Annotated in this window: 54 protein-coding genes and 2 tRNA genes (2 of these 56 running past the window's edge); 1 reads left to right on the plus strand and 55 read right to left on the minus strand. The window is 56.9% G+C overall.

Translation table 11 applies throughout. From position 1 onward, the window contains the following. The 52 genes from R2940_06385 to murJ form a co-directional block, all read right to left on the minus strand. Positions 1-3519, minus strand: partial view of a PAS domain S-box protein gene (locus R2940_06385; protein ID MEZ4599399.1) — the 5' portion only. The gene continues 582 nt to the left of window position 1, outside the view; the window shows 3519 of its 4101 coding nt (coding positions 1-3519); it begins with the start codon at positions 3517-3519; its stop codon lies off the left edge, out of view. Between the two features lie 187 nt (positions 3520-3706). Beyond that, the gene (locus tag R2940_06390; protein ID MEZ4599400.1) at positions 3707-4525 is read right to left on the minus strand and encodes a molybdate ABC transporter substrate-binding protein; all 819 of its coding nucleotides are present in this window, start codon (positions 4523-4525) and stop codon (positions 3707-3709) included. 149 nt (positions 4526-4674) lie between these two features. After that, entirely contained in the window at positions 4675-5373 is a 699-nt protein-coding gene (locus tag R2940_06395; protein MEZ4599401.1) for an ATP-binding cassette domain-containing protein, read from the minus strand. An 8-nt stretch (positions 5374-5381) separates the two neighbouring features. Next, a complete protein-coding gene (gene pstA / locus R2940_06400) occupies positions 5382-6266 on the minus strand; it encodes a phosphate ABC transporter permease PstA (protein MEZ4599402.1) in 885 nt (294 codons plus the stop codon). Next, positions 6263-7105: a phosphate ABC transporter permease subunit PstC gene (gene pstC, locus R2940_06405; protein MEZ4599403.1), complete on the minus strand. Its 843-nt coding sequence runs from the start codon at positions 7103-7105 to the stop codon at positions 6263-6265. The genes pstA and pstC overlap by 4 nt, the downstream gene beginning before the upstream one ends. 14 nt (positions 7106-7119) lie before the next feature. Continuing rightward, entirely contained in the window at positions 7120-7950 is an 831-nt protein-coding gene (locus tag R2940_06410; GenBank protein MEZ4599404.1) for a phosphate ABC transporter substrate-binding protein, read from the minus strand. A 165-nt stretch (positions 7951-8115) separates the two neighbouring features. Continuing rightward, positions 8116-9171: a selenide, water dikinase SelD gene (selD, locus tag R2940_06415; GenBank protein MEZ4599405.1), complete on the minus strand. Its 1056-nt coding sequence runs from the start codon at positions 9169-9171 to the stop codon at positions 8116-8118. After that, positions 9168-10061: an NAD(P)H-hydrate dehydratase gene (locus tag R2940_06420; GenBank protein ID MEZ4599406.1), complete on the minus strand. Its 894-nt coding sequence runs from the start codon at positions 10059-10061 to the stop codon at positions 9168-9170. The genes selD and R2940_06420 overlap by 4 nt, the downstream gene beginning before the upstream one ends. Beyond that, the gene (locus R2940_06425) at positions 10049-10609 is read right to left on the minus strand and encodes a DUF3343 domain-containing protein (GenBank protein ID MEZ4599407.1); all 561 of its coding nucleotides are present in this window, start codon (positions 10607-10609) and stop codon (positions 10049-10051) included. The genes R2940_06420 and R2940_06425 overlap by 13 nt, the downstream gene beginning before the upstream one ends. A gap of 4 nt (positions 10610-10613) precedes the next feature. Then, positions 10614-10832, minus strand: a complete 219-nt coding sequence (locus R2940_06430) for a sulfurtransferase TusA family protein (protein ID MEZ4599408.1) — start codon at positions 10830-10832, stop codon at positions 10614-10616. A gap of 10 nt (positions 10833-10842) precedes the next feature. After that, positions 10843-11943: a YedE family putative selenium transporter gene (gene yedE / locus R2940_06435; GenBank protein ID MEZ4599409.1), complete on the minus strand. Its 1101-nt coding sequence runs from the start codon at positions 11941-11943 to the stop codon at positions 10843-10845. A gap of 239 nt (positions 11944-12182) precedes the next feature. Next, positions 12183-14864: a formate dehydrogenase subunit alpha gene (gene fdhF, locus R2940_06440; protein MEZ4599410.1), complete on the minus strand. Its 2682-nt coding sequence runs from the start codon at positions 14862-14864 to the stop codon at positions 12183-12185. Positions 14865-15237: 373 nt separating this feature from the next. Then, on the minus strand, positions 15238-16392 hold the full coding sequence (locus R2940_06445; protein MEZ4599411.1) for a double-cubane-cluster-containing anaerobic reductase: 1155 nt from the start codon (positions 16390-16392) through the stop codon (positions 15238-15240). Positions 16393-16412: 20 nt separating this feature from the next. Then, positions 16413-17171, minus strand: coding sequence for an acyl-CoA dehydratase activase (locus R2940_06450; GenBank protein ID MEZ4599412.1), 759 nt, complete (start codon positions 17169-17171; stop codon positions 16413-16415). Between the two features lie 18 nt (positions 17172-17189). Beyond that, positions 17190-17966, minus strand: coding sequence for an ABC transporter ATP-binding protein (locus tag R2940_06455; protein MEZ4599413.1), 777 nt, complete (start codon positions 17964-17966; stop codon positions 17190-17192). An 8-nt stretch (positions 17967-17974) separates the two neighbouring features. Then, on the minus strand, positions 17975-18811 hold the full coding sequence (locus R2940_06460; protein ID MEZ4599414.1) for an ABC transporter permease: 837 nt from the start codon (positions 18809-18811) through the stop codon (positions 17975-17977). A gap of 95 nt (positions 18812-18906) precedes the next feature. Continuing rightward, positions 18907-20037 (minus strand): ABC transporter substrate-binding protein, encoded by a 1131-nt coding sequence (locus R2940_06465; protein MEZ4599415.1) that lies wholly within the window; start codon positions 20035-20037, stop codon positions 18907-18909. Between the two features lie 196 nt (positions 20038-20233). Further along, entirely contained in the window at positions 20234-21472 is a 1239-nt protein-coding gene (locus R2940_06470; protein MEZ4599416.1) for a molybdopterin molybdotransferase MoeA, read from the minus strand. Between the two features lie 94 nt (positions 21473-21566). After that, positions 21567-24257 (minus strand): formate dehydrogenase subunit alpha, encoded by a 2691-nt coding sequence (fdhF, locus tag R2940_06475; protein MEZ4599417.1) that lies wholly within the window; start codon positions 24255-24257, stop codon positions 21567-21569. A 30-nt stretch (positions 24258-24287) separates the two neighbouring features. Next, the gene (gene nuoF / locus R2940_06480; protein ID MEZ4599418.1) at positions 24288-26141 is read right to left on the minus strand and encodes an NADH-quinone oxidoreductase subunit NuoF; all 1854 of its coding nucleotides are present in this window, start codon (positions 26139-26141) and stop codon (positions 24288-24290) included. 10 nt (positions 26142-26151) lie between these two features. After that, on the minus strand, positions 26152-26643 hold the full coding sequence (gene nuoE / locus R2940_06485) for an NADH-quinone oxidoreductase subunit NuoE (protein ID MEZ4599419.1): 492 nt from the start codon (positions 26641-26643) through the stop codon (positions 26152-26154). 287 nt (positions 26644-26930) lie between these two features. After that, positions 26931-27482 carry a molybdopterin-guanine dinucleotide biosynthesis protein B gene (gene mobB / locus R2940_06490; GenBank protein ID MEZ4599420.1) on the minus strand — a complete coding sequence of 184 codons (552 nt, stop codon included), beginning with the start codon at positions 27480-27482 and terminating at the stop codon, positions 26931-26933. 182 nt (positions 27483-27664) lie between these two features. Further along, positions 27665-28990: an OFA family MFS transporter gene (locus tag R2940_06495; protein ID MEZ4599421.1), complete on the minus strand. Its 1326-nt coding sequence runs from the start codon at positions 28988-28990 to the stop codon at positions 27665-27667. Between the two features lie 405 nt (positions 28991-29395). After that, complete coding sequence (locus R2940_06500) at positions 29396-30007, minus strand: molybdenum cofactor guanylyltransferase (protein ID MEZ4599422.1); 612 nt, start codon at positions 30005-30007, stop codon at positions 29396-29398. A gap of 192 nt (positions 30008-30199) precedes the next feature. Beyond that, entirely contained in the window at positions 30200-31537 is a 1338-nt protein-coding gene (locus R2940_06505; GenBank protein ID MEZ4599423.1) for an OFA family MFS transporter, read from the minus strand. A 78-nt stretch (positions 31538-31615) separates the two neighbouring features. Further along, positions 31616-34303 (minus strand): formate dehydrogenase subunit alpha, encoded by a 2688-nt coding sequence (fdhF, locus tag R2940_06510; protein ID MEZ4599424.1) that lies wholly within the window; start codon positions 34301-34303, stop codon positions 31616-31618. A 36-nt stretch (positions 34304-34339) separates the two neighbouring features. Next, positions 34340-34864 carry an NADH-ubiquinone oxidoreductase-F iron-sulfur binding region domain-containing protein gene (locus R2940_06515; GenBank protein MEZ4599425.1) on the minus strand — a complete coding sequence of 175 codons (525 nt, stop codon included), beginning with the start codon at positions 34862-34864 and terminating at the stop codon, positions 34340-34342. A gap of 56 nt (positions 34865-34920) precedes the next feature. Next, positions 34921-35409 (minus strand): SLBB domain-containing protein, encoded by a 489-nt coding sequence (locus R2940_06520; GenBank protein ID MEZ4599426.1) that lies wholly within the window; start codon positions 35407-35409, stop codon positions 34921-34923. Beyond that, positions 35307-35696: a hypothetical protein gene (locus R2940_06525; GenBank protein ID MEZ4599427.1), complete on the minus strand. Its 390-nt coding sequence runs from the start codon at positions 35694-35696 to the stop codon at positions 35307-35309. Before R2940_06525 ends, R2940_06520 begins: the two co-directional genes overlap by 103 nt. Next, positions 35603-35803, minus strand: a complete 201-nt coding sequence (locus R2940_06530) for a hypothetical protein (protein ID MEZ4599428.1) — start codon at positions 35801-35803, stop codon at positions 35603-35605. The genes R2940_06525 and R2940_06530 overlap by 94 nt, the downstream gene beginning before the upstream one ends. Positions 35804-35841: 38 nt before the next feature. Beyond that, complete coding sequence (locus tag R2940_06535) at positions 35842-36225, minus strand: (2Fe-2S) ferredoxin domain-containing protein (GenBank protein MEZ4599429.1); 384 nt, start codon at positions 36223-36225, stop codon at positions 35842-35844. A gap of 18 nt (positions 36226-36243) precedes the next feature. Beyond that, positions 36244-36756 (minus strand): NAD(P)H-dependent oxidoreductase subunit E, encoded by a 513-nt coding sequence (locus R2940_06540; GenBank protein ID MEZ4599430.1) that lies wholly within the window; start codon positions 36754-36756, stop codon positions 36244-36246. Positions 36757-37352: 596 nt separating this feature from the next. After that, the gene (hpt, locus tag R2940_06545; GenBank protein MEZ4599431.1) at positions 37353-37895 is read right to left on the minus strand and encodes a hypoxanthine phosphoribosyltransferase; all 543 of its coding nucleotides are present in this window, start codon (positions 37893-37895) and stop codon (positions 37353-37355) included. A 2-nt stretch (positions 37896-37897) separates the two neighbouring features. Next, positions 37898-39622 carry an adenine deaminase gene (ade, locus tag R2940_06550; GenBank protein ID MEZ4599432.1) on the minus strand — a complete coding sequence of 575 codons (1725 nt, stop codon included), beginning with the start codon at positions 39620-39622 and terminating at the stop codon, positions 37898-37900. A 187-nt stretch (positions 39623-39809) separates the two neighbouring features. Then, positions 39810-40679, minus strand: coding sequence for a VIT1/CCC1 transporter family protein (locus tag R2940_06555; GenBank protein MEZ4599433.1), 870 nt, complete (start codon positions 40677-40679; stop codon positions 39810-39812). 56 nt (positions 40680-40735) lie between these two features. Further along, positions 40736-40812 (minus strand) — tRNA-Arg (locus R2940_06560). Between the two features lie 81 nt (positions 40813-40893). Then, positions 40894-41430 (minus strand): adenine phosphoribosyltransferase, encoded by a 537-nt coding sequence (locus R2940_06565; GenBank protein ID MEZ4599434.1) that lies wholly within the window; start codon positions 41428-41430, stop codon positions 40894-40896. A 78-nt stretch (positions 41431-41508) separates the two neighbouring features. Continuing rightward, a complete protein-coding gene (locus R2940_06570; GenBank protein ID MEZ4599435.1) occupies positions 41509-42510 on the minus strand; it encodes a sigma-70 family RNA polymerase sigma factor in 1002 nt (333 codons plus the stop codon). A 152-nt stretch (positions 42511-42662) separates the two neighbouring features. After that, complete coding sequence (locus R2940_06575; GenBank protein ID MEZ4599436.1) at positions 42663-43418, minus strand: M23 family metallopeptidase; 756 nt, start codon at positions 43416-43418, stop codon at positions 42663-42665. Positions 43419-43472: 54 nt separating this feature from the next. Beyond that, positions 43473-44066 (minus strand): YqaA family protein, encoded by a 594-nt coding sequence (locus tag R2940_06580; GenBank protein MEZ4599437.1) that lies wholly within the window; start codon positions 44064-44066, stop codon positions 43473-43475. Beyond that, on the minus strand, positions 44063-44722 hold the full coding sequence (locus tag R2940_06585; GenBank protein ID MEZ4599438.1) for a protein-L-isoaspartate(D-aspartate) O-methyltransferase: 660 nt from the start codon (positions 44720-44722) through the stop codon (positions 44063-44065). The genes R2940_06580 and R2940_06585 overlap by 4 nt, the downstream gene beginning before the upstream one ends. 10 nt (positions 44723-44732) lie before the next feature. Continuing rightward, positions 44733-45506 carry a 5'/3'-nucleotidase SurE gene (surE, locus tag R2940_06590; GenBank protein ID MEZ4599439.1) on the minus strand — a complete coding sequence of 258 codons (774 nt, stop codon included), beginning with the start codon at positions 45504-45506 and terminating at the stop codon, positions 44733-44735. Positions 45507-45550: 44 nt separating this feature from the next. Beyond that, positions 45551-45904, minus strand: a complete 354-nt coding sequence (locus R2940_06595) for a MerR family transcriptional regulator (GenBank protein MEZ4599440.1) — start codon at positions 45902-45904, stop codon at positions 45551-45553. Between the two features lie 26 nt (positions 45905-45930). Further along, positions 45931-46212, minus strand: a complete 282-nt coding sequence (locus tag R2940_06600; GenBank protein MEZ4599441.1) for an integration host factor subunit alpha — start codon at positions 46210-46212, stop codon at positions 45931-45933. Between the two features lie 86 nt (positions 46213-46298). Further along, a complete protein-coding gene (gene pheT / locus R2940_06605) occupies positions 46299-48713 on the minus strand; it encodes a phenylalanine--tRNA ligase subunit beta (protein ID MEZ4599442.1) in 2415 nt (804 codons plus the stop codon). A 54-nt stretch (positions 48714-48767) separates the two neighbouring features. Beyond that, positions 48768-49790, minus strand: a complete 1023-nt coding sequence (gene pheS, locus R2940_06610) for a phenylalanine--tRNA ligase subunit alpha (protein ID MEZ4599443.1) — start codon at positions 49788-49790, stop codon at positions 48768-48770. 101 nt (positions 49791-49891) lie between these two features. Further along, on the minus strand, positions 49892-50248 hold the full coding sequence (rplT, locus tag R2940_06615; GenBank protein MEZ4599444.1) for a 50S ribosomal protein L20: 357 nt from the start codon (positions 50246-50248) through the stop codon (positions 49892-49894). Positions 50249-50353: 105 nt separating this feature from the next. Then, positions 50354-50551: a 50S ribosomal protein L35 gene (gene rpmI / locus R2940_06620; GenBank protein ID MEZ4599445.1), complete on the minus strand. Its 198-nt coding sequence runs from the start codon at positions 50549-50551 to the stop codon at positions 50354-50356. Between the two features lie 93 nt (positions 50552-50644). Then, positions 50645-51190: a translation initiation factor IF-3 gene (gene infC / locus R2940_06625; protein ID MEZ4599446.1), complete on the minus strand. Its 546-nt coding sequence runs from the start codon at positions 51188-51190 to the stop codon at positions 50645-50647. Beyond that, complete coding sequence (gene thrS / locus R2940_06630; GenBank protein ID MEZ4599447.1) at positions 51172-53082, minus strand: threonine--tRNA ligase; 1911 nt, start codon at positions 53080-53082, stop codon at positions 51172-51174. The genes infC and thrS overlap by 19 nt, the downstream gene beginning before the upstream one ends. Positions 53083-53156: 74 nt before the next feature. Next, a tRNA-Val gene (locus R2940_06635) sits at positions 53157-53231 on the minus strand. Between the two features lie 166 nt (positions 53232-53397). Then, entirely contained in the window at positions 53398-54996 is a 1599-nt protein-coding gene (murJ, locus tag R2940_06640) for a murein biosynthesis integral membrane protein MurJ (GenBank protein MEZ4599448.1), read from the minus strand. 268 nt (positions 54997-55264) lie between these two features. Here murJ and rpsT point away from each other — a divergent pair, with 268 nt between their 5' ends. After that, a complete protein-coding gene (rpsT, locus tag R2940_06645; protein MEZ4599449.1) occupies positions 55265-55528 on the plus strand; it encodes a 30S ribosomal protein S20 in 264 nt (87 codons plus the stop codon). A gap of 53 nt (positions 55529-55581) precedes the next feature. On the opposite strand, the gene holA is transcribed toward rpsT, so the two are convergent. The 3 genes in view from holA to leuS are tightly spaced (at most 23 nt apart) and all read right to left on the minus strand, a layout consistent with a single transcriptional unit that may run on beyond the window. Next, a complete protein-coding gene (holA, locus tag R2940_06650) occupies positions 55582-56589 on the minus strand; it encodes a DNA polymerase III subunit delta (protein ID MEZ4599450.1) in 1008 nt (335 codons plus the stop codon). 23 nt (positions 56590-56612) lie between these two features. Next, positions 56613-57128 (minus strand): LPS assembly lipoprotein LptE, encoded by a 516-nt coding sequence (gene lptE, locus R2940_06655; protein ID MEZ4599451.1) that lies wholly within the window; start codon positions 57126-57128, stop codon positions 56613-56615. Next, a protein-coding gene (gene leuS / locus R2940_06660; GenBank protein ID MEZ4599452.1) for a leucine--tRNA ligase crosses the window boundary here: on the minus strand, positions 57125-57671 show its final stretch. It continues 2009 nt past the right edge of the window; only the last 547 of its 2556 coding nucleotides appear in the window; its start codon lies beyond the right edge, outside the window; it ends in the stop codon at positions 57125-57127. Before leuS ends, lptE begins: the two co-directional genes overlap by 4 nt.

The following is a 57671-nucleotide window of genomic DNA, read 5'->3' on the forward strand; positions in this document are numbered from 1 at the left end:
GGAATAGAGAACCCACTGACCGAGGGACACAATCAGATTGGATTCCTCGGCTATGGGGATGAATTGCCCGGGCGGGATCATCCCCTTTTGCGGATGCCGCCAACGCACCAGGGCTTCCATGCCGGCAATGCGCTTCTCGGGGAGCTGAATGATCGGTTGAAAATACAACTCAAGCTGGTCCTCGAGCAACGCCTGGCGCAAATCTTTTTCTATGGATAAACGGTGCTGCAGGCGTCGATTGATCTCCTCTCGATAGAACTGGACATTGTTGCGGCCGGACTCCTTGGCAAAATACATTGCGGAATCAGCATGTTCGAACAGAGTGGAAAAATTCTGGCCATCCTCGGGGAACATTGCGATGCCCATACTTGCGGTGACGGCGTGGAGGGTGCCTTCGAGCAGGAATGGCTGCTCGAAGCAGAGCAGGATTTTCTGCATCAGAGTAGTGACCGACCCGCTTTCCTTCAGGTTCGAAAAAAGGATGACAAATTCATCGCCGCCGATCCGGCCGACCGTGTCGCTGGCTCGAACAGCTGTCTTCAGGCGATTGGCCACTTCACACAGCAGTTGATCACCCATGGGATGCCCGTGGCTGTCGTTGATGGCCTTAAAACCATCCAGATCGAGTACGCATAGAGCCATCCCGGTCCCGGTCCTCAAGCCATGCCTGGCTGCGTGTTCAAACCGTTCGGCAAACAGGGCTCGATTGGCCAGCCCGGTCAACTGATCATGATGGGCCAGGAAAGCGATTCTTTCCCGATCCTGCTTCTGCTCTGTGATGAAACGGGCCTGCTGAACATTCTGATAGGCGGAATAGGATAACTGGTTGGCCAGCGTAAACAGGGTTTGGGCGATCTGTTCGAACTGGCGGAAGGGTATCACCGGGATTTCCCGGAAAGCCTCGACCACGGATTCCTTATCCACCTCCATCTTGCAGGCATTAACCCGCAGTTGGTCCTCATCGACTTCTCCGTCGTTGACCTGGCCAACGACCCAGGTGGCGATGTGGTAGCCGCCGACAAGAAGGGGAGCTCCGGCATTCCAGAGGTTCGCCGTAAAACACTTCGCAATGGTAGGCCCCTGCTGACCGGCCTGACCCAGTAAACCTCTGGACCGGTAACATTGCTCCTGGGACTTTTCCGACTGGCAGGCGATATCCTGGCAGAACCGGCGAAAATTGCTCGGCCGGGTGACAGGCAGACCATCCGGGGTGACGATGACCGAAGCGACCCCCGTAGCGAGAGAAAAATCGTCCTGCAGGCGCTGCAAATTCCGGAGATCAAAGAGTTCTTCGAGGGTGAGGTCGGTGGCGTCCTCCAGGGGTCGGGTCAGAGCCAGGATCCGCTTTTCCAGGGCTTCCTCGAACTTTTTCTTCTCCGTTATGTCGTGAACGATGGAGTAGAGCAGTTGCCTCCCGGCCACCTTGACAGGGCCGCTGAAAACCTCAACGTCCCGGAGCGAACCGTCGGCCCTCCTGTGCTGGAAAACGAAATACCCGGCTACCAGGCTTTGCGTCCGCGAGATCTCCGCCTGCAATTCCTTTTCGCTATGGGAATTGATGTGCTGGATGTTTTTTCGGCAGAATTCTTCCCGAGTCCAACCGTACCAGGCCTCCGCAGCCGGATTGCAATCGACCACCGCCCCTGTATCCGGATCGATGATCAGCATGACCGCATGATTGTTCTGAAAAAGACTGCGATAACGGGACTCGCTTTCGATCAAACCTTTTTCAGCCACCTTGCGGTCATTGATGTCGATGATGATGCCTTCCAGCGCCTCAACCTCCCCCGCCTCGGAAAAAACTCCGGCCCCCTGCTCCCAGACCCAGTGCACCTCCCCGCCCCTGGTCACTATCCGGTATTCCACCTGGAAGGCAACTTTCTTCTTCAGCGCCGCCTGCACCTCCTGCCAGACCAGGTTTCTGTCTTCGGGATGAATGATTGCGGCGTAATTCTCTTTGAGCTCTTCGGGGCCATAGCCGGTCAGAGCCTCGCTGCCGCTGAGAAATTCCATGGCCCAGTCGGGTCCGTTTTTGGAACGGTAAGCCATGCCGGGCAGGTTTCCTATGAGACTGGAGAGTTTTCGCTCACTCTCCCGCAAAGCCTCTTCGGCCCGCTTCTTGTCGGTAATGTCGAGGGCGGTAAAAGTAACACCTTGTGAAAGATCGGCCGGGTTCAAAGGAGTCGAGCTCAGCAGGATCTCCCGAATGCTTCCATCCTTCATTTGCCAGCGGGTTTCCACCATCCCGGTCCCCCGTGCTTTGATCTGGGAATATTTATCACTGCCCACCCTTTCAAAATCCTCGCTGGTCGGATACAACATCCGCGCGGACCTGCCGACCAGTTCTTCCATTTGATACCCGGTCATTTCGCAGATCCGCTGGTTGACCTCAAGCAGAACCCTGTCAACCACGACTCCGATTCCTATCGGAGCCACCCTGAAAATGCTCTTGATCCGCTCTTCGCTCCTGCGAAGAACCTCTTCAGCCCGCTTGCGATCGGTGATCTCGAGATGAGTTCCGGCCATCCGCCGGGGCTGGCCGTCTTCGGTCCAAACCGTCACCTTCCCGCGATCCAGCACCCAGATCCATCGGCCGCCCTTGTGCCGCATGCGGAATTCACATTCATAATAATCGGTCTCTCCGCGGAAGTGACGTTGCAGGGCCTCGTCGACTCGAATGCGATCGTCGGGATGGAGCAATTTTTCGAAAGTATTAAAACTGACAGGGGAAATTTCGTCCAGGGTATATCCGGCCATCTCGGCCCAACGCTCGTTGAAGATTGTTTCGCCGGTAGTCACGTCCCATTCCCAGGTGCCGACCCCGGTCCCCCAAACGACACTGGCCAGGCGTTCCCGTTCTTCCTGGAGTTGCAGATGATGCAAAAACTCCCTGGTGCAGTCGCGAAAAACCAGAACAGTGCCGATGGCCGCACCGGAGACATCCCGAATTGGAGCGCAGCTGTCGTGAATGTGAACCTCCCTGCCGCTTCGCGCGACAAGCAAGGTCCGTTCACCCAGATCGACGGTGCCGTCTTCTTGCAGGGCCCGCTCAACAGGGCTGGCCAAGGGGGAGCGTGTCTGGAAATCAACGATGCTGAAAACCTTTTCAATGGGGAGACCTACCGCCTCCCGGCTGCTCCAGCCGGTCAGGACCTCGGCAACCCGGTTGAGGCTGACGATACGCCCGGCGGCATCGGTACTGATGACACCGTCTCCGATGGAAGCGAGGGTCGCTGAAAGCCGCTCTTCGCTCTGCCGCAGGATTTGTTCGACCTTCTGCTGGGCTTTCAATGCAAGCCGGACCAGGAAAAAAAGGAGGATGGCCGTAACGAGTATGAAAAGCCATCCCTTCCAGGTCTGCAGATGGGCCAGCTCATCGGGGTTTGTGGCAAAAAGAAGGATGATCTGATCGGAAAAGAGGATCCAGATGAAGCCGAAAAGGGCATAAATACCAGCAACCCTGAAGGCTTTTATTCTTATTGTGCGGTTAGGATCAGAAACTTCAACCTCTGGCCCCATGCATATCTCCACCGTGTTGCGACTTCAATGCCGCGTCTTAGCGAAACCAACTGAAATGTGCAGCAGGAAATTTAACCCGACAGCCAGCAGAGGTCAAAGGATTTCGGGCAGGCAAAACCGGGAGTCGCATCCGCTCGGATGAAAAGGAAAAGTCGGATGCGACTCCGGTTTGCCGCTAAACGTACTATTATTTTTCTACGGGAATGGCGCTGGCCTGAAATCCGTACTCCTTGAGGATGGTCTGACCTTCGGGCGACAGAATGAACATGGCGAGCCGGTAGGCCTCCTCGGGAGCCCCATTACGAACCAGAAGGCCGTAATCGGCGCCGACAGAGAGATTTTCCGGCACCGGAACGATGTTGAGTTCGGAAACATCTTTTTTCGCCAGAACAGCATTGGTGCAATAAGTCAGGAAAACGTCCGCTTTCTTTTCACTCATCACCCAGCCGTACTGGTTGCGACCTTCAGGGGCCTTGGCGCTTTCCGGCCCACCGGTCAATTGCAGAGCTTTTTCCGAAAGGGTTTTGAAGCTGCTCTGTTTAATCTTGTCGGCTTTTTCGAAGAGCTCCCAGGCGTAATCGCCGCTCGGATCCGCCTTGGGGGTCGACGTTCCCACCTTGATTTTCTTGTCGAGCAGAGTGTCGAGAAGATTTTCGCTGGTGACCTTCACATCGGGTTGTGCCAGGGCGCAGAGCTGATTGCGGGTGAACAGCACAACCGGCTGACCCCACCCGGCATCTGCCAGTTTTTGCGGATGTCCCATGTCGGCACTGGCAAAAACATCGACCTTTGCCCCTCCTTCTATCTCTTTCCGCAGAAGGCCGCTGGGGGCGAATTTCGTGCTGACTTCCGTCTGGTGGCCCTTTTCAAAGGCTGCAACGACATCACCCAGGGCTGCCTTCAGGCTCCCGGCAGCATACAGCTGCAGCGATTCGGCCGAAACCGACAACGGTATCGACAGGACCAGGATTGCGACAAATACCAAAAGTCTGCGAAAGCTTTTCATAACCATCTCCTTTTTCCGGGACCAAAATAAATCCAAAAAGCCAACCTTTTCGGAATATAGAAAACTATATAACGTATCCGGAAAAAGTCCAATGATAACAGCTTATTGGAAATGATTTTTCTGTCTCACTTCGGTCGCACCCGTATGGCTCATGCCTCAATGGTATTGCCAACGAATTTGACAATGGTGTCGGAGATTCGGGTGACCTGTTCCAGATAGTGTGAGACGACAAGAATGGTGAGGCGTTCCTTGAGCCGTGTCAGCAACTCTTCGATGGCGGCGGTGGAGGCCTGGTCCAGAGAGGAGGTCGGCTCGTCCAGGAGGAGCACTTCCGGCTCCAGGACCAGCGCCCGCGCGATGCAGAGCCTCTGCTGCTGGCCTCCGGACAGGGTACGGGCGTCATCGTTCAGGCGATCCTTCACTTCATCCCACAAATTCGCCATTTGCAGAATCTGCTCGATCTTGTCTGCGATGCTTCTGCGGTCCCTCTCACCGGCAAGCTTGAGAGGAAAAGCGACATTTCTGCTGATGCTCATGGGAAGGGGATTGGGCGCCTGAAATACCATCGCCACTTTTTTTCTCAACTCGGTCACAGGCAGGCCCCCGGCATAGATGTCCCGAACCTCTCCGCCGAGCTCAATCTCCACCCTGCCCCTCATCTCGGCCTGCGGAATATTTTCCCAAAGACGATTGAGGGTCATGAGAAAAGTGGACTTGCCCACTCCGGAAGGTCCGGTCAGGGCGGTAATCCTGTTTTCGGCGAATTCGACGGAAACATCCTGCAGAACGGTTCGGCCCCGATAGCCAAAAAACAGATTGTTTACGATTATCTTCTTGTCATCAGTCATGGCAAAGTTCACGGTCGGTAGAATGCGAAATAGTTCAACCCTTTCCGGATGGCGAACGCCACCGAAAAAAGGCCGGTGCACAGGAGCAGAAGAACGATTGCCGCGCCATACCCCTTCATCAGTTCCTGGGGATCGGCATATTGGGAGGAGATGTAATAGATATAGAACGGCAGCGCTTCATATTGGGAAAAAAGCGATTTCGGCAATCCGGCGGATGCCACCGCCCCGGTCAGCATGATGACCGCCGTATCCTCGGCGCAACGGCCGATGGCCAGGATGATCCCGCTCATGATTCCTGAAAGGGACTTCGGTATCAGAACCAGGACGATATTCTGGTATCTGCTGGCTCCCAGTGCGAGACCGGTCAGACGCCCTTCGAGAGGAATTCCCTCAAGAGCGGCCTGGGTGGTGCGGATGATGTAAGGCAGGACAAGAACGGAAAGGGCCACGCTGGATATGAGCAGGCAGGGACCGAACCGGTCCGAAAAATGCCGGTGCAGAAAAACCGCGAAGGCAAACCCGAACAGGCCGACCACTATGGACGGGATTCCGGACAAAACATCAAAGAAGGCATCGAGCACCTTTTTCGCCCGAGCTCCGGCATACTCGGCAAGATAGATGCCTGCCGCGATGCCGACCGGTATGGCCCAGATAACGGAGAGGATGACCAGGGCCAGGGTTCCGGCAATGGCCGGAAAAATACCATCGAACACCCTTTCCCGCAAAAGGATCGCCCGCAGAGGTGAAGTTTCGCCGAAGATCAGGGAGAGATCGACGGAATGAAATCCTTTGGCGAACAGGTACCCGAGAAACAGGGCAACAGAGGCTAACAGAGTCAGCCCCGCCATCCAGGAAAAAATGATCACAAGACTTTCGAAGCCCCGCAATTTCATCCTTTCCTCCCTTCCCTCTGTCCGAGACAGCGAGCGATGAGAGTCAGGCCCATGGTGAACAGGTAAAGCACCAGTCCGCAGGTAAAAATCGATCTGAACTCGAAGCTTTCGTAATCGGCGGCAATCACCAGAGCGATATGGGCGGTCAGGGTTCTGGCCGGCTCCAGGACCGATTCCGGAACCCGGATGGCGTTGCCGGCCAGCATCAGCGCGATCAGGGTATCGCCCACGGCCCGCCCCATGGCCAGGATGAACCCGTTCAACATCCCTTTTTTGGCGGTCGGAAGGACGACGTAGAGCAGTTTCTGCACGGGGGTCGCACCGAGGGCATCGGCCGCATCGAGGTAGGACCGGGGAATACGGTCAAAGCTGTCGCAGAAAAACAGGGTCATGGTGGGGGAGATCATCAAGCCGAGCACCAGAGAGGCCGTCAGAATGCACAACCCGGATCCGCCTTGGAAAAGTTCACGGACAATCGGAACGAGCAGAAAAATGCTCACGAAACCGTAGATGACGGTCGGCATTCCCGTCATCAATTCGATCAGGCGGCGAAACCCCCTGCTTACGGTTTTCGGCGCAATCGATCCGATCAGAAAGGAGCAGCCAAGACTCAAGGGCAAGGCGAAGATCAGGCCGAGCAGGGAGATGGCGCCGGTGCCGACGATCATCGGATAGATTCCGAAGGATCCCTGATACGGCGCCCAAGGTTTGGCCAGCAACTGAAAAAAGCCTCCGCCCTTTATCAGGGGAAGGCCCATGAACACCATGAAAACCAGGATGGCGACCGTCAGCAAAGAACCTGTAATCGCGGAGAGGAAAAAAATCCTCTCCGCGAACATCTCACCCAGTTTCCTCATTTTGTCGGGATAAATCCGTGCTTTTTAATGATTTTCTTGCCCTCTTCCGTATACAGGAAATCGATGAATTTTTTGGCAAGACCCTCCTGCTCGCCCTTGGTGTTGCTGTAGAGGCCGCGGGCGATCTTGTAGGAACCATCCTGCACGGTTTCGATGGTCGGCACCACGCCATCCAGGGCGACCGGGGCCACGGTCTCATCGATATGTCCCACGGACACGTAGCCGATGCCGTAGGGGTCCTGGGCAACAGCCGATTTCATCGCGCCATTGGAAACCACTACATGAGCGCCGGGGGTAATCGTTCCGCTATCCAAACCCTTTTTCCAGAAAACCTCGCGGGTTCCACTGGCCTCGTCGCGGGTATAGACATCGATTTTCCGGTCCGCTCCGCCGAGAGTCTTCCAGTTGTCTATCTTGCCCGAAAAGATGTCGATCATCTGGCTTTTGGTCAGGCCCTTAACCTTGTTCTCAGGATTCACCACCGGAGCGACCCCGTCAATGGCCCACTGATACAACTTGAGCTGATAGCGGCTGATTTCTTCTTCGGTCGGCTTCCGGCCGCTGTTGCCGATATCGACCAGGCCCTCGCCAACCTGCTTGATGCCGACCCCCGAACCGCCCCCGGCGATGCTGATCTGAATTTCCGGATTGAGGGCCATGATCTGCTGGGCGGCCTCTTTCATGACCGGAATGTGCGCCGTTCCTCCGGAAATTTTCACTTCCCCTTTTTCCTTCATAAAGGGGGCGAGGCTGTCGGAAAATGCCGGGGAACCGATGGCAAGCAGTAGAGCGGCAGCCGATACCATCTGGACCAGAAATGTTTTCATAGGTTTCTCCTTGAATTAAAAACAGAATAGGTAAAGTGGCAGGCTAGCAAATGCCATCCTGCATGTCGAATTGGAAATATTAATACCAGATGGGCTTGCGATTGATTTTATCGATATGAAAAATTTGAGAAACCAATCTGCAGGCAAGGCTGGAAGAGGAATCGATCAGCAAATGACAACAGCGTGTCCGCGATCCGGTTCGATCTCGCCGATCTTTTCCGCAAAGCACTCGTGCTCCTTGGCAAGACGCAGGAAAATTTCAGCCGATTCATCAGAAAGGGCGACAAGAAGCCCCCCGGAAGTCTGCGGATCGAACAGGGGGAGCAGGTCGTCGGCCGACGTCGTGATGCGGGAGGAACGGCTGTCCAGCAGAAACCGCGAATAGAAGTCGCGATTGCGGTAGCAGCCGCCCGGAATCAGGCCGCAGTTGATAAGCTCGGCTACGCCCGGCAGGACCGGCACCGCTTCGAGCTCCAGGACAGCGGTGACCCCCGCTCCCCGGGCCATCTCCGAAGCGTGACCGATGAGGCCGAAACCGGTGACGTCGGTACAGGCGCTCGCACCGCACTCCAACATGAGGCGCGCAGCAATGTTGTTGAGGGTGCTCATCCACCGGCATGCCTCCGACACTACGGCGTCGTCCACCATCTCCACCTTGATACCGGTGGAAATAATACCGGTTCCGATCGGTTTGGTGAGAATCAGATTGTCCCCCGCACGGGCGGTGGAATTCCGTACCACCCGTTCCGGATGGATGAGGCCGGTCACCGCGAGACCGTATTTGATCTCGTCATCCTCGACGCTATGTCCGCCGACCAGGCACGCCCCGGCTTCCCGTATTTTAGCGGCGCCTCCCGCCAGAATGGCTCGCAACGTTTCGGCAGGAACACTGCAGGGAGGGAAGAAGACCAGGTTCATTGCGGTCACGGGACGTCCCCCCATGGCAAAGACGTCGGAGAGGGCATTGGTCGCCGCAATGGCTCCGAACAGAAACGGGTCGTCCACCAGCGGGGTGATGATGTCGGTGGTTTCCACCAGGGCAAACTCGTCCCCGATGCGGTAGACGCCTGCGTCATCCGAGGTTTCGGGACCCACGAGCAGATTCGGGTCCGATTCCCCGAACAATCCCGACAAAGCTTGTTCCAGACCCTCCGGGCCCAGCTTGGCCGCTCAACCGGCCGCTTTCACCATCTGGGTCAGTTTGATGGTCTCCCTGCTCATCCAGTAAACTCCTGAAGATAGCCGGCGTCAGACTGCTCTCCCAGAACCTCCCGGCAGGCCCGGGGGATGTGCCCGACAATATCCAAAATCTGGGTAGCCGGTGTGGGCCTGGCATAGCTTCCGGCGAGCCGGTTGATGCGCATCGCTGCAACGGCCGCCTCCCGGATGGACATACCAGCGTCCATGAGAACGGAAACGATGCCCGTCAGAGTGTCCCCCGTTCCGCCAATCGCCTCCAGCGCTTCCTCCACGGGATGATCGACTGTCGCCAGTACCCCGCCCTCATCCGCCAGACAGTCCTGTGCTCCCTTGACCAAAAGGTAACGGGCGGCGTTCCCGTGCTGGTATGCGCGGGCAATGAGATCGGGAACGCGGTTGTCCTCGTGCAGGATGAATCCCCTGGTATAAAAAGGATGCGGCGCCTCTTCATCGGCCAGAAATGCCAACTCCCCCACGTCGGGGGTAAAGAGGTCATAGGCCGAGGCCTCGCCGCTCATTTTCGCCATATACATGAATCCGGCATCGGCAATGAGCCGCGGCCGCGGGTCCAGTTTCATGACCGCTGCCAGCAATGGCTTATGGCGATGGACGATGGGCTGCAGATAATGAAATGTGATGGTTTGGAAGGACATGCCGGGCAACCGTTCGGTCATGTGCCTGTAGAGACAATGGCTTCCCTTCCCTTTTCCCGTATCACCCACCAGCCAGGCAAAGGGCAGCGGCCGTCCCAGGGCTTGCGCCATTTTTGCCGCGGCGGCAAGCAAAGCGGGAGTCCCCCGGTTCACGTCAATGGACAATGTCCCTATGTGAAGCCGGTCTCCTTGGAACACAATGTCCCCTTCCACAAGGGGGAAATCCTCGGCAGGGACGGTACCCGCTATGCAGAGCATCGGCGCTTTACCTCCTCGTAGGCAAGCTGCAGCGCGTAGCCGCAGAGCGTATGCCCGACTTCCCGTGGACTCGGTGCCTCGGCAAGGGTCCGCCCGACCATGGACGCGGCCAGGTAGGGCACATCGGGACAGCCACCGCCCGATACGTTGACGAAGACACTTGTTTCCTTGTCGATGGTCAGCTTCATGTTTGCTGCCCGGACCATTAGGTATCTGCCGAAATCCTTGACCTGAAAAATGTCGACCGGCTGAAGAAGCGGGCCGGTCACGGGAACCACCTTCAGGGGCGGAATCTTTTCTGCTGCCAGCGTTCGCAGAATATCCAGCTGTTCTATCAGGGGGAACTCGATAACCAGGTCACACCCCTGGCGGACTTCCGGCGGCGGCCCCATGACCCGAACCGTCCAGCCTCCCTTTTTCAGGACGTTTTCGGCATGGATGACTTCGCTGGTATTTTCGAACAGAAGAAACCCCCGGTCGCACCGGTCATCAGGGCCGGGGGAGTCATCCTTTCGCTTCTTGCCTTGAAAAAAACCGAAAACGCCCAAGTCCTTACCCTCTTTTAATCGTTATGCCGCAACCATCCGATTCATCGCGGATATCCGCGACCGTCCAACCCTTCCCAGTCGCCGCGCGGCACACATTCTCTTTCGCGGTTTCGTTGTCGACTACTATCAAAATTTCATCCGAATCACCCGATTTGATCGCATTGATGGTCATGAGAACCGGTTGAGGGCAGGAAAGTCCCCGAGCATCTACCGAAATGGCCATGGTTTCCTCCTTATGCAATGGCAATTCTTTTTCGCATGGTAAACCCGATGAACAAACAGACCAGCAGCCCGATGACGACAGCCTGAATGCCATATTCCCCGATGCCGGCTGGTGAGCTGGCAAGGCCGAAATTATGACTGAAACCGGCCCCGGCGATCATCCCCAGGACAAAAATTGCGGCATCGCCGTCCCCTTCCCCGGCCAGGAAGAGCTGCCGTCCCGGGCAACCGCCGGCAAGGCAGAAGGCCAGGCCCGCCAGCAGCATCCCTCCAAAATTCCAGACCTGCATGGTATGAGCGACCGGCTGGCCCGCGAATCCCGGATGAAACTGGCCCAGAATGAGGTTGACTGCCAGGGCTGCAACGATGAGGGCAATGAACCCCGAAAGAAGATGGGTTTGTCGGAACAGAACGAAATCACGTATGGCACCCATGGTGCAGAATCGGCTCCGCTGGGCAAGAAATCCGATGAGAAGGCCCACGCCGAGGGAGACCAGAACCGGAGCATACATGGCGCCCGGCCCTTTCAAACTGTAAAACAGCACCCCGCTCTTTTCCGCTCCTGGAATGCTGGGGAAAATCACCAGAAGAACGAGCAGGCCCACCATCAGCAGGGGAAGCATCCATCCTGCAGCGGATTGGGTCTGCTGGGTCCGGCCGAGGTTGTATCCGCCCTTCAGGAAAAGGGTGCCGATCCAGATGCCGGCGGCGAGACCGAGCAGGCCGAAGATGGCGCTGCCGTCACCGCCGGCAAGACGCAGAGCCGCCCGCCATGGGCAGCCGAGAAACACCAGGGCCCCGATCATGGCGAAGGCGCCAAGCACGAACCGGACAATCGGCGCCGAGCCAAGGCGAGGGCGAAATTCCTTGAACAGATAGGCGGCAATCAGCGACCCGAGAACGAAGCCGATGATCTCGGGGCGGATGTACTGAACCACCTGGGCCCGGTGGAATCCGATGGCCCCGGCAATGTCACGTTCAAAACAGGCCACGCAAACCCCCATGTTGCCGGGATTTCCCCATTTCTGCAACAGGGCAGCCAGTATGCCGATAAAAACCCCGACGCCGATGATGCCCCAACGTCCTGCAAAGATGTTTTTCAACCTGACCATTTGGTTCCTCCTTGAATGCCATCGAATCAAACAAGATCGGCCGACTTTTCCAAAACAGGATGAGTGAAGACATTGAAAAGCCGACGAAAAGCTAACAAATGCAAAACTAAATGTCCAATTTGTAATATAAATAGAAAATAACTTGCCCATTGATAAAAGCCATAGAGAACAACTTGTCGAAAACCGAATTTCATGTTGGGGGAAAGCTGGACCAGCCTGGTCCAGCTTTCCCCCGACGATCACGCAAATCTTTCCACCTTGACCGCAGCTATCTTGTACTCGCCGGTCTGGCTGATGGGATCGAAGGCATGCACCGTCAACTCGTTTGTGGGGGTCGAAGCATGGTGCAGACTCATCCAGATCATGCCGGGCTGAACCCGATCGGTTATCTGAATCGCGGTCGTCACACTGCCTCTGCGGGATGTCACCCGCAAACGGTCGCCGGAATCCAGGGAAAGTTTTGCCGCGTCCAGCGGATGGACCATCGCGGCTTCTTCCGGCACGTAGGCCGCCAGCGCCGGGGATTGACGGGTAGTGACGTTGTAGTGGGAAAGAATGCGGCCGGTGGAAAGGAGGAAGGGATATTCCTCGTCGGGCATTTCCGCCGGCGGGATATGCTCTATCCCTTTCAACAGCCCCAGGCCACGGGTGAAGGTTTCTGTATGCAGAATTTTTGTTCCGGGATGACCAGCCCCTGGGCAGGGCCATTGCATCCCCGCCGCATCCATCTTGTCATAATTTATGCCGGTGAAGATGGGAGACAGAGCCGCCATCTCGTTCCAGATGTCCCCGGGCCAGCCGTATTCCATGGGATGCCCCATGCGCTTTGCCACCTCGCAGACAATCTGCCAATCGGCGCGGCTGTCGCCTATCGGTTCGATGGCCTTGCGCACCCGCTGCACGCGCCGCTCGGCGTTGGTGAAAGTGCCGTCCTTTTCTGCGAAACTGGCTCCCGGCAGGACCACATCGGCGTATTTGGCCGTCTCGGACATGAAGATCTCCTGAACCACCAGGAAGTCCAACGCCTTCATGGCCTTCTTGATATAATTCGCGTTCGGATCGGAAAGCACCGGATCTTCCCCCATGATATACATGGCCTTGACCCGGCCTTCCACAGCCGCGTCCATCATGGCGGGGATCATCATGCCCGGTTTTTCGACAAGCTTCACTCCCCAGGCCTTTTCGAATTTGGCCCGCACCTCGGGATCAGCCACTTTCTGATAGCCGGGATAATCGCCGGGCAGCGCTCCCATGTCGCAGGCGCCCTGGACGTTGTTCTGCCCGCGCAGGGGACTGACCCCCGATCCCAGCCGGCCGATATGACCGGTCAGCATGGCCATGTTGGCGGTGCTCATGACGTTATAGGTGCCGCAGACGTGTTCGGTAAGGCCGAGCGTATAACAGATCAGGGCATTCGGGGCTTTAGCATACATCCGGGCTACTTCATAGAGGATGTTTTCCGGCACCCCGGTCATTTCCGAAACACGAGCAGGGGTATATTTCTCGACTGTCGCCTTAAGGTCCTCAAAACCCTCGGTCCGCACCTCGACAAAATTCCTGTCGTGCAAACCTTCCTTGATAATGATGTGCATCAACCCATTCATGAGGGGAATGTCGGTACCGGACTTGATCTGCAGGAAATGATCGGCCTTGTCGGCCAATTCTATCCGACGGGGATCAACCACGACCAGCTTCGTTCCTTTTTGCACCGCCTGCAGCATCTTCGCCCCCACCATGGGGTGTGCCTCGGTGGGGTTGGCGCCGATAACGAAAAGCAGGTCGGTATGCAGTATGTCTTCGATCGAGTTGGTCATCGCGCCGCTGCCGAAGCTGGCGGCCAGACCGGCCACCGTGGGGGCGTGGCAGGTGCGGGCGCAGTGGTCTACATTGTTGGTGCCGCACACCGCCCGGATGAATTTCTGCAGAACATAGTTGTCTTCATTGGTGCAGCGGGCGGAAGAAAGAGCGGCGATGGCATCGCTGCCGAACTTGCTTTTGATCTCGCTGAATTTGCTCGCGACCAGATCCAGGGCTTCGTCCCAGGATGCTTCTACCAATTCCCCGTTTTTCCTGATCAGGGGCTTGGTCAGACGTTTCGGGCTGTGGACGTAGTCGATGCCGAAGCGCCCTTTGACGCAAAGATCGGGACCGTTTACCGGGCTGTCCGGATTGGAGGTGACGCCAATGACCCTGCCATCCTTGACATTCAGGTCAAAATTGCATCCCACTCCGCAGAAGGGGCAGGTGGTGCGGACCTTCTCCACTTCCCACTTTCTCCCTTTGCCGAGCATGGCTTTTTCGGTCAGCGCGCCGGTAGGGCAAACAGCGACGCAGCTCCCGCAGGAAACGCAGACCGAATCGGCCAACGCCTGGTCCATGGCAGTCGTCACCTTGGTCCTGAATCCGCGGTAGGCAAAGTCGATGACCGCCCTTCCCTGCTTTTCCTCGCACGCCCTGAGGCACTTCCCGCAGAGGATGCATTTGTTCATGTTCCTGACGACGAAAAGGTTGTCGTCTTCCAGCTTGTAATCATGACTTTCGCCGTTGAAAGCGCCGCGACGCACATCGTAAAAATAGGCGTAGTCCTGCAGCTTGCAATCGCCTGCCTGATGGCAGAGAAGGCAGTCTTCCGGATGGTTGGACAGAATGAGTTCCAGGATGGTTTTTCTGGCTTCAATAACAGCGGGGGACGCGGTCTCGACTACCATCCCCTCAAGGGCCTCGGTAACACACGAAGCCGACAGGTTTCGAGCGCCCTTGATTTCCACCACGCAGAGGCGGCAGGCACCGGGCTTGCTGAGCTCCGGGTCGTGACAAAGGGTGGGCACGAAAGACCCGGCTTTCCGGGCCGCATCAAGGACTGTTGTCCCTTTGGGGACGGTTGTTTGAATACCGTCGATGGTTAAATTGACATTGGACATTGAAGAGACCTCCTCTTGATATTTAAGTATTTCCAACACGAGAAATAATAAACTTTACAGTCAGTGGAAACCTTCCCCCCAGCCACCCAGCTTCAGCAAAATGCGCAAGAATCTGGTCATCATTTTCCATCACCTCCTTTCGTTTCCTGATCCGGTATCTTTCGCCTTCGCCGCATTACTTCAAAAAAAAGAAAAACCCGTACCAAAACAAGACAATAGGTCTGATTTGGAGCGGGTTTCGTTGGGTCCGCCGCCGGCGAAGGACGAAGTGCGCGCGCTTGGAACTATCTTTGTCGGATTAACTGAATATAAATCTCTCTGCCCTCATAAACGTTTTTGTTTATCCCTGCGTCCTGACAATGTCCCGGAACAGTCATCGCCGGCCGAGCATTTCCAGAAACGCTTCGATCCGCACCTTGAGCTGTTCGGAGTCCGATTCGGAATAATCGGTCTCGATCTGCAGAAATGGCAATCCGATCTTTTCCTGAACAAGCCGCTTCAGGGCATGGGATTCGATGTTGTAGGTATGGCACCCCTGCCAGGTGAGATCGATCACCCCGTCGACCCCGAATTCCTCCGCCAACTGTTCGACCAGCGTGAAGCGCCCGGGATTGGGGGACATGCAGGAGCAGGGCACCCGCAGGTAGCGTTCGGCGAGGGCGGTCAGGGGATCGCCCTCCTCCGCCACCCGATCGATCTTCTTGTACCCGGTGCAGTTTTCGAAACAGACCACGTTGCCGCCGCACTCCTCCACCAGGCGGACCACCTTGTCCGAACCGATTCCCACGGGCACACCGCTCAGCAGCACGCGCGGAGTCGCCTCGGTGAAGGGGGAGAGGCCGGCATCGGCCATTTCCCGCAATTCGGCCGTCAGTTGGTCGACCAGAGCGATGGTTTCTCTTCGATCGATGCTGAAACCGGTGTTGTGCAGCACCGTCAAAAGATCCATGCCGCTGAAGGGGGAAGGTTTTCGGCTGCAGATATCCATCAGCCTTTTCAGGGATCGGCGCTCCTCGTTGAGAAGCCGGATGGCCTCCCGCAAAGTCTCCGGAGTGATCTCGACACCAAAGGTCTCTTCAAGCCGATTCCTGAGCCGCTGCATCTCCCCGATCCAGGTCGTCAGGGCGGCTTCGTCCTGCACCTGGGGCAACTGCATGAGGTGCAAGGGTTTCAGCTCGCCGAGAAGTTCGTACATCTTCTTCTTGCCGTCGCAGGTGGTCTCGGCCACCAGCAGGTCGGCGAAATGCATGAAAGGGCAGGTGTCGGTGACGGCGAAACCGTAGCTCGACTTGATCAGGGGGCAGAGATTGCGCGGCAGGGTCCGCTCGGCAGCGGAAATCGGTACTTGACTGGTGCCGCACAGGGAAACGGGCACCGCGCCCGCCGCCACGATCAGTTCCGCGGGAGAATACTGGCAATAGGTGCCGACCACTTTCACCTCCGCCTCCCAGGATTCCTTCAGAGCGATAACATTCCGCTCACGCATGGTTTCAATCTGCTGAAAGGTTTTCGGTTTATCGACTGCCATAGATTTGCTCCTATCCCTTTTCATTCCCCAGCGATGAGGGCCGCACCGAGAGCGCCCACGAACTGCGGCTCCTCGGGCACATGAAGCCTCACGTCGAGGCGTGAGGCGATGACTTCGCAGATGGCGGGGTTTCGGGCCGTTCCGCCGGTGAAGGTGACCGTGTCCCGCAGTGCCACCCGCCCGGCCAGTCCCTGGACCCGCCGGGCGATGGTGTCGAAAATGCCGGCGGCGATCCGCCCCTTTTCCACCCCCCTGGCGAGCAGGCCGATGATCTCGGACTCGGCGAAGACGGTGCACATGCTCGACAGGGCAACCGGTTCGGCTCCGTCGGCGAGGTCGCCAAGTCCGTCTAGGGTCTCGTCGAGCACCCCGGCCATGACCTGCAGAAAGCGTCCGGTGCCTGCAGCACATTTGTCGTTCATGATGAAATCGCCGACCCTTCCCGCTTCGTCTAGGGCGATGACCTTGCTGTCCTGGCCGCCGATGTCGATCACGGTGCGGGTATCCGGCTGCAGATGGAGAGCGCCCCGGGCGTGGCAGGTAATCTCGGTTACCCGGCGGTCGAAGATGGGCAGTGATATCCTGCCGTAGCCGGTGCCGACTATGCTGCCGACCTGCTGCTCCGAAACGTCCGCACGGGCAAGGGCCTCCCGCAGGGCACACAGAGCAGCCTCGCGAGGATCCCACCCCGTAGGGACCACCGCCCTGCCCCGCACACCCACGTCAAATACCACAGCCTTGGTCGCGGTGGAACCGATGTCGATGCCGACGCTTATCATGGCGCGTCGCACCGTCTTTCACGATATCTTGATGACACCAGTGGTCTCCTTCTCGAGCTTGGCCAGTATTTCCGCCGCCATTGCTCCGTACCGGGGATTACCCCGGTCCCGCGGCCTGCTCATGGGAACGTCGATGATCTCCAGGATTCTGCCGGGATTCGTCGACATCACAAGAATACGGTCGGCCAGAAAAATCGCTTCATCGACGCTATGGGTGACGAACAGGATCGTGTTGCGATTCAGTTCCCGGATCCGCAGCAATTCCTTTTGCAGCACGATCCGGGTGTAGGCATCCAGGGCTCCGAAAGGCTCGTCCATGAGAAGAACCCGGGGTTCGGTGGCCAGGGAACGGGCGATGGCCACTCTTTGCTGCATGCCTCCCGAAAGTTCGTGGGGAAAAGCCTGGGCGAACTGCTCGAGCCCTACCAGCCGGAGATATTCCCCCGCACGCCTCTGCGAAGCCTCCCGGGTCAGGCCGGCAAATTCCAGTCCCGCGCGGACATTGTCCAGCACGGTCCGCCAGGGAAAGAGGGAATATTCCTGAAACACCATACCGATTTGACGGTGGGGCGCCATGATCGGTTCGTCATGGTAAAAGACGCACCCCGCCGTCGCCCGCTCTAGGCCGGCGATAATTCTCAGCAGGGTCGACTTGCCGCAACCGGAGGGGCCGACGATGCAGATGAAATCATTGGCGCCGACATCTAAGGAAACGTCCGCCAGTGCCTGGACGCATTTCCCGTTTTCAGTAACAAATATCTTTTCTACCCCGGACACCCGCAGGACGCTTTCCATGGCACTCCTTAACGGCACAGGCGTTGCCATTTGAATTGCCTTTCCTCGAAGCGTCGGAAAAGAAGGTCGAGTGCGGCTCCGACACAGCCGATGCTGATCATGCCGGCAATTACAACGTCAGTCCGGGCGACGGTGAAGGCATGGGTGATCAGATAGCCGACCCCGGACATGCTGCCGGGCAGCATCTCTGCGGATACCAGGCACATCCAGGAAACGCCGAGACCGATACGCATGCCGATGACGATGCCGGGAGCGGCGCCCGGCAGCAGCACCTTCAGGAAGATATCCCGCTTGCGGGCGCCGAGCATTCTGGCCGAGTCGATCAGGGTTTTTCTGACGCTCGACACACCGTTGATGGTGCTGGTCAGCACCGGATAGAATCCGCCGATGAAAATGATAAAGATCATCGAAAATTTCAGGTTATGCAGGTAGATATAGAACGTGCCCGGCTCGATCCCCGAAACGGTTGCCAGGCTGGCAACCCCGAACCAGGCGAGAACCAGGGGCACCCAGGCCAGAGGCGGGATAGGCCTGAATATGCCAAGAAAATTGCTGAAAAACCTGTTAACGATACCGTAGTACGCCATGAAAATACCGAGGGGAATCGCCAGGGCCACGGCCGTGAGATACCCGGCCGCCACCCTTGCCAGGCTGACGGCGATGTTGCCGATGAGAGACCCCATGCTGATCAGATCGCGGCCCGGATGTAAAAGAATCGCGAATACATTTTGGGGGGCGGGCAGAATGATTTCATTGCCGATCCAGGGCGTCAGGAAATGCCAGACAAGCAGCAAAAGGAACGGCGCGATAGAGGGAATCGTATACCTGAAGGCTCTCTCTTTCATCGCAGGATGACTCGAAAAAAACCCCCGCTGGAATAGGGCGCGCAACGGGGGCAGGGGGAAAGATTTACACGAACAAATCCCTGGGAACCGGGTTTTCAGGATTCGGGTATAAACTGGAACGCGAACAGGAGTTTTTCGACCTCTTCAAGGGTCTTGCCGTCCAGCTTTCCGGAAAAAACGGTGAGCTTGTTCAGAATGGACATGTAGGTGTCGACACCCTGCTTCCAGTTTTTTGAAGGAACCACCGTGTAAACGATGGTCGAATTCTCGACCGCCTCGGCGGGAGTGCCCATCCACTTTTCGGTAATCGCGGCAACCTCGGCCGGATGGGCGTTGCACCAGGCGGTGCTGGCCGCCATCAGCTCAACGAGTTTCCGCAGAGCTTCCGGATGGGCGGTCAGCATCTCTTCCCTGGCTGCCAGGACGCAGCAGGGGAAATTATGCCAGTCCCCTTTCGGGGGAAGGTCGCGCAGATCAGTAACGATCTGCCCGACTCCCTTGAGTTGAGCCACTTCCGGAAAGGGGGCGGGAGCCACCACTCCATCAACCTGGCCGGCGGTCAGAGAGGGTATGAAGTTGGAAGTCGACTTGAGATCGACCAGCAGCACATTGGCCGCAGGGTCGTTGGGGTTTTCCGTGACCTTGATCCCGGCGCGGTTCAAGGCGCTTTCAAGAACGATTTTCGGAGCGCTGGTCGGAGAGTGATATCCAATCGCGATCGGTCGTTTCGCCTTCTCGACCCGCGTGATGAAGGAATCCCAAGAAGTTATGAGGCTGCCTTTCGGCACCACCAGGCTCATGCCGTCCACGTGCAGAGGACAAAGGACCTTGACCTCGGCGCCGCGGTCGATCCCCGTCATGATTGCGGTTATGGAGGCCAGCGCCACATCTATCCGTTTCATGGCGAACATGGTTGCCGTCTCGGAACCGCTCTTGTTCAGAATGATGTCGAGATTCGCCAGTTTCCGGCCATCGGCAAAAAGCTCGTACTTCTCTTTTTGCAGCACCGGCTTGAGATAGACCCCGGAACTTTTGAACTCTTCTCCCCGGTCCAGTGCCGCGATCAGCGGGATGTGATGAGTGGTATTGATGTATCCGGTTCGAAGGTTGGGGATCGAAGCGTCGTTGGCAGCAAACGGCGAGGAAACCGTCAAAAGCACAAAGAGCCCGGCCAGTAACGATAAAGCCGAAGTTTGCCTGCGGCAGAACCTGCCCTTGCTGTCCATGATTTCCCTCCCTGAAAAATGATCGGAGCAATGTACGAAATCCAAATTAACGGCAAATTCGGACATCACCATAGGGCGAGAAAATGGATAAAGTCAAATTATAAATATTAATATAACAGATAGTTTCCATAGGTAAAACCGATGGTAGTAGGCAAAGCAGGAGGATGACACATATACGCGCTGGTCTTAGGGTATCTCAGCCCTGAAGGCAATAGGGAGGGGGCAAAAGGAGGGCCTTGACTTCTTCGCCGATCTCCAGGGGGGTGTGCCCCGCCGGGATGTCGATCAGGGCATTGGAGAACACCATGGATTTGAGGGCTCCGGGGCTCTGGATGCCCGCTGGAATTGCATGGTAGCGCCCGTTTTTCCACTCTACGACGGCTCGCAACAGGCGCCGCTGATTGCTGCCTTTTTTGAAGGGCTGATCCATGACGGCGCTGACTTCCGGAAGCCGCCCCGATTTCTTTCCGCCCATGACCCGGATGATCGGCCTCACCAGAAGGAGGAAAGTGATCATGGCCGCCGAAGGATTGCCGGACAGGCCGACGATCAGTTTTCCGTTCTTTTCCCCGCATACCGCAGGGGTTCCCGGCTTCATCCCCACTTTCCAGAACAGGATGTTTGCGCCGCTCAGCACAATGGCATCTCGAACCAGGTCCCGGCACCCAACGGAAGCGCCGCCGGTGGTAACCACCAGATCGTGTTCCGCAAGGGCCCGATCGAGCGAACGGGCAATAGCGGTTGTATCATCGGGAACGGTTTCATCGGGGCAGGCCCTCCCACCGGCCTCGGCTACCTGCATGGAGAGGGAATACAGGTTGCTGTTGAAAATTTTTCCGGGAGAGAGGGTCTGCCCCATTTCGAGCAGTTCATCACCGATCGAGATGACTGCAACTTTGGGTTTTCTGAAAACTTGTACTTTTTCTATCCCCAGCGAGGCCAGGAGTCCTACGACAGCGGGCGTGATATTCGCGCCTTTGCCCAGAACCCTTTCTCCCCGGGCAACGTCTTCACCCTGGGGCACGACATTCTCCCCGGATCTAAGCCGGGAGCCGATGATAACGGCATCCCCTTCACAGATAACATCTTCAAACTTGATGATACAGTCACTCCCTTCCGGCAGGGGAGCTCCGGTGGTAATGGCCATGACTTCCCCTGGCAACAAGGGTCGGGTGGCCATGCCGCCGGCAAATACGGATTGAACCATGCGGAGTGTGACAGGACGGTTTTTATCGGCCTGCACGGTATCTTCGGCACGAAGGGCGTAGCCGTCCAGGGGCGATCGGCAAAAAGGAGGAAGAGGGAAGCCGGCCTCGATATCCTCGGCCAGAATCCTTTCAAAGGCATCGACGACCGGAATAACCTCCGTTCCGACTGTCGATGCATAATTTTCCAGGATTCCAAGTGCATTTTCCATCGATATGGATTGCAGCATTCCTCAGTTACCTTTCCTCCAGATAGTGGGGCCCCCGCCCGGGGGCCCCGGAACATAACAATCGGACCGTAATGCATCCGCTTTATTCGCGGCTCTACACAGTCGCCGCTTTTTCAATCTTGACGGCCGCCACCTTGTACTCGCCGGTCTTGCTGACCGGGTCGAAGGCATTGACGGTCAGTTCGTTGGTGGGAGTATCCCGATAATGGAAGCTCATCCAGATCATGCCGGTCTGAACCTTGTCGGTGACCCACACCCTGGTCTTGACGCTTCCCCGCCGGGAGGTGACCTGAACGGTATCGCCGGTGCAGACACCGAGGGCCATGGCGTCGGTGGGGTGGACCATGGCGGCCTCTTCCGGCTTGTAGGCCTGCAACGCTCCCGAATGTTGAGTGGTCACGTTGTAGTGGGACAGGATGCGCCCGGTGGACAGCAGGTACGGGTACTCCTCGTCGGGCATTTCCGCAGGCGGCGTATGGTCGATCGCCTTGAAAAGACCTTTGCCGCGGGTGAAACTCGCCGTATGCAGGATCGGCGTACCCGGATGGTCCAGGTTGGGGCAGGGCCACTGCAGCCCGGTGTGCTCGATCCGCTCATAAGTGATGCCGCCGTAAGAGGGGGTCAGGGCCCTCATCTCGTTGAAGATCTCTTCCGGATTGGCATAATCCCAGGCATTCCCCATGCGTTTGGCGACATCGAGGATGATGCACCAGTCGGCCCGGGTATCGGCAATCGGCTCGATGGCCTTGCGCACCCTTTGCACCCGCCGCTCCGAGTTGGTGAAGGTTCCCTCCTTCTCGGCGAAGCTGGCGCCGGGCAGGATGACGTCGGCCAGTTTCGCGGTTTCGGACATGAAGAGTTCCTGCACCACGACGAAGTCCATGCTCTTCAGAGCCTTCTTGATGTGGTTGGCGTCGGGATCGGTCATAACCGGGTCCTCGCCCAGGATATACATCGCCTTGAGTTTGCCTTCCACCGCGGCGTCCATCATATCCGGAATCATGAGACCGGGCTTGTTGGATAGTTTGACCCCCCAGGCCTTTTCGAACTTGGCCTGCACCTCGGGATTCACCACCTTCTGGTAGCCGGGGTAGTCGCCGGGCAGGGCCGCCATGTCGCAGGCCCCCTGGACGTTGTTCTGTCCGCGCTGTGGATTGACCCCACAGCCTTCCTTGCCCAAATGTCCGGTCAGCATGGCGATATTGGCGGTGCTCATGACGTTGTCCACGCCGCAGACATGCTCGGTAATGCCGAGGGTATAGCAGAGCATGGCTTTTTCGGTTGTCGCATAGAGCCGGGCCGCATCATACAGAAGATTCACCGGAACTCCGGTGACTTCCGAAGCTTTTTCCGGAGTCCACTTCGCTACGGCGGCTTTCAGTTCCTCAAAGCCTTCGGTACGCTCTTCGACGAACTTTTTGTCGTAGAGATCTTCCTTGATGATGATGTGCATCAGGCCGTTCAACAGGGGGATATCGGTGCCGGGCCGCAGCTGCATAAAGATGTCGGCCTTCTCGGCAAGCTCGATCCGACGGGGGTCGGCCACGATCAGCTTGGTCCCTCTGTTCATGACTGAGGACAGGATCTTGGCACCCCCAACGGGATGTGCTTCAGTGGGGTTGGAGCCGATGACGAAAAACAGATCGGTTTTCAGGTAATCAGCCCAGGAGTTGGTCATTGCGCCGCTGCCAAAGGAGGTAGCCAGACCGGCTACCGTGGGAGCGTGTCACGTTCGAGCGCAGTGATCTATGTTGTTGGTACCGATCCCCGCGCGCATGAATTTCTGCAGCAGATAATTTTCTTCATTGGTGCAGCGGGCCGAAGAAAGAGCGGCGATGGAATCGCTGCCGTACTTTTTCTTGATCTGGCCGAGCTTGCTCGCCACCAGGTCGAGAGCTTCCTCCCAGGAGGATTCGACGAACTCCCCTTTTTTCTTGATGAGGGGCTTGGTCAAGCGGTTCGGGCTGTGAACGTAATCGACTCCGAAACGACCCTTGACGCACAGATCGCGGCCATTGGCCGGGCTGAGGGGATTGGAGGTGACGCCGATGACCTTCCCCTGGTGCACGTTGAGATCGAAATTGCAACCCACCCCGCAGAAGGGGCAGGTGGTGCGAACCTTTTCCACTTCCCATTTTCTCGCCTTGCCGATCATGGCCTTTTCAGTCAGGGCGCCGGTGGGGCAGACGGCAACGCAACTGCCGCAGGAAACGCAGACCGAATCGGCCAGCGGCTTGTCCATGGCGGTCGTGACCTTGGTTTTGAAGCCGCGGTAGGCGAAGTCGATGACCGCCCTGCCCTGCTTTTCTTCGCAGGCTCTCAGGCACTTGCCGCAGAGGATGCACTTGTTCATGTTCCTGACGATGAACAGATTGTCGTCCTCGAGATCGTATTTGTGCTGCTCCCCGCCGAAAGCGCCGGGTTTTACATTGTAAAAATAGGCATAGTCCTGCAACTTGCAGTCACCGGCCTGATGACAGGTGAGGCAGTCTTCGGGATGGTTGTCCAGCATCAGCTCCAAGATGGTCTTGCGGGCCTCGATGACGGCCGGGCTGGCGGTCTGCACCTCCATCCCTTCGGCAGCTTCGGTCACGCAGGAAGCGGGCATATTGCGAGCGCCCTTGATTTCCACCACGCAGATGCGGCAGGAGCCGGGTTTGGTCAGCTCAGGATCGTGACAGAAGGTCGGCACAAACGACCCGGCCTGCCACGCGGCTTCCAGGACGGTCGTCCCCTTGGGGACGGTGACCTGTTTGCCGTCGATAGTCAAAGTGACTTTGGGCATTGATCTTTCCTCCTTTTTTCTCTTTGCGGACTAAGCCTTCACGATGGCGTCGAACTTACATTTGGGAACGCAGGCGCCGCATTTGACGCACTTCGCAGGATCGATGACATGGGCGCTTTTCTTCTCGCCGCTGATTGCGCCGACGGGGCAGGCCTTGATGCAGACGCCGCAACCGACGCACTTGTCAGCCAGGACGGTGTAGTTCAGCAGGGCCTGACACACCCCGGCCGGACAGCGCTTTTCGTTGATGTGGGCTTCGTACTCCTCGCGGAAATACTTCAGCGTGGTCAGCACCGGGTTCGGGGCCGTCTGCCCCAGCGCACACAGGGCCGCGCTCTTGATGACTCGGGCCAGACGCTCCAGGTTGTCCATATCCTCCGGCACGCCCTGCCCGTCACAGATCCGCTCGAGGGTCTCCAGCATCCGCTTGGTGCCTTCCCGGCAGGGGGTGCACTTGCCACACGATTCCATCTGGGTGAAGTTGAGGAAGTACTTGGCGATGTCCAGCATGCAGCTGGTTTCGTCCATGAACACCAGGCCGCCGGAGCCCATGATCGCCCCGGCCTGGCCGAGAGATTCATAGTCGATAGGCAGATCCAGTTTTTCCGTCGGCAGACAGCCTCCCGAAGGTCCGCCGCTCTGCACCGCCTTGAACTTCTTGCCGTCCTTGATGCCGCCGGCGATGTTGTAGACCAGATCGCGCAGCGTGATGCCCATGGGTACTTCGCACAGACCGGTATGGTTGATCTTGCCGGTGATGCAGAACACCTTGCTCCCCTTGCTCTTTTCGGTGCCCATGCTGGAGAACCAGTCGCCGCCTTTGCAGATGATGTTGGGTATGTTGGCGAAGGTTTCCACGTTGTTCAGGCAGGTCGGCTTCTGCCACAGCCCCTTGTGGGCCGGGAACGGCGGACGCACCCGCGGCATCCCGCGCTGTCCTTCGATGGAATTGAGCAGGGCCGTCTCTTCGCCGCAGACGAAGGCGCCGGCGCCGGCCTTGATCCGAACCTTGAAGTTGAAGCCGCTGCCCATGATGTTCTCACCCATGATGCCCATCTCTTCAGCTACCTTGATGGCCATGTTGAGACGACGGATGGCCAGCGGATACTCGGCCCGGCAGTAGATGACACCTTCATCGGAACCGATGGCGTAGGCGGCGATCATCATCCCTTCGAGCACTGCGTGGGGATCGCCTTCCAGGACGCTGCGGTCCATGAAGGCCCCGGGGTCGCCTTCGTCGGCGTTGCAGACGATGTATTTCTTGTCGCCCACCGCATCATGCACGAACTGCCACTTGGTGCCGGTGGGAAAGCCGCCGCCGCCCCGGCCGCGCAGACCGGATTTCTTGATCTCGTCGATGATGGCGAGGCGGTCCATGGTCAAGGCTTTTTCGATCCCCTGATAGCCGCCAGTGGCGATATAGTCCTCGATGCGCTCGGGGTTGGTCCTTCCCAGGCGGGAAGTGACCGAACGGACCTGCTGCTCGTAATACCCGGACTTTTCCATGACGGGAATGCCCTTATAGGCTTTTGCCTTACCCGTAATCTGGATCTGCGCCTGCTCGGCGACCGGGGTTTTCTGCACGATGTGGCTCTGGATCAGCGGCACCACGTTTTCGGGAGAAACGCCCCCGTACACAACGCTGGCCTCGCCGGGCAACGCCATCTCCACCACCGGCTCGGCGAAGCACATGCCGATGCAGCTGGTGAAATCCACGTCCACGTCCAGGCCTCCCTTTTTCACTTCGGCCTTGATCGCGTCCATGACCTTGTTACCGCCGGCAGCAATCCCGCAGGTGCCCAGACCGACCACGATCCGGGGGCGCTCCTGCTTCTTTTTGTACTCTTTCTCTATTTTCGAGCGTTCTTTCTTCAAGGTGCTCATCGTTCCCCCTTTACGCGTACTGTTCCAGAATGTCTTCCAGGCCATTCACGGTCAGTCGGCCGTGGGTATCCTCGTTGATCATGATGCACGGCGCCAGGCCGCACGCCCCGATACAGGCCACCGATTCCAAAGTGAAACGCAGATCCTCCGTAGTGCCGCCGTTATCGACACCCAGAATTTCCTTGAGCCGTTCGAAAACTTTGGCGTTGCCCAGCACGTGACAGGCAGTGCCCAGGCAAACCCGGATAATGTTCCTGCCGCGGGGTTTGAGGTGAAACTGGGCGTAGAAAGTGACTACTCCGAACACCTCGCTGAAAGGAATCTTCAGTTCACTGGAAATCTTCTCGAGCACGGCCTCGGGCAGGTATCCGTAGATATCCTGTGCTCCCTGCAGTACAGGGATCAAAGCTCCCTTGTATCCGCGGTAGTGATCAAGCAATTCCATCATCTGACTATCTTGTGGCGATTCGACTACCTCGCCGCAACACTTGCAATCTGCCATGATCTTCTCCTTTCCAAAAATTTTTATTGCTTTAAACAGGGGGCCACCAAAGTACCCCTGATTCCATAAGCGGGTCGGATCTGAACAGCGGCCGGACGAAAAAACCCGCACCAAAAATACCGGAAGAAAATATCCAGTATTTCAAGATGCGGGTTTCGTTGAGTCCACCAGAGGCGGAGATCGAAATAAGCGCAACAAGTATTCTTTTTTAAAATTTCGTTATTTAAAGGACTATATAACGAATAACATCTGCAGCAGAGTTCAGCCGGTCCGATACTGCTCATCAATTATTTGCAGATAAAAAGTTGTTTCTGCATGAAGCGTTGGGAAACTCTATCTTCCTCACAAACGATCCCAAACTTTTTCACAAGCATATCAGCGACACCCGAAGCGTCTTCCAGATCGAACAACGGCACCCCAATGGACCAGTTCACATCGCTTACCACCGCAAGCAATTCTTCAGGCGGGCACAGCAGTTCTCGGGAGCGCGCCTGCCGATGGATCTCAATTTTCGGCTTGTTGGCTCGCTTATAGCCTTCTACGAGGATTATATCCACGCCCACCAGCAGTTCGGCAATCTGGTCAAGGCTCAGCTCCTGTTCGACATGTCGAACCATGGCCACTTTGGTGGGACATGAGATGGCGACGGCGTCGGCACCTGCCTGGGCATGGCGCCAGCTATCTTTTCCCGGCCTGTCCATTTCAAAACCATGGACATCGTGCTTCACAGTTCCTGTACGCACTTTCCGTTTTTTAAATTCCCTGATCAGTTTTTCAAGGAAAGTTGTTTTTCCGGTACCAGACATACCGACCAGAACCACGACCGGAATTGCAGGCATTAAAGATCACTCCATTTTTTATCGACAGCGTTCATTTCGATCCGGAATGCCGTTCCAGCATCGGAATCGGCATCAGCTTCACAACCATCGAATCCTTCAGGATCAACACGAAAAGTCTGGGCGATTACCGTCGGTCTGTATGAAAGGGTGGATATCGGTATCCACCCTTTCCGTTACAGGGTTCAGTCAGCGGCAGGAACAGCATCGATCCCCTGGGCTGCTTTGGGCACATATTTCTTATTGCTCAAACCGAAAGTGATGAGCAGACCGGCCATCAGGAGAACTGCGCCGCAAATGAAGCTGTACTGGGCAGCCTGGGCTGCAAAGTTATCCTTGACGAAAGCGACGATCTGAGGACCGACGATGCCGGCACATCCCCAGGCGGTAAGGATCGTCCCGTAGACCACCGGCATGTTCTTGGCACCGAACACGTCAAGTACGAAGGAGGGCATGGACCCGAACCCGCCGCCGTAGCAAAGAAGCACGTAGCAGACGAGCACCCCGAAAAAAATCGGGTTATTCACGAACAGCAGAGCGATAAAAACCAGGAACTGAGTGCCGAGGATGAGCCGGAAGGTCTGAACGCGGCCGATCTTGTCGGACAAGCCACCCCAGAAGAAGCGGCCGATGCCGTTGAAAATGGAGCTGACGGCAATCAGGGTGGCGCCGGATGCAGCCAGGGAAGCGATGACCGCCGGGTCAGACCAGGTCGCCGGATCCAGCTTCTTTTTCAGCAGATCCTGCAGCAGCGGCGACTGGAAACCGATAAACATGATGCCGGCGATGATGTTGAAGAAGAAGATGATCCACATCAGCAGGAAGCGAGGTGACAAGATGCACTGCTTGGATGTGATTGCGTCATCGGCTTTCTGGGAGGCTGCGGTGGTCGCGGGCGGGGTATAGCCTTTCGGCACGAAACCCGCCGGAGGATTCTGCAGGAAGAAGCCGGCCGGCAGGGTTACGGCGAGCATGAAGATACCGATCGCGGTGAACACCTGGGCAAGATTGCCGTTGAAGGTGGCCATGAAGATTGGGGCAAGAATCTTGGCCATCACCAGGGCGCCGAAACCGAAACCCATGACCACCATGCCGGTGATAAAGCCCTTTTTATCCGGGAACCATTTGGCGGCAGTGGCAACCGGGGTGACATAGCCGAGGCCCAGACCGCATCCTCCGATCACGCCGTAGCCGATATAGAGCAGCGGAATGCTCTGGATGGACAGAGCATAGGCGCCGATCAGATAGCCGACACCGAACAGAAAGCCGCCCAACATGGCCAGTTTGCGGGGGCCCTGCTTGGCGAGATTCATCCCTCCCCAGGCCGCTGCCAGGCCCAGGAAGAAAATAGCCAGACTGAAAGCCCAGGCCGCCTGCGCATTGGTCCAACCATTGGCGTCCATAATCGGCTTCTGAAAGTAGCTCCAGGCATAGACGGTGCCAAGACACACCTGCAGCAGGGTCCCCATGATGGCGACGGTCCAACGATTGGGATGTTTTTCCATGGACATTGTCATTCTCCTTTGAAAAAAATGGCATTTCGGCTGAGCAACGGTCCACTCCGTCCCTCTCGCCCCCTACAAATCATTTCAGAATCAGGGCAACTGCCCTTTACAACACGGTTTTGGGCCTAAACCGCAAAAAACCCGCTATGACACCGAATAACTGTCGGTATCATTGCGGGTTTCGTCGGGTCCGCCGAGGCGGAGGGCGAAATAAGCGCCTTGATATAAATGAGTTTTGAAGGAAAAAAGACCGGCTTTTTCCGTATTTGTTGTTGAAAAAAGGGTCAGATTTTAGATGGAAACTGAAGCCGGGCCGATATTACCAAAGGCTGTCGCCAATTTCAAACAATTTTTTGGCGAAGAAGCAAAAAACCTGACCCTAAATTAAAAAGACTTCCGCACCGGACAATGTCAGCCCGAAGCGTTCCCTGCCAGGATGTTTTCCTGCCATGCTTCAAAATCTTTTCGGGAATTGAGATTTAGAAACATCTTCCAGCCGGGACTGAAACGGCGGGCATCCTGTTCCGGGATATATAATGCTTTTTCGGAACGCAGATACTGAAAAATGGATTTCCCTCCCTCTCGGAGATAAAGTTCCATGGATGGCAAAAGATCGCGGGAATAAAATGCGTTGAATGGCTCTATCCAATTACCGAAACGGGTGACGCAGGCTTCCATCCCACTGCTTTTCAATTGCCCCTGCAGGAAAGAAATGTACTCGAGAGAGATGTTGGGCATATCGCAGGCCAGCAGATAAACATAACGGGAGGCAGCCGATTTGAGTCCGATATGGATGCCGCTCAGCGGTCCACCTCCCTGAATTTCGTCGCTGACCACGAGAAAGGAGGTATCCCGGTAAAGATCGGGTGTATTGGTCACGACAATAAGCTGCGCGAAAGCACGGGACAAAACCTCCTCGTGATGGCGGAGTAAATAGCGATTTTTGACCTGAAGATACTGCTTGTCGAAACCCATTCGACTGCTTTTACCGCCGGCAAGAATAACTGCGCTGCCGAACTCCATCGCACAACTCCCTGTTGCAATCTTGTGAAACAGATAACAAATCCCACCTTGTCATCGCCAATTGAAAAAGGAAAAAGGGCAGACCATTCATCCACCCTTTTTCGCCATTACATTTTTCCGGTCGACATACAGCTGCAAAAATTTTTTAGAAATCCCCCCGCGGCGAGCGCGGGGGGGGGGGAGGACACGCAATCAGGCCACCGAAGGAGCGGGCTTTTCGCTCCTGAGCCTTTTGGGAACCCATTTTTCGTCCTTCAACACCAGGGTGATGACCACACCCGCCACCAGAATGGCAGCGGCGGAAATGAACACGTAGCGGCCGGCACTGGCGCCGAAGTTATCTTTGAAATAGGCCACCAACTGCGGACCGACGATCCCGGCGCATCCCCAGGCGGTAAGAATAACCCCATAAACAAACGGCATCAGCCGAGGTCCATAGGTATCCAGAACGTAGGAAGGCATTGTGCCGAAACCACCGCCGTAGCAGAGAATGACGTAGCAGACGCCAACGCTGAAAAGGAAGGCGCTGTTGATGTAAAGAAGGGCGATAAAAACGACAACCTGCGAAGCGAGCATCAACCGGAAGGCGTTGGTGCGACCGATCTTGTCGGAAAGACCACCCCAGAAGAAACGACCGATGCCGTTGAACAGGGAGCTGATGCCGATGAGGGTCGCCCCGGCCGCCGCCAGTTTGGCTATCACTGCGGGATCGGTCAGCTGGGCTGGGTCATAGGCCTTTTTCAGAATGTCCTGCAGCATCGGCGACTGGAAGCTGATGAACATGATGCCGGCACAGACGTTGAGGAAAAGCACCAACCACATCATGAAAAAGCGGCCGGAGGCGAGACATTCGCCGGCGGTGATGGTGTCGTCAGCAGCGGCGGCGGATCCGGGAGCCGCCTTGGCAGGGGCCGCCATGCCGGCGGGAGCCCAGCCTGCCGGCGGAGTGACCATGAAGGAGCCGGGGATCAGGGTCAGCACCAGCATGACCACACCAAGTCCGTAGAACACGGTCACCAGGTTGCCGCCGGCCATGCTGAGGCCGATCGGACCGAGAACCTTGGCCATGAGCAGCGCGCCGAAACCGAAGCCCATGACGACCATGCCGGTGATAAGCCCCTTTTTGTCAGGAAACCATTTGGCGGCTACCGACACGGGCGTCACGTAGCCCATACCGAGACCGAGGCCGCCGATCAGGCCGTAGCCGAGGTAGAGCAGAGCCAGGCTGTGGATGGAGAGGGCATAGGCGGCAATTAGGTAACCGACACCGAACAGGGTACCTCCGGTCATCGCCAGCACTTTGGCGGGAATCTTCCCCTGGGCCATCTTGATGCCGCCGATGGCGGCCCCTACGCCCAAAAAGAAGATCGCGGCGCTGAAGGCCCAGGCAGCCTGGACATTGGTCCAGCCATAGGTGTTGACCAGGGGTTTCTGCCAGAAGCTCCAGGCGTAAACGGTGCCGAGGGCCACCTGGAGGAGGGTCGCCATAATGGCGATGGTCCAACGGTTGGGAAGTTTTTCCATGGACATTGTTATTCTCCTTTGCAATAGAAATCGTGGCAGGGGATGCTCCATTACACCCCCTGCCCGCCCATATACTGGTCGACTTCAGATCTTTTCTATCCGGGCCGCACAGGATTTATATTCAGGGATTTTTGCGATCGGATCGACGACAGGGTTGGTCAAGGTGTTGGCCGCTCCTTCAGCAAAATGGAATGGCATGAAGACCACACTTTCCTTGAGCTTGTCCGTCAGCTTGGCAGTCACCTCGACCCGACCGCGCCGGGTGGCGACGGCCACCTTTTCCCCATCTTTCACCCCGAGCTTAGCGGCTCTGTCAGGGTGAATTTCAACGAAGGACTCGGGAGACATCCTGTTCAGGCCATCCACTTTGCCGGTCATGGTCCGGGTATGATAGTGATAGAGGACCCGGCCCGTGGTCATGACCAGGGGATATTCCTCACAAGGCAGTTCGGCACTGGGCTTGAAAACCGCCGGACGGAAAAGCCCCAAGCCACGGGCGCACTTGCCGGAGTGCAGGAATCTCGTGCCGAGGTGGTCTTCTGTCGGGCAGGGCCACTGCAAGCTGCCCAGTTCGTTCAGGCGCTGGTAGCTGATCCCGGCATAAGAAGGCGTTACCGTGCGGATTTCGCTGAAGATCTCCTCGGCGCAGGAATAGTTGGCCTTGATGCCGAGGCGCTGCAGAAGCTCCGCCAGAATCTGCCAGTCGGATTTGCAGCCGCCAATGGGTTCGATGGCTTTGCGTACCATCTGCACCCGCCGTTCGGTGTTGGAAAAAGTCCCGTCCTTTTCGGCGAAGGATGCGGCCGGCAGAACCACATCGGCCAACTGCGCCGTTTCGGTGAGGAAGATATCCTGAACCACCAGGAACTCGGTACCCTTCAGAGCTTCTTCGACATGGGCAAGGTCCGGGTCGGATACCATCGGGTTCTCGCCCATAATGTACAGGAGCTTGATGTCCCCATGACCGGCCTTGTGGACGATTTCGGTCAGGGTCAGACCGACCTTGTCAGACAGTTCAACCCCCCACGCCTTTTCGAACTTGGCCTTGATATCGGGGTTCGCCACGCTCTGATAGCCGGGGTAGGTGCCGGGCAGACCGCCCATGTCGCAAGCGCCCTGGACGTTGTTCTGCCCGCGAAGCGGGTTGATACCACCCGACTCGATGCCGATGTTGCCGCAGAGCAGAGCGAGGTTCGAGAGGGTCATGACCCCTTCGGTCCCACTGGAATGCTGGGTGACCCCCATGCAGTAGACGATCGAACCTTTTTCCGCACCTGCATAGAGCCGAGCGGCGGCCTTGATGTCTTCAGCACTGACCCCGCAGACCTGGGCCGCTTTTTCCGGAGTGAAGTCGGCGACGGTTTTGACCAGTTCGTCGTAGTTCTCGGTACGTTCCTTGATGTACTCGGCAGCCTGGAGCCCTTCACTGATGATATGGCTCATGATGCCGTTATACAGGGCGATATTGGTGCCCGGAGTGATCTGCAGGAAGATATCCGCATCGGCGGCCAGATCGATTCTCCGAGGCTCGGCAACAATAATTTTCGCGCCTTTCTTTTTAGCCTGACGGACTTTCGCGCCCACGACCGGATGGGATTCGGTGGTATTGGAACCGGTGATAAAAATGACGTTGCTGTCAACCAACTCGTTGATGCTGTTGGTCATTGCGCCACTGCCAAGCGTCGTTGCCAGACCGGCAACAGTGGAGGAGTGTCATAATCGGGCGCAGTGATCGACATTGTTCGTGCCGAACCCCGCGCGCACCAGCTTCTGGAAAAGGTAGTTCTCTTCGTTGGTCACCCGGGCCGAAGTCAGGCCGGCGAGAGCGTCGCTGCCGAATTCCGCCCTGGTTTTCCTGACCTTGTCGGCGATGAGATCGAGAGCCTCATCCCAGCTTGCCTCGACAAGGGTGTCATTTTTCCTGATCAACGGTTTTTTCAGGCGGTCGGGATGGTTGATGAAGTTGAAGCCGAACTTGCCCTTGACGCAGAGCAGGCCGTCGTTGGAAGCACCGTTGGCCGGCTCAACACCAACCACCTTGTTCCCCTTGGTGACAAGGTCCATCTGGCAGCCAACGCCGCAGTAGGAACAGGTCGTCCGGGTTCTGGACACTTCCCAGGCACGGAACTTTTCCTTGCTTTTCGGCATCAGGGCGCCGACCGGGCAGACCGATACGCAGTTGCCGCAGGAAACGCAGGTGGACTCGTCCATCCCTTTGTCGAAGGGGGCGACTGGATGCACGGTGAAGCCGCGGTTGCCGAAACCGATGGCATTGGTGTTCTGAAAGCCGGTGCAGACTTGAACGCAGCGGCGGCAGGCCACGCATTTATTCAGGTTGCGCACATAAAACTGATTGGTTTCGTCCAGCGGAAAATCGTTCTGCTGGCCGGGAAACATGGTTTCCTCGATGCCGTACTTGTAGCAGAGATCCTGCAGTTTGCAGGCGCCGGCTTTTTCGCAGGTCAGACAGTCGAGGGGATGGTCGGACAGCATCAGGTTGATAACCGTCTTCCGCGCCTCGACAACCCGGGGGGTATCAGTCTTGACCACCATCCCCTGCATCAGAGGAGTGGCGCAGGCGGGAGCCAGGTTGCGGCGGCCTTCCACCTCAACCACGCAGACGCGGCAGGCGGCGGCCTGCTCGCTGAATTTCTTTTCCATTTCCAGGTAGCACAGTGTCGGAATCTCGATACCGACCTTCTCGGCTGCCTGAAGGATCGTGCTGCCGGCCGGCATTTCGACTGCCTGGCCGTCAATCGTTACAGTCAACACAGACATGAGACGTTACTCCTTTCCTTGTCCCCGTTATTATCTCTTGATGATGGCGTCGAACTTACACTTGTCGAGGCAGGCGCCGCACTTGATACAGGCGGCCTGATCGATCACGTGTACTTCCTTCGCCTTGCCGCTGATGCAGTTCACCGGGCAGACCCTGGCGCACAGCGTACAGCCGACGCACTTCTCGGGCACCACGACGAACTCCAGCAGGTCGGTACACACGCCGGCCGGGCACTTCTTGTCGCGGACGTGGGCGCGGTACTCGTCTTCGAACACGCGCATGGTCGACAGAACCGGGTTGGGCATGGTCTGACCGAGACCGCACAGAGCGGTGTCCTTGACATTGGCGGCCAGCATCTTCAGTTTGTCGACGTCGTCGTCGGTGGCCAGACCCTTGGTGATCTTGTCCAGGGTCTCATAGATGCGCTTGGAACCGATGCGGCAGGGCGTACATTTGCCGCAGGTCTCGTCCATGGTGAAGTCGAGGAAGAACTTGGCGATGGAGACCATGCAGTCGTCCTCGTCCATGACGATCATGCCGCCCGAACCCATCATCGACTGGCAGGCGATCAGGCTCTCGTAGTCGATCTTGACGTCGAGATCCTTGTAGGTCAGCGCGCGCCGGAGGGTCCGCCGGTCTGCACGGCCTTGAACTCCTTGCCGTTTTCCACGCCGCCGCCGACTTCGAAAATGACTTCTTTCAGGGTGATGCCCATCGGAACTTCGATCAGACCGACGTTGTTGATCTTGCCGGCCAGGGCGAACACCTTGGTGCCCTTGGAGGTCTCGGTGCCGATCTTGTTGAACCAGTCGGCGCCCTTGACCAGGATGGCGGGAATAGCGGCCAGAGTCTCGACGTTGTTGACAATGGTCGGCTTGTCCCAGTAACCGGCTTCAGCCGGGAAAGGAGGCTTGGTGTAAGGCTCGCCGCGGTTGCCTTCCATGGAGTTGATCAGCGCGGTCTCTTCGCCACAGACGAAGGCGCCGGCGCCGTACTTCAGTTCGATGTCGAAGCTGAAGTTGGTGCCGAAGATGTTGTTGCCCAGAACGCCCATCTCTTTGGCCTGAGCGATGGCGATCTGCAGGCGTTTGATGGCCAGGGGATATTCGGCACGGATGTAGATGGTCCGTTGCCGCCGCCGATGGCATAGCCTCCGATGGCCATGGCTTCCAGCACGCTGTGCGGGTCGCCTTCGAGAACGGCACGGTCCATGAACGCGCCCGGGTCGCCTTCGTCGGCGTTACAGACCACGTACTTGGTGTCGGACTGGTATTTGGCGGCGAAGCCCCACTTCACGCCGGTGGGAAGCCGGCACCGCCACGACCGCGCAGGCCCGATTTCTTCATCTCTTCGATGACCTGCTCGGGGGTCATTTCGGTCACACATTTGCCCAGGGCCTGATAGCCGCCGACGGCAATGTAGGATTCGATGCTCTCCGGATCGATGAAACCGGAGTTCCTGGTAGCGATCCTGAGCTGTTTTTTTGCTGACATGGCCTTTTTCTCCTCATTCAATTCAATAAAAGGTGGGGCTAAAAAACCACCCGTTCGTAGCCCACCGGGATGACTTTGACGCCATCCACCATCTCACCGGTCTTGATATATTTCTCGACCAGCGCCTTGGCTTTTTCAGCATGAACCTTGCCGAACACGACCGGCTCCTTGCCGGGCAGTGTAATTTCGACAGTGGGCTCGGAATGGCAGTAGGTCATGCAGCCGGACTGCATGAATTCCACGGCGAGACCCTGAGCGGCGGCTTCGGCCTTCATGGCGTCCAGCACTTCCCTGCCGCCGGAGGCGATGCTGCAGGTGGCGAGGGACACGTTGACGAGGGGCTTGCCGGCCTTGGCTTTCGCGGCGGCCAGCAGTTCTTCGCGTTTCTTGTTGAGTTCAGCAATACTGTTAATCTTTGCCATTTTCTTAACCTCTCCTGATCAAGAAAAGTCCGCGATAATATCTTTAACCATGTCAGGCTTCACATGCCCGTAGACCTTCTCCCCGACCATGATGATCGGCGCCAGGGCGCAGGCGCCCACGCAGCGAAGGCAATCGATGGAGAATTTGCCGTCGGGGGTAACTTCACTCACTTCGACATTGAGCTGTTGCTTGAGAGCCTCGACAACCTTGTCTGCGCCCTTAACGAAACAGGCAGTACCCATACAGACGGAGATGGGATGCTTGCCCTTCGGTACCATGGTAAAGAAGGTGTAAAAGCTCACCACTCCGTAAACATGCACGACCGGAACATTCATACGGTCGGCGACAAAGGTCTGCACTTCTTCGGGCAGGTAGCCGAAAAGGCTCTGCGCTTTGTGAAGTGCCGTCACAAGATGGCCTTCCCTGCAGGGCAGCTGCCGAATGAATTCATCGAGATCCCGATAAAGGTTCTCCGGCAGGACATAGCCCTCGGGGAGAACACACTCCCCGCTTTTTTGACACGTTGACATCATTTCCTCCCCTGTTGACGTTTGCCCGGGTTTCAACCGGAGACTTCTGCAGACTCCTCCCCCAGGCCGAAATTGTCCGGCAATCCGCCTTGATCGAGGGTATGAGTACCTGTCCCGGAGACTGAACGCACCCCTCCCTCGGTACCGAAATGCGTCGACGGGGCTATCCCCTCCGGAGGCTGGACAAACCCCTCCCTCCGTGCACATTCGCAGCTGGTGCCGGTCTGCTAACTGGTCAAATTGTCTGGGTAAGTTGGTGGGGTGGGGAAAAAACCTTTAAAACTTCGAAGGCTTTTCCTCCTCCTGCATTAAATAAAAAAGTGTTTCCGTGTTTCTTTCGGCCCTCTTCAAAGCTTCGCCCTGATACCTGAAGGCTTCAACGAACCGATTTCATTGCAGTTCGCTGGGCCGACATACAAACTCCATGTTTCCATGGACAAATTCAGTCAAATTCTTCTGCATTTTCCAGGTAATGTACAGGCCGTGCAGATGATACCAGAGAAGCATATCGTACTCAAACATTTTTTTAGCGGAGGTGAAAAAACAGGATAAATAATTGAAAATCTATGGAAAGTAGCTTTATCTGTCGCAGAATTTCAGTCGGGAAATGGCGTCGGGTCGACCCGGCCAATGTAAGGAAGGGCTCGAAACTTGTCGCCGCAGTCCAGGCCGTAGCCGACCACCCAGATATCGGCAATGTCGAAACCCCTGTAATCCAGGGTTATATCGACCTTCTGCCGGCCCTGCTTATGCAGCAGGGCACAGGTTTTCAGACTGGCCGGTTGACGGGCGAGAAAGAGCTTTACCAGGTATTGCATGGTATACCCGCTGTCCAGTATATCGTCGACGATCAGGACATGCTTGCCCCGGATATCCAGGCGCAGGTCAAGCACCATTCGGACTGCGCCGGTGCTGACCGTACTGTTGCCATAGGAAGAAACGGAGATGAAGTCGATGCGCCGCGAGACAGTGAGCAGGCGAGATAGGTCGGCGAGGAAGATATAGCACCCCCGCAGGACGCCGACCAGGATAAGCTCATCCACCTCGGCATAATCGCCGGAGATCTCGAGAGCCAGTTCTTCGACCCGTTGTCGAATTCGAACTTCATCAAACAGGACTTCAGGCAGGGTAGAATGCATGGCTACTCATCGGGAAACAGGGAAACCGGTTGCATGCGATCGACGTCGATCAGGCCGAGATCGGTCAGCTTCAGCGAGGGAATCACCTCCAGTCCAAGAAAGCTTAAGGTCATGAACGGATCATCCAGAGGCGAGCCGAGCTCCGCCGCGGCCTTTTTCAAGCGGGCGGCTACAGCGGCGACCTCCTCGATCGTTCGATCGGACATCAGACCCGCCAGCGGCATGGGGAGCAGGCACTTCACCTCGTCCCCCTGAGCGACGGCAAGACCGCCTTGAGCTTCCACCACGGCTCTTGCGGCCGTGAGCATCGAACGGTCATCGGCTCCCGCAATGATCAGATTGTGATGATCGTGGGCCACGGTACCGGCCAGGGCCCCGTGATGAAGCCCCAGTCCCTGGACGAAACCCAGACCGACACGTCCGCTGCCCCGATGCCGTTCGACAACAGCTAACTTGAGCAGATCCCGATTTGGGTCGGACAGCGCCAGACCGTTTTCAATCTTCGCCCGGCAGATGCTTTCTTCGGTAACAAGCTGACCCGGTACTATGTGGATCGCCCGGATCCGGTTGCCGCGGACTCGAAGGGAAAAATCGAGCTTTTCCACAGCGACTTTCACGCTGGCACGCAGCCTTTTCGGCTCTGTCTCTGCACTTGCCCCAACCCGGTGATCGGGCAAGGCCCTGCTGCAGGACACCAGTCTACCGCCGAAATAGACTTCAGCCGGATGAAAATTTTCAAGACTCTCCAGAACCACAAGATCGGCACGTCGGCCGGGTCCTATGAAGCCTCGATCGAAAAGCTGAAAGTACTCCGCGGCGTTCAATGTCGCCATGCGGATGGCCGTCAGCGGATCGATCCCGCCTCGAATCGCCATGCGTACATGATGGTCAACGGACCCCTTGTTCAAAAGATCCTGGGGATTGAGATCGTCGGTACAGAAGCAGATCCAGCGCTCGGTTGCAGAGGTCACCAGGGGAAGCAGATCCTGCAGGTTGCGGGCGGCGCTCCCTTCCCGCAGAAACAGATGCATCCCTCTGCGCAGCTTCTCCCGACCCTCATCGACAGAGGTGGATTCGTGGTCGGAACGGATCCCCGGGGCGATGTAGGCATTCAGATCGTTTCCGTCGAGACCCGGACAATGTCCGTCGATGATCCGGTCTGCGAAAAGAGCGAGTTCATCGAGAAGCCGCTCATCCCCCTTGACCACGGCGGGAAAATCCATGACCTCTCCCAGCCCGACCACCTGCCCTTCCTTCCGCAACCGGACAAGGTCGGCAGGTTTCAGCGCTGAGCCGGAGGTAGACAGGGGGGTGGCCGGGACCGAGGACGGGACGGTAAGAAGGATGTCCAGGGGGCCCTCCCGTCCGTCCCGGGCCATATAGAGAACCCCTTCCAGGCCCAGAACATTGGCGATTTCATGAGGATTGGCGATGACAGTGGTCACGCCTCGGGCAACCACCGCCCGTGCATATTCCCTGGGTCTGACGAGAGAGCTTTCGATATGAACATGGGCATCTATGAGCCCGGGGCATACCAGACGTCCGCCGAGATCGATCTCGTGTTTTCCCCTGTAACCCTTACCGATCCCCGCTATTGTATCTCCGCACAGAACAATCTCCGTCGGGTAGATCTCTTTTGCAAGGACGTCGACCAGTCTCAGGTTCCTGAGTACCAAATCACCCGGCCGGGCCCCCCGCGCCACCGCCAGAAGTTCCCGCTTTTCCATTGTCGTCCCTGGCCTCTCAAAGGCTCGAAAGATGGTCCCTCCTCTTATCGTGATCGTTGTGGTAATCGTTGACGGCAATCGACCGCTCCCGCTACCGGGGAACTGACAACGATGGAGCGCCGTCTGAAACGTTTCTGCTTAATCTATTATAGCGGGTCGCCAACCGATGAGAGCTGGAAAACATTTGTTACACCTCCACTCCCAGAAAGGAACGCACGGCAAGACCGATCAGAAAACTGATCCCGGCCACGCCGAAGCTCAGGGCGGTCATTTCCATGAACCTCACCCTGAAAGAGAGATCCTGGGCGACTGAAATGTAATAGTTGAAGACGGCAATGATCACCGCCGCCGCAGATAAAGTGAGGGCCAGACAAAGATAGAGATGTTCGAACAGAAGGTACGGCAGGATGAGGAGAACGACCGTAGCCACATAGGCCAGTCCGGTATAGATGGAGGCTTTCAGAGGGGATTTGTTCTGGTTTTCCGTTTTGGTGGAGAGGTATTCAGAGGCGCCCATGGAAAAAGCGGCGGCAAGTCCGGTGATCAATCCCGTGACGGCGACCAGCCGCGTGTTCTGCAGTGCAAAGGTCAGACCTGCGAGTGCTCCGGTCAGTTCCACCAGGGCGTCGTTCAGCCCCAGCACAATCGAACCGATATAGCGCAACCGTTCCTCGTCGAGAAGTTCGATCAGGGCCCTTTCGTGATCATTCTCCTCCTCGACGATGCGATTGGCTTCAGGAAAGGCGGGGCGCAGCTTTTCGTACTGGGTCTGCGCGTTCTCCTCACCCCTCTCCATGAGCTTGATGCCGAAGGTCAGACCGAATATCCTGCTGACGAAATAGTAGAACCAGACTTTCAGGCGTTGCGGACCGACGTCCTGCCGGGTGTGCTTGCGCCAGTCGTGATAGTGTTTTCGCTCATCCTCGGCGATGTCCTCCAGCACCCTGGCATTCGGCGATCCGGCCAGGCTTCCCGCCAGCTTGCGGTAGATGTGGTATTCGGTGATTTCGTTTTCCTGATACCGGAGAAGCTGATCTTTGAGGACTTGCTTCTTCATGGTCACTCCCATGAAAAAAGGGGGCCCGCTCCAAGACGGACCCCCTGTTTCGATATTGGCGGCCCCGGCGCGATTCGAACGCACGACCTACCGCTTAGGAGGCGGTTGCTCTATCCGACTGAGCTACGGGGCCTGAAGGGCCGTTTATAACTTATGCCGGTTGGATTGGCAAGATTTTTCTCACCCCGTCGACACCAGCAAGCCCAGTCCCGGGCTAGAATTTGAGCAGGCTGAACACCTTGCCATCAGGCAACTTCTTTCGTCCGCCGAGAAATTCGAGCTCCGTCAGAAAAGCGCATTCGACCACCTCGGCACCCAGCTTTTCCACCAGGGCGACGACCGCGGCCACGGTGCCCCCGGTCGCCAGCAGATCGTCCGCGACCACGACCCGATCCCCAGGCTTGAAAGCGTCCTCGTGGATTTCAAGGGTGTCGGTGCCGTATTCCAGTTCATAGGTCTGGCGGATGGTTTTGTAAGGCAGCTTTCCGGCTTTTCGAACCAGTGTGATGCCGGTGCCCAGCTTGTACGCCAGGGCCGCACCGAGAATGAAACCCCGGGCTTCAACCCCGACCACCTGATCGATCTTCTGCCCGATATAGCGATGGGCCAGCAGATCGATCATTCTGTGATAGCTTTTCGCATCGGCCAAAAGGGTAGTTATATCCTTGAAGACAATGCCTTTTTTGGGAAAATCGGGAATATCCCGAATGGCCCCTTTCAAGTCGTCCACGTCACGCCCTCCCTGCTCAATTCAGATAGACTTTCAGAGCCTGGACCGCTGCCAAGGGCAGCAGATCCGGCTCCCGGCAATACGGGTCCGCCTCTTTTGTCAGCGCTTCTTCTCCTGGTCCTGCTCCATGAAAGCCTCCCCTTCCGCTTCCTTTTCTTCCATAATGCGACGCAGTTTTTCCAGGCTCTTGGCTTCGATCTGACGAATCCTCTCCCGGGTGACACCGAACTGTCGTCCTATGGTATCGAGGGTCTGGGGCTCGCGGTCCTCGAGTCCGAAACGCAGCACCAGAATCTCCCGCTCGTTATCCCCAAGGGTATTGAGCCATTCGCTGATGTGGGCGAACTTGTCCAGATCTTCGATGAAATTCTGCGGATTATCCGCATTCACGTCCTCGATTGTGTCAATCAGGCTGTAATCCCGGTTTTCCCCCATTGGGTGTTCAATGGAATAGGTTTTCTTCACCAGGACCATGAGTCGGCGAATATAAGCCGGTTCGACCCCCATCGCCTCGGCGATCTCATTGACCTGGGGTTCGCGGTTGAACTGGTGAACCAGCTCCCGGCTAATTTTGAGAAACTTGTTGATGTCGTCCGAGACATGGACCGGTAGACGAATGGTCCGGCTCTGGTTCACCAGGGCCCGCTCGATAGACTGCCTGATCCACCAGGTGGCATAGGTGGAAAACCGGCATTCCTTGCTGAGTTTGAAGCGTTCGACAGCCTTGATCAAACCCATGTTGCCTTCCTCGATCAGGTCGAGAAAAGGGAGTCCGCGGTTCATGTAACGCTTGGCGATCTTGACCACCAGACGCAGATTGGACTCGATCATGTGATCCCGAGCCGCTGCATCTCCAGTGGAGATTCGGCGGGCCAGATCCCTTTCCTCTTCCGCCGTCAACAATTTGGTCTTCTGAATCTCCTTCAGATAGAGTTTGATCGCGTCATCGCCGGCGCCTGCTCCATCGTCCTTTTCCTCCTCCTCCGCCTCCTCCTCGTCGCTCAACTCCAGCTCGGCTTCTTCTTCCGGTGAAGGCTCCTCTTCATCCTTGTTGGCCTCTTCATCAAACGAATCGGTTTCGTAATCGTTCATCATATCCATATGTCTTCAGCGACCTCCAGAATCGATAATTGTTTTGGCGACGTGCATCACTGCTGAGTGCCAGAGTACGTCTCTTTTCTCAACAATTGCGCGCCTTGGTTTATGGCTTTTTGTTCATCACCGAATGTGTTTGCAAAAGCATCTTTTTCTTCTCATGGAAGAAAAAACAGCGGATCGAGTGCTTCCTTGCCCCTGCGGATCTCAAAGTGGATTCTGGGATTGCCGCCGCCCGGAGGCGTGCCGGAAAGAGCAATCCGTTGTTCTTTGCTGACATACTCGCCGGTTTTCACCAAAGCCCTTTCATTGAACCCGTATACCGTGAAATAGGCTTCATCATGCTTGAGAATTATAAGATTACCATATCCTGAGATGCCGTTGCCGCTGTAGGTCACTTTTCCGGCGGCAGCGGCTCGAACTCCAGTGCCGTTGGGAACAGCGATCTCCACTCCCTTGCTGACACTCCCGTTCGTCTGCCCGAAGGGCCTGACGATCGCACCCCTGACCGGCCAGGAAAACTTGCCGCGCAGGTCGGCGGGCAAAGATTTGGGGCGGGCGGTTTCTGCGGATTTGGACTTGGTTTTGGTACTGGCTGGAGCGGGAGTCTTCTGAATAATGTCCGGTGCAGCCGAATTTCCTCGGCTGCCCACCGTTGCGGGAACGCCCCGCGTCCGCGTGGCACCCGGGATGAAGAGTCGCTGCCCGACCTCGAGAGAGGAACGATCGCGGAGGCGGTTGATACGCGCAACGACATCCTCGTCAACCTGGTAGGTCTTGCAGATCCGGTAGAACGTCTGACCCCTCTCCACCCGGTGATAAACCCCTCTGGGCGGGGCACAGGAAAAGAGCAGGAACGCGAGAAGCATGCCTGTCGGGAAAAACCGTTTTCGGCCTGCTTTTGTAAAAAGCATCCTCCTACCCCTACCGGTTTTTCAGGCCTTGTTCAATGCCGCCTGATTGGATCATCAGGAAATGTACCGCAGCAGATAAAAGCCGCCAATCAGCAAAACCATAAAGGCGATGGTCAAAGCATTAAAATACTTATCTATGAACAGACGCATTCTCGCCCCAAAGAAATATATCAGGCCTGCCACCAGAAAGAAACGCAGGCTTCGGCTCAACGCCGAGGCGACAAGGAACATGATGAAATCGATTTTGAAAACACCGGCCCCGATGGTGATCACTTTATACGGAATCGGGGTGAACCCGGCGGTGAACACCACCCAGAAATCGTATCGGGAAAACAGGTCCTGAACCTGCATGAATCCTTGCGGAGTGAACCCCGGGACGTATTGATAGAATAATCCAGAAACAACCTGCCACAGGCCGAAACCGATGCCGTAGCCGGCAATGCCACCGAGCAGGGAGCCGCTGGAACAGAGGAAGGCATATTTCCAGGACCGGGATGGCAGGGAGAGGCAGAGGGCCATCAACAGGATGTCGGGAGGCAGCGGGAAAAATGAGGATTCTACAAAGGCCAGCAGAAAAAGAGCCGGAGCCCCATACGGAGTTTCGGCCCAATGCAAGACCCAGTCATAGAGCCTGCGAATAAGTTTCATGCCCCGTTGTCTCCGTTCTGCCAGCCATCCTTGCCGATAAGGGGAACGAAGCGGCAGTCGAGCAGGCTTTCCTCACTGAATTCATGCAACCCTTTGCGGACGATTCGTTTCAAAATCTGGGCACCCCTGGACCCGACGGGAATGACCAGACTTCCCCCGATCTCGAGCTGATCAAGATAATGGGGAGGCACATCGGGAGCTCCGGCCGTGACGATGATCCCGTCGAAGGGGCTTTCCTCCTCCCAACCGGAGGTTCCGTCACTGAGCTTGATGTTGACGTTCTTGCAGTTGATGAAATCAAGAATCCGTCGAGCACGCCGGGCCAGAGAGGCGATCCTTTCAACGCTGTAGACTCTGGATGCAATCTGGGCCAGCACGGCCGCCTGATATCCTGACCCGGTGCCGATTTCCAGAACCTTTTCCCCGCCTTTCAAAGAAAGAGCTTCGGTCATGAAGGCGACCATGAAGGGCTGGGAAATGGTCTGCTTCTCTCCGATGGGCAGGGGGTAATCGCTGTAGGCCTGCCCCCGCAGGGCTTCTTCAACAAACAGATGCCGGGGAACCGTCTGCATGGCGTCGAGAACCAGCCTGTCGGTGACGCCCCGCCCTGCAATCTGCCGTTCAACCATCAGCCGACGGGCAATCGAGTAATCCATTTGGTTCCCTCTATTCGGATTGATCTGCGAAGAACTTTTCCGGCCCCTTGCTGTCCCAACCGGCCAGGGCATCGAAGGAGCGATAATTGGTCAGATCGAAATGCAGGGGGGTAACGGAAATATACCCTTTTTCTATCGCCAGGAAATCGCTCCCTTCCATCATCTCGAACTGACTGGCTCCGCCGCCGATCCAGTAGTATTTTCTCCCTCGGGGATCGAGCTTTTCCACCACCAGATCTTCATATCGTCTCTTTCCCTGGCGAGTCATTTTGACCCCCCTGGGCGGACCGGGCGGAACGTTGACGTTCAAAAAAGTATCATCGGGCAGGCCGTGGTCAAGCACCATTCTGGCCAGCACAACCGCGAAACGGGCAGCCTCCCGGTAATCCTCCTCCAGACCGCCCGCCGCGGCCCTGGAAATGGCGAAGGCGGGCACACCCATGAGAAGGGCTTCCATGGCGGCGGATACGGTACCGGAGTAGGTAATGTCGTCCCCGAGGTTGGCACCGCGGTTAATCCCGGATACAACCAGATCAGGGCGTTTATCCAGCAGTCCATGGATTCCAAGGTTGACGCAGTCGGTCGGGGTACCGTCGACAATAAAGGTGTCGGGCCGGATTTCCTCGGCCCGCAAAGGGGAATGCAAGGTAAGGGAGTGGCTGGCCGCACTGCGTTCCCGATCGGGAGCGACAACGATGACACGCCCGATATCAGCGAGAGCCCCGGCCAGTGCAGCAAGACCAGGGGCATGAATACCGTCGTCGTTGGTAACTAGAATCAGCAAAAGAAAATCTCGGAAAGGTTCCTGGGCATGGGGATCGGCGAATCCTATGCCTTTTTCAGGGACTTTCGCAGCCGCATGAGGTCGTCCCGCAACTCCTCCAACAGGCGCAGGGCCGTTTCACCGCTGTCACTGACAGGACTGTCCGCATCACAATTTTTTTCCCGCAGTTTCTTCCTCGCCCCCGCGATGGTATACCCCTGCCGGTACAGCAGGTCCTTCAGATAGAGGACGAGTTCGATATCCTGACGCCGATAAAGCCTCTGTTTGCCTCGGCTTTTGAGCGGCTTGAAAACGCCGAATTCCGACTCCCAATAACGGAGAACGTGCGCTTTAATTCCGGTGAGGTCGACAACCTCTCCGATCTTGAAATAAAGCTTTTCGGGAATTTGGACATCCATGCCGCTTCCTGCAGCCGGCCAAAACTCTACTTCTCGTCGTTGATGGCGGCCTTGAGCACCTGACTCGGCTTGAAGGTCAAAATCCTTCGTGAGGTGATTTCGATCTCGTCCCCGGTCTGAGGGTTACGTCCTTTGCGGGTGGCTTTCTGTTTAACGACGAAGTTGCCGAACCCGGCAAGCTTGATCTTTTCACCGCCTTCCAAGGTTGTCTTCATGAGATCGAAGACCATCTCGACAATCTCCGCGGATTCCTTTTTGGAAAAACCGGTTTTCAGATAGACTTCCTCAATAAGGTCCGCTTTCGTCATATAGTACTCCCCCTTCCGGATTGCACAGAGCCTTGAATTAACGGAATTTTTATATCATAGGAATCTAGTGGGTTCAACCGGTTTTTTTAGCGAATTTCGGCACCTAGCTCATTTTGTAGCAACTTGACGATCCGTTCGTGCGCAGAGCCGATCTCCTCCTCGGTCAATGTCTTCTCCGGGCTGCGGTAGCGAACCCTGATGGCGAGGCTCTTTTTGCCCTCCGCAATCCCCTCTCCACGGTAGAGATCGAACAGGGTGTAGCTTTCAACGAAGCGGCTCCTCGCCTTGTCCATCACCTGAAATACCTGGCTGGCCGAGACAGCATCGTCGAGCAGAAACGCACTGTCGCGATAGACATCGGGGAACCTCGAAATGGGCCGGAAACCCTCACCTTTACCAGACGCAGCGGAGAAAACAGAAAGATCGAAATCGAGCAGAAAAACCGGTTTGTCAATGTCGAACGTCTCCAGAATGGCAGGGTGCACCTCCCCCAAGGTCCCCAGCATCCCCTCCTGATGAACCACCCGACAGGATTTTCCGGGGTGAAGAAACGGCTCGCTCCCCTTCCCGTCCCAGATGACCGGTTGAATCTGGAATTGCGCGAAAAGCACTTCCGCAACCCCCTTGAGATCGAAAAAGTCGACGGATTCCCTCTGCTGGGCCCACCCTTCCGGCTCGCGCCGCCCGCACACAACCGCCGTCAGCCGAAGCTTTTCTTCCGGCAGCTCCTCCCCCGCCACCGGCAGGTACACCGGCCGCAGCTCGAAAAGCCGCAGGTCCAGAGAACGATAAGCGATGTTGCGGGAAACCGTCTCAAGCAGACTCGAAACAAGGGTCGTCCGCATCACCGACTGGTCTTCGCTCAAGGGATTGAGGATCCGCACATTGTTTCTGCGTGGATCGCCATCCGCCAGGTTCAAGGCATTCCAGGCGGATGGCGAGACAAAGGAATAGTTGACCACTTCGGCAAAACCGGCGGCGACCATGGCATTGCGCACCTGACGCACCAGACTCTGCATGTCCGGTGGACGATGGCAGATCATGCGGCTGGCAGGCATGGTGACAGGAATCCGGTCGTAACCATTCAGCCGGGCAACCTCCTCGATGAGGTCGATTTCCCTTTCCAGATCGGGACGCGCTGTCGGGACCGTGACATAGATCATTTCGTCGTCTCGGTCCTCGGCGGGCCTTGCGTCCAGACCGATGGCCTTGAGGATGTTTTCGATTTCGAGGCTCTTCAGTTTCAGGCCCAGAACCTGGTTGGTCCGGCCTGTCGAAAGGGTGATCACCCGCTCGACGATAGGCCTGGGATAGATGTCGATGGCTCCCCGGGCGATGGTCCCTCCAGCCACCTGGCGGATCAGTTCGGCCGCCTTGTCCAGGGCCAGAGGAACCATGTTGACGTCGCACCCGCGCTCGAATCGATGCGAGGCTTCCGTATGCATTCCCAGGCGTTTGCTGCTGCGGCGAATGGTCGTCGGATTGAAATAGGCGCTTTCCAGCAGGATCTCGGTGGTGTCTTCCCGGATCTCGGAATTCTCACCGCCCATGATCCCGGCCAGGGCGACCGCGCCCCTGCCGTCGCAAATGACCAGATCGGAGTTTTTCAGGACGCGGGACTGCCCATCGAGGGTCACGAACACCTGCTCTTCTTCAGCCCGCTTGACAACGATTCGCTTTTCCTGCAGCAGATTGAAATCGAAGGCATGCAGGGGTTGCCCCAACTCCATGAGAATCAGGTTGGTGACGTCGACAACGTTATTAATGGAGCGCATGCCGACGGATTCGATCCGCCGGACAAGCCAATCGGGGGACGGGCCGATGCGCACCCCTTGAATGAGGCGGGCCGCATACCGGGGGCAGAGACCGGGTTCCTCGACGGTAACGGAGGTCAGATCTCCGATCGACGGCCCCTCCTCGACCAGCTCCGGCACAGGAACATGCAGGGCCCGACCGGTCAGAGCGGAAACTTCCCGGGCGACCCCTGCAAGACTCAGACAATCCGGCCGATTGGGCGTCAACCCCAGTTCGTAACGCACATCCTTGAGTCCAAGAGCCTGAAAGACCGGCTCTCCTACCTTGAGGTCCGTGGGAAGAATCAGGATCCCTTCCGACTCTTCAGCAAGCCCGAGTTCCTTTTCCGAGCAGAGCATCCCCATGGACACCTGGCCGCGAATCTTGGATTTCTTGATTTTAAAATCGCCGGGCAGCACGGATCCGACCTGAGCCAGGGCCACAAAATCTCCGGTCCGATGATTTTGCGCTCCGCAGACGACCGGAACGGTTTCGGAACCAGTATCCACCTGGCAGAGGGTCAGGCGGTCAGCGTCGGGATGGGGAGCCACCTCGACCAGCCGGGCGACGATGACAGAATCGAGACCGGTGCCTACGTATTCCATGGCGTCGACCTCGAGGCCGGCCATGGTCAGACGGTGACCCAGTTCCTCCGGGGGGAGATCAAAATCGACAAATTCCTTCAACCAGTTGTAGGAGACGATCATTTATTCAGGTCCTTTATAAAGAAATGTCCCATAAACATTCAATTTTATGTCTTTTTATTCCTTAAACTGATGGAGAAAACGCAGATCGTTCTCGAAGAAGAGCCGCAGATCGTTGACCCTGTATTTCAACATTGCGATCCGCTCTATTCCCATGCCGAAGGCGAAACCGCTGTATTTCTGATAGTCGTAATTCACGGCCTTGAAGACCTCGGGATCGATCATGCCGCTGCCCAGAATCTCGAGCCAGCCGGAATTCTTGCAAACCCGGCAACCGTCCCCGCCGCAGATGACACACTGGATGTCCACCTCGGCACTGGGCTCGGTGAAGGGGAAGAAAGAAGGCCGGAACCGCACCCCGGTCCCCCGCCCGAAAAACTGGGTGATAAAGGTGGTGAGCACGCCTTTCAGATCGCCAAAGCTGATCCCCCGATCGACCAGGAATCCCTCGATCTGATGAAACATTGGAGTGTGGGTCAGGTCGGAATCACGGCGATAGACCGTTCCCGGCGCGATCACACGCACTGGGGGCGCATGCTTGAGCATGGTCCGGATCTGCACCGGGGAGGTGTGCGTTCTCAGCACCACATCCTCGGAAATATAGAAAGTGTCCTGCATGTCCCGGGCAGGATGGTCCTTTGGCATGTTGAGGGCCGCGAAATTATAAAAATCCATTTCGATTTCAGGACCTTCCGCAATGCCGAAGCCGAGGGAAGAGAAAATTTCGCAAATTTCCTCGGTCACCAGGGTGATCGGATGCTTGGAGCCTGAGTTCTGGCGCCGTCCGGGCAGCGTCACGTCGATCCGCTCGCTAGCGAGTCGATTGGCCAGTTCGGCGGCTCTTACGGCTTCGGCCCGCTCTTCAAAGAGAGCTTCCAGCTCCTCCTTAATCCGATTGGCCAGCGCCCCGACCGTGGGCCTTTCCTCGGCGGAAAGGCTCCCCATGCCTTTCATGACCGCTGTCATCAACCCTTTTTTTCCCAAAAAGCGAACCTTTGCGTTCTGCAGATCGGTCAGGGTCGAAGCTTCCTGCAAGGCGTTGCGCCCCTCTGCCAGCAAACCTTCGAGTCGTTCTTTCATAGGTAAGTTCGCATCCATAGCACAAAATGAATAAAGGAAGCCGTGCGGCTTCCCAAAAAAAAGAGATGAGGGCGACCCCTCATCTCTTCTGGTGAAACTCCTTACTGAAGCTGGGCCTTGGCTTTTTCCACGACGGCACTGAATCCGGCCGGATCGGCTACGGCCAGCTGGGCCAGGATCTTGCGGTCCAGCCCGATTTCTGCCTTTTTCAGACCGTGGACCAGGCGGCTGTAGGAGAGTCCGTTGTCCCGGGCGCCGGCGTTGATCCGCGCAATCCAAAGGGCGCGAAAATCGCGTTTCTTGACCTTGCGGTCCCGGAAGGCGTACTTGAGGCCGCGATCCACCGCTTCAGTGGCGCTCCGGAACAGTTTGCTGCGTGCGCCCCGGTAACCTTTGGCCAGCTTGAGAATCTTGTTTCTTCTGCGTCTCGCTTTGAATCCCCGTTTTACTCTTGGCATGCATTTCTCCTTCGTGTTGATATGCGGCATTGCCGCAGCCGGATCTGAAGGGGGAGACTATTTTCCCCTCAGTTCACGGTCTTGACCAAGATGTCCAGCTGCTCCCTACATGTAAGGGATCAGCTGGGCAATATTCTTTTCATCGACCTTGGCGACCAGTGTGCCCTGGCGCAGGTCCCGCTTTCTTTTGGTGGTCTTCTTGGTCAGAATGTGGCTGGTAAAAGCCTTGTTCCGACGAATCTTGCCGGAGCCGGTCTTGCGAAAACGCTTGGCGGCGCCGCGATTGGTTTTGATCTTAGGCATGACAACCCTCTCCTTGTTTTTAAAATCGACCAACGGCAGCAGGGCCGGTTTGCCGTCTCGCCGGCCTGCACCTGCCCGCAACCGTTGTTTTGCTTATTTCCTGCTCGGTGCCACCACCATGGTCATAAAACGCCCGGCCATCCGCGGCGTCATTTCCACCTGGCCGATATCCTTAACGTCTTCGACCATCCGCTCCATGAGCTTGCGGCCGAACTCGGGATGCGTCACCTCCCGCCCGCGGAACATGACCGTCACCTTGACCCGATTGCCGCTTTCGAGAAATCTTCGAGCATTCTTGAGTTTGACCAGGTAGTCGTGCTCTTCCGTTTTCGGCCGCATCTTGACTTCCTTGAGCTCGACCTTGGCGGATTTCTTTTTGGCTTCGGCGGCCCGCTTGCTGGCCTGGTACTTATACTTGCCAAAATCCATGATACGGCAGACCGGCGGATCGGCATTGGGTGAAACTTCGACCAGGTCCAGTCCCCGTTCTTCAGCGGCAGCCAGCGCTTCGGGCACGGTCAGAATGCCGAGGAGTCCCCCCTCGTCGTCGACAACCCGAACTTCCTTGGCTCGAATGGCGCGGTTGATGCGTGTCTCTTGCTTAGCTATGGTGACACCTCCTATCGATAGTGACTGCACTCGTCCCGCACAAAGCGCACGAACTCGTCGATCGTCACAGGCTCCAGGTTTTTGCCGCTCCGGTACCGGGGAGCGACTGTCCCGTTTTCCTTCTCCTGATCGCCGACGACGAGCATATAGGGAATTTTCCCAACCTGCGCCTCGCGGATTTTAAAGCCCAGCTTTTCGTTCCGCAGGTCTTTTTCAACCCGGATGCCTGCGTCACGCAACTGCTGCCAGACCTGCAAAGCATATTCGGCCTGGTTGTCGGTAACATTGAGGACGATGGCCTGCACCGGCGAGATCCATAACGGGAAACTGCCCGCAAAGTGCTCGATAAGCACTCCGATGAATCGTTCGATGGCGCCAAGGATGACGCGATGCAGCATGACAGGCCGATGTTTTTCCCCATCGGCGCCAATATAGGTCAGATCAAAGCGCTCGGGAAGGGTAAAATCGCACTGGATTGTAGCACATTGCCACCTTCTGTCAAGAGCGTCCTTGAGCTTGATATCGATCTTGGGACCGTAGAAAGCGCCGTCCCCTTCGTTGACTTCGAACTGCCGCCCGGAGCTTTCGAGTGCGCCCATCAGAGCGCCGGTGGCCCTTTCCCAGTCAAGATCGCTGCCGATCGATTTTTCGGGGCGGGTGGAAATTTCGATTTCGTACTCGAAGCCGAAGATTCCCATTACATCCTGCACGAAATTCAGAACACCCTTGATTTCGGCATCCAGCTGTTCCGGGGCACACAGAATGTGGGCGTCGTCCTGGGTGAAGCCGCGCACCCGCAGCAAGCCGTGCAGGACCCCCGATTTTTCGTGCCGGTGCACCGTGCCGAGCTCGAAGTAGCGCAGGGGCAGGTCGCGGTAGGACCGCATCTGCGATTTGTAGATAAGCATGTGAGCCAGGCAGTTCATCGGCTTGAGGCCGTAACCCTGCCCGTCGACCTCGGTAAAATACATGTTCTCCCGATAATTGTCGAAATGCCCCGAGGTCTTCCAAAGATCGGTGCGCAGGATCTGCGGCCCCATCACCAGATCGTAACCGCGCCGCAGATGCTCTTTCCGTTCAAAATCCTCAAGCAGGGTGCGCAGCAGCGCGCCCTTGGGGTGCCAGATCACCAGACCGGCTCCGGCCTCCTCGTTGAAGGAGAACAGGTCCAACTCCCGACCCAGGCGGCGATGATCCCGCTTGCGGGCCTCCTCGAGGCGGGCGAGATAGGCCTTGAGCTCCTTTTTGTCGGGAAAGGCGGTGGCGTAGATGCGCTGCAGCATGGCGTTCTTTTCGTCGCCGCGCCAATAGGCGCCGGCCACACTGGTCAGCTTGAAGGCCTTGATCAGACGGGTATGCGGCAGATGCGGCCCCCGGCAGAGGTCGACGAACTCTCCCTGGCGATAGAGGGAAACGGTCGGTTCGTTGATATCCTCGATGATCTCGACTTTGTAGTCCTCTCCCATGGCGCGGAAAATTTCAATGGCTTTTTCGCGGCTGACAACCTCGCGCACCACGGGCAGACCGGCCTCGGCCAGCTCCTGCATCCGCTTTTCGATCTTTTCGAAATCCTCGGGAGTAAAGGTGTGTTTCGGACTGTAAAAATCGTAATAGAAGCCGTTTTCGATGGAGGGTCCGATGGTCACCTGAACGTCCCGGCCGTAGAGATCCTTGACGGCGTGGGCCATCAGATGTGCGGTGGTATGCCGGTAGACGTCCAGACCCTGGGGGGAGTCGAGAGTGATCAGCTCGAGGCGGCAATCCCTGTCGATTTCGGAGGCCAGGTCGACCGGCTTGCCGTCGATCCGACCGGCCACGGATTTGCGGGCAAGCCCTTCCCCGATCTCTCTGGCAACGTCGAGGACCGAACTTCCCTCGGCGACTTCTTTGACGGAGCCGTCCGGCAATTCTACTCGCAGCATGGCGATTACCTTCTCCGCGAATGAAAAGAGGCATCCGGAGATGCCTCAATCGGTTGAGCAGTTGTGGTCATCGTTGGTAGGCACGGGCGGGATTGAACCGCCGACCCCTACCGTGTCAAGGTAGTGCTCTCCCACTGAGCTACGTGCCTACATCTTCCTACGACGGGCCCAATTTCTATCAAACTAATCCCAGTCATGTCAAGCCCTTTTAACAACAGCGCAACTTTTTTTCCTTACCCCTGAGAGTATCCGTTTTCTGGGGTTACAGCAACCGTCTTGCGAAATCCGCGGCCGCCGATTTGTGATCAACCTCTGTCATCCGGGATGACTTTTGGGGCCCTTGGCCGATTTTCTCGAAACTCTGTTTTTCAACAGGCGCCCGGCTTCGCGAGCTTCAGGCAATCCCATGACCAGGCAACCGAATCCGTAGAGAAGACCACCGCCGGCCACGGCGCCCAGAAGGGCGACAGCTTTTTCGGCCACCTGTCCCGGCTCCTTCCAGACAACGGTGCCGAGAACAAAATAGGCGAATCCGACCATCAGCAGGGTGGGCGGCACCACCCGCAGCAACGAACCGCTGAGTCGGCCAAGCCCAAGCCGGCCGACCTTGCGTCGCAGAAGCCAGAGCAGCAGCAAGCAGTTGAACACCGAAGACAGGGTCAAAGCGAGAGCCAGACCGACATGACTCAACCATCCCATGAGGACATAGCCCAAGGCAGCGTTGACAATCAGGGTCCAGAAGGACACCCACACCGGGGTGCGAGTGTCCTTGAGGGCATAGAAGGTCGGCACCACCACCCTGCTGATCCCGACAAACAGGAGCCCTGGAGCATAGGCCGTCAGGGCGAGAGCGGTCTGACGCACGTCCTGATAAAGAAACTCTCCCCGCATGAAAAACAGGCTGAAGACCGGCTCCGCGCACATTATAAGGCCGACCGCGGCCGGCACTGTGATCACTGCGATCAGCACCATGACAAAGCGCAGGCTCTCCTTCAGACCACCGCGGTCCCCCGCCACGGCCTGCCGGCTCATGGAGGGCAGCACCGCCTGCGCCAGAGATACGATAAAGATCCCCTGGGGCAGTTCGAACAGCCGCTGGCCATAATACAGATAGGATACACTCCCTTCCGGCAGAAAGGAAGCCAGCAGCCTGGAAATGACGACATTGATCTGATAGATGGCGACTCCTGCGATGCCGGGTATCATCAGACGAAAAATCCGACGGACCGCAGGGTGCTGCATATCGAAATCCAACCGAAGCCTGAAGCCCTTCCGGGCCAGGACCGGAAACTGAACTGCAAACTGCAAAAACCCTCCGAGCAGAACCCCCACGGCAAGGGCAGTCACCGGCACCTCGAACATGGGGGCAAGCAGAAAGGCGCATGCGATCATGCTGAGGTTCAGCAGGACCGTGGAAAAAGCGGGCAGAAAGTAGTGTCCGACGACATTCAGGATTCCCGTCATCAGCGCGAGCAGGCTGACAAAGAAGATATAGGGAAACATCAACCGGTTGAGAAAATCGGTCAGTGCCAGTTTGCCGGGAACGGCGGCATAGCCGAAGCCGATCATTCTGACGATGGCCGGAGAAGCCAGAACCCCGGCCACGACAACTCCCGCCATGACCATGAGCAGAAGAGTCCAGCAGATATTGGCAACCCTGCGCCCTTCGTCGATCCCCTGCCGATGCATGACTTCGGAGAAGGTCGGAACGAAGGCGGCGGTCAGAGACCCCTCTGCAAAGAAACGCCGCAGCAGATTGGGAATGGTGAAAGCCATGAAAAATGCGTCGGTCCCGAAACCGGCACCGAACAGGGTGGCCACCACCATATCCCGCACCAGACCGGCGATACGGCTCAAGGTTGTGGCGGCTCCCATGACCCCGGTTGCGGTTGTGATGTTTTTTTTCTCCGACATGAACAGCTTTAAACTCCTGGCGAAAATGGGAATGAATTATTTTTCATTCCGGAAGTGAAATAACTATACCCTTGTTTTCTTGCGTCTTTTTTTTGCATTTTAATATTTTCTTATCTTGACTGACGGTAGTTTTAATGCTATAAGGTCAAGCTCAAACCGTGTTCATGGCAAAAACTGGAGCCGTGAACCGCCCTGCAGAGATTAAAAAAACCCTTTCAGATCAACAAAATCAGCCGGTACCGGCAATTCCCGTATGGAGGAAAGAACCTTGGCCAATCACAAATCAGCCGTCAAAAGAAACAAGCAGGCGACCGTCCGCAACCTTCGCAACACTCATGTCCGTTCCACCATGCGAACCCTGGTGAAACAGGTCCGCACCGCCGTTTCCACCGGAGACGCCGAAACGGCCCGCCAGGCCCTCAGCCGAGCCATCCCCTTCATCGACAAAGCGGCGACCAAAGGTGTCATTCACAAATCCACCGCCAGCCGCAAGATTTCCCGGCTCAACAAGTTGGTGAACTCGCTCTCCTGAGGGGTCGGAAGACATACGCCAGGCAACAAAAGGGGCTGCAAAAGCCCCTTTTGTCATTTTTTCCTTTCATCGAGACCGGCAATATGCAGCACGAGGTTTTCCAGAAGGGCCGCGGGATGGGAACCACTTGATTTGAGCGCCAGGTCCGTTTCCAGAAGACGTCTGAATATCTCCGGAAAAGCCGTGATGGGAAAAGCACGGGCCTGACGCATCAGGCCGTCCAGAAAATAGGGGTTGATCCCCGCTTCCCGAACGATACCCTTTCTATCCAGACCCTGTTCCTGCCAATAGGCGATCTTCCAGAGTTGACGGAAATGCCTGGCTATCATGGAAAGAGCCACAAGGGGAACAACCCCTTCAGCCAACAAACGCTCCAACAGAGGCAGGGCGCGGTTCGAATCCCGAAAACCGAGAGCATCGGTCAGTTCGAAGATGCTGTCGATGCGGATTTCCGAAACAATTGCCTTCACATCGGCCGTATCGACCACTTTCCGGTCTCCCAGATAGCTGAAAAGCTTGTCCAGTTCCCCGACGATTTCCTGCAGATTGTTACCGACTCGCCGGCAGAAGGTGGTCAGCCCTTCCTCGGAAAAATCGAAACCGGATTCCTTGGCATAAGTGGAAACGAACTCGGGAATCTGGTTGTCATAGTACTTCCTGAACTCGACCAGTTTTCCCTGCTTCTTGAACAGCTGAAAGAATTTCCGTCGGCTGTCGATCTTCTCGGCGGTGAACAGCAGGATGGTTTCCTGAGCGGGATTTTTCAGATAGGGGATCAGGGCCTCCAGTTCGGTGGCCGGGACCAGATGGGCATCACGCACCAGCACCAGCCGGTGCCGGTTGAATACCGGGAAGGTCTGGGCGCAATCGAGAACCTCGGCGGCCCGCACATCCTTGCCATGAAAGACGTTCAGGTTGAAATCCCGGCTGTCCTCGGGAACGGCCAGGTTCCTGATCTTCTCGACAGTGCGCTCGAGAAAAAAGCGCTCCTCGCCGTAGAGAAACAGCAGAGGCGGAAAATCCCTGTCCCGCAAAGCTTTATTTAAATCAGCGGGAATCATCCGAACTTCCTGGACACCGGCAGTCAGAATCCATCGACAATCCGGGAATAGAGTTCGTCTGCCAAACGTTGGCTGGCCTGCTCAATGGCGGCGCTTTCCCTGGCATCCTGCAGAGCCTTGTCCCGGCTGGTCGTATATTCTTCCGCCCAGCGCACCGTCCCCTTCCACAGGGGCAGGCCGTTGTCTCCCCGGCGCAGGACCGCATTCAGGGCGATTTCCGAGCGGTACTCGGCAATCTCATCGACGGGATTATAGGAGATGGCGCTGCGACCATAGCCGACGAGCCTGCCTCCGAGGATGGCATCGGCCCGATTCCTGTCCTCCACCAGAACCAGCTGCTGATGGCGGGAAAAGCGTTCGACAATGGCATTGGTGACCGCGTTTTCAAGAAACGGTTCGCGGGTTCCGTTTTCCATCATTTCGATGTAAAGGCTTCGGATCTCTTCCGGCAATGCATCGCTGCGCCCCTGCAGGTGATAGCCGCAGCCGAGGACCGCCAACAGCAGGGCAGCGCCGATCAATCGAATCGCCTGCTTCATGATACCACCACATTGACAAGCCGCCCGGGTACGATGATCACCTTGCGGATCTGTTTTTCTTCAAGGAACCTGGCAACATTGGCATCGGCAAGAGCGGCCTGGCGTATCTCGTCCTCCGAGGCATCCGCGGCCACTGTCACCTTGCCGCGTACCTTGCCGTTGACCTGAACCACCAGAGTTTTTTCGTCTTCGACCAGGGCCTCCTCCCGCCACACGGGCCACCCGGCCTTATCCAGGCCCCCTTCATGGCCGAGAATGCGCCACAATTCTTCGCTCATGTGCGGGACAAAGGGCGCCAGCAGCCGTACCACCGATTCGATGGCTTCACGCAGGACCCCGGTATGGTTCTGCTTCTCCTCGAAGGCATAGATGGCGTTGACCAGCTCCATGATTGCGGCAATTGCCGTATTGAAATGGAAACGGCCGTCGATGTCCTCGGTCACCTTGCGAATGGTGCGGTGGACCTGCCGACGCAGATCCCTGCCGACCCCATGGGTCTCCTCGCCGGGATCGGCGGCAGCGATCAGCTCGAGGTTCTCATAA

This window comes from Syntrophotaleaceae bacterium, assembly GCA_041390365.1.
Classification (GTDB): Bacteria; Desulfobacterota; Desulfuromonadia; order Desulfuromonadales; family Syntrophotaleaceae; genus JAWKQB01.

Excerpts from the sequence above, each read along its gene's own strand:
- lptE (MEZ4599451.1), bottom strand. The coding sequence starts at position 57,128 with ATGAAGCAGGCGATTCGATTGATCGGCGCTGCCCTGCTGTTGGCGGTC.
- R2940_06515 (MEZ4599425.1), bottom strand. The coding sequence starts at position 34,864 with ATGATGGGTTCGGGCGGCATGATCGTCATGGACGAGGACGACTGCATG.
- hpt (MEZ4599431.1), bottom strand. The coding sequence starts at position 37,895 with ATGCATTCTACCCTGCCTGAAGTCCTGTTTGATGAAGTTCGAATTCGA.
- mobB (MEZ4599420.1), bottom strand. The coding sequence starts at position 27,482 with ATGCCTGCAATTCCGGTCGTGGTTCTGGTCGGTATGTCTGGTACCGGA.
- R2940_06495 (MEZ4599421.1), bottom strand. The coding sequence starts at position 28,990 with ATGTCCATGGAAAAACATCCCAATCGTTGGACCGTCGCCATCATGGGG.
- nuoE (MEZ4599419.1), bottom strand. The coding sequence starts at position 26,643 with ATGGCAGATTGCAAGTGTTGCGGCGAGGTAGTCGAATCGCCACAAGAT.
- R2940_06595 (MEZ4599440.1), bottom strand. The coding sequence starts at position 45,904 with ATGGATGTCCAAATTCCCGAAAAGCTTTATTTCAAGATCGGAGAGGTT.
- R2940_06540 (MEZ4599430.1), bottom strand. The coding sequence starts at position 36,756 with ATGTCAACGTGTCAAAAAAGCGGGGAGTGTGTTCTCCCCGAGGGCTAT.
- R2940_06410 (MEZ4599404.1), bottom strand. The coding sequence starts at position 7,950 with ATGAAAACATTTCTGGTCCAGATGGTATCGGCTGCCGCTCTACTGCTT.
- R2940_06420 (MEZ4599406.1), bottom strand. The coding sequence starts at position 10,061 with ATGCTCTGCATAGCGGGTACCGTCCCTGCCGAGGATTTCCCCCTTGTG.
- R2940_06500 (MEZ4599422.1), bottom strand. The coding sequence starts at position 30,007 with ATGGAGTTCGGCAGCGCAGTTATTCTTGCCGGCGGTAAAAGCAGTCGA.
- R2940_06395 (MEZ4599401.1), bottom strand. The coding sequence starts at position 5,373 with ATGACTGATGACAAGAAGATAATCGTAAACAATCTGTTTTTTGGCTAT.
- R2940_06455 (MEZ4599413.1), bottom strand. The coding sequence starts at position 17,966 with ATGGAAAGCGTCCTGCGGGTGTCCGGGGTAGAAAAGATATTTGTTACT.
- rplT (MEZ4599444.1), bottom strand. The coding sequence starts at position 50,248 with ATGCCAAGAGTAAAACGGGGATTCAAAGCGAGACGCAGAAGAAACAAG.
- R2940_06465 (MEZ4599415.1), bottom strand. The coding sequence starts at position 20,037 with ATGGACAGCAAGGGCAGGTTCTGCCGCAGGCAAACTTCGGCTTTATCG.
- holA (MEZ4599450.1), bottom strand. The coding sequence starts at position 56,589 with ATGATTCCCGCTGATTTAAATAAAGCTTTGCGGGACAGGGATTTTCCG.
- murJ (MEZ4599448.1), bottom strand. The coding sequence starts at position 54,996 with ATGTCGGAGAAAAAAAACATCACAACCGCAACCGGGGTCATGGGAGCC.
- R2940_06390 (MEZ4599400.1), bottom strand. The coding sequence starts at position 4,525 with ATGAAAAGCTTTCGCAGACTTTTGGTATTTGTCGCAATCCTGGTCCTG.
- fdhF (MEZ4599410.1), bottom strand. The coding sequence starts at position 14,864 with ATGTCCAATGTCAATTTAACCATCGACGGTATTCAAACAACCGTCCCC.
- nuoF (MEZ4599418.1), bottom strand. The coding sequence starts at position 26,141 with ATGAGCACCTTGAAGAAAGAACGCTCGAAAATAGAGAAAGAGTACAAA.
- R2940_06525 (MEZ4599427.1), bottom strand. The coding sequence starts at position 35,696 with ATGTGTGACCGAAATGACCCCCGAGCAGGTCATCGAAGAGATGAAGAA.
- R2940_06585 (MEZ4599438.1), bottom strand. The coding sequence starts at position 44,722 with ATGGATTACTCGATTGCCCGTCGGCTGATGGTTGAACGGCAGATTGCA.
- pstA (MEZ4599402.1), bottom strand. The coding sequence starts at position 6,266 with ATGAAATTGCGGGGCTTCGAAAGTCTTGTGATCATTTTTTCCTGGATG.
- ade (MEZ4599432.1), bottom strand. The coding sequence starts at position 39,622 with ATGGAAAAGCGGGAACTTCTGGCGGTGGCGCGGGGGGCCCGGCCGGGT.
- pheT (MEZ4599442.1), bottom strand. The coding sequence starts at position 48,713 with ATGATCGTCTCCTACAACTGGTTGAAGGAATTTGTCGATTTTGATCTC.
- R2940_06470 (MEZ4599416.1), bottom strand. The coding sequence starts at position 21,472 with ATGCTGCAATCCATATCGATGGAAAATGCACTTGGAATCCTGGAAAAT.
- R2940_06460 (MEZ4599414.1), bottom strand. The coding sequence starts at position 18,811 with ATGAAAGAGAGAGCCTTCAGGTATACGATTCCCTCTATCGCGCCGTTC.
- R2940_06505 (MEZ4599423.1), bottom strand. The coding sequence starts at position 31,537 with ATGTCCATGGAAAAACTTCCCAACCGTTGGACCATCGCCATTATGGCG.
- R2940_06575 (MEZ4599436.1), bottom strand. The coding sequence starts at position 43,418 with ATGCTTTTTACAAAAGCAGGCCGAAAACGGTTTTTCCCGACAGGCATG.
- R2940_06580 (MEZ4599437.1), bottom strand. The coding sequence starts at position 44,066 with ATGAAACTTATTCGCAGGCTCTATGACTGGGTCTTGCATTGGGCCGAA.
- pheS (MEZ4599443.1), bottom strand. The coding sequence starts at position 49,790 with ATGAAAGAACGACTCGAAGGTTTGCTGGCAGAGGGGCGCAACGCCTTG.
- R2940_06570 (MEZ4599435.1), bottom strand. The coding sequence starts at position 42,510 with ATGGATATGATGAACGATTACGAAACCGATTCGTTTGATGAAGAGGCC.
- pstC (MEZ4599403.1), bottom strand. The coding sequence starts at position 7,105 with ATGTTCGCGGAGAGGATTTTTTTCCTCTCCGCGATTACAGGTTCTTTG.
- thrS (MEZ4599447.1), bottom strand. The coding sequence starts at position 53,082 with ATGCTGCGAGTAGAATTGCCGGACGGCTCCGTCAAAGAAGTCGCCGAG.
- R2940_06450 (MEZ4599412.1), bottom strand. The coding sequence starts at position 17,171 with ATGATAAGCGTCGGCATCGACATCGGTTCCACCGCGACCAAGGCTGTG.
- rpmI (MEZ4599445.1), bottom strand. The coding sequence starts at position 50,551 with ATGCCTAAGATCAAAACCAATCGCGGCGCCGCCAAGCGTTTTCGCAAG.
- R2940_06555 (MEZ4599433.1), bottom strand. The coding sequence starts at position 40,679 with ATGAAGAAGCAAGTCCTCAAAGATCAGCTTCTCCGGTATCAGGAAAAC.
- yedE (MEZ4599409.1), bottom strand. The coding sequence starts at position 11,943 with ATGGTCAGGTTGAAAAACATCTTTGCAGGACGTTGGGGCATCATCGGC.
- R2940_06600 (MEZ4599441.1), bottom strand. The coding sequence starts at position 46,212 with ATGACGAAAGCGGACCTTATTGAGGAAGTCTATCTGAAAACCGGTTTT.
- R2940_06535 (MEZ4599429.1), bottom strand. The coding sequence starts at position 36,225 with ATGGCAAAGATTAACAGTATTGCTGAACTCAACAAGAAACGCGAAGAA.
- R2940_06430 (MEZ4599408.1), bottom strand. The coding sequence starts at position 10,832 with ATGGCCATTTCGGTAGATGCTCGGGGACTTTCCTGCCCTCAACCGGTT.
- R2940_06445 (MEZ4599411.1), bottom strand. The coding sequence starts at position 16,392 with ATGGCAGTCGATAAACCGAAAACCTTTCAGCAGATTGAAACCATGCGT.
- R2940_06530 (MEZ4599428.1), bottom strand. The coding sequence starts at position 35,803 with ATGTCAGCAAAAAAACAGCTCAGGATCGCTACCAGGAACTCCGGTTTC.